The organism is Azospirillum sp. (assembly GCF_050789165.1).
This window is the reverse complement of sequence record NZ_JBOZRT010000137.1, coordinates 1-55,199: the sequence shown is the minus strand read 5'-3', so window position 1 is coordinate 55,199 and position 55,199 is coordinate 1. Positions and strand designations below refer to the sequence as shown.

54 protein-coding genes (1 of these 54 running past the window's edge) are annotated in these 55,199 nt (G+C 69.9%); 25 read left to right on the top strand and 29 right to left on the bottom strand.

Going from position 1 to position 55,199, the window contains the following annotated elements:
* Together ACRWK7_RS29230 and ACRWK7_RS29225 are read left to right on the top strand one after the other, a co-directional pair.
* On the top strand, positions 1-186 hold the end of the coding sequence (locus ACRWK7_RS29230) for a hydrogenase maturation protein (RefSeq protein ID WP_431860393.1). 1,455 nt of this gene lie to the left of the window's left edge; only the last 186 of its 1,641 coding nucleotides appear in the window; its start codon lies off the left edge, out of view; its stop codon occupies positions 184-186.
* Positions 187-338: 152 nt separating this feature from the next.
* A complete protein-coding gene (locus tag ACRWK7_RS29225; protein WP_431860391.1) occupies positions 339-2,549 on the top strand; it encodes a tetratricopeptide repeat protein in 2,211 nt (736 codons plus the stop codon).
* Between the two features lie 13 nt (positions 2,550-2,562).
* On the opposite strand, the gene ACRWK7_RS29220 is transcribed toward ACRWK7_RS29225, so the two are convergent.
* From ACRWK7_RS29220 to ACRWK7_RS29200, 5 genes are all read right to left on the bottom strand, one after another.
* Entirely contained in the window at positions 2,563-3,087 is a 525-nt protein-coding gene (locus ACRWK7_RS29220; RefSeq protein WP_431860389.1) for a gamma carbonic anhydrase family protein, read from the bottom strand.
* 20 nt (positions 3,088-3,107) lie between these two features.
* The gene (locus tag ACRWK7_RS29215) at positions 3,108-3,767 is read right to left on the bottom strand and encodes a LutC/YkgG family protein (protein ID WP_431860387.1); all 660 of its coding nucleotides are present in this window, start codon (positions 3,765-3,767) and stop codon (positions 3,108-3,110) included.
* A complete protein-coding gene (locus ACRWK7_RS29210) occupies positions 3,760-5,184 on the bottom strand; it encodes a LutB/LldF family L-lactate oxidation iron-sulfur protein (protein ID WP_431860385.1) in 1,425 nt (474 codons plus the stop codon). Before ACRWK7_RS29210 ends, ACRWK7_RS29215 begins: the two co-directional genes overlap by 8 nt.
* Positions 5,171-5,920 (bottom strand): (Fe-S)-binding protein, encoded by a 750-nt coding sequence (locus ACRWK7_RS29205; protein ID WP_431860383.1) that lies wholly within the window; start codon positions 5,918-5,920, stop codon positions 5,171-5,173. The genes ACRWK7_RS29210 and ACRWK7_RS29205 overlap by 14 nt, the downstream gene beginning before the upstream one ends.
* 132 nt (positions 5,921-6,052) lie before the next feature.
* Positions 6,053-8,908 carry an FAD-binding and (Fe-S)-binding domain-containing protein gene (locus ACRWK7_RS29200; RefSeq protein ID WP_431860381.1) on the bottom strand — a complete coding sequence of 952 codons (2,856 nt, stop codon included), beginning with the start codon at positions 8,906-8,908 and terminating at the stop codon, positions 6,053-6,055.
* Positions 8,909-9,109: 201 nt separating this feature from the next.
* Here ACRWK7_RS29200 and ACRWK7_RS29195 point away from each other — a divergent pair, with 201 nt between their 5' ends.
* Positions 9,110-9,658, top strand: a complete 549-nt coding sequence (locus ACRWK7_RS29195; RefSeq protein WP_431860379.1) for an FCD domain-containing protein — start codon at positions 9,110-9,112, stop codon at positions 9,656-9,658.
* Between the two features lie 113 nt (positions 9,659-9,771).
* Here ACRWK7_RS29195 and lldP read toward each other — a convergent pair whose 3' ends face one another.
* Positions 9,772-11,457, bottom strand: a complete 1,686-nt coding sequence (lldP, locus tag ACRWK7_RS29190) for an L-lactate permease (RefSeq protein ID WP_431860377.1) — start codon at positions 11,455-11,457, stop codon at positions 9,772-9,774.
* A 336-nt stretch (positions 11,458-11,793) separates the two neighbouring features.
* On the opposite strand from lldP, the gene ACRWK7_RS29185 reads away from it, so the two are divergent.
* Positions 11,794-12,588 (top strand): FCD domain-containing protein, encoded by a 795-nt coding sequence (locus ACRWK7_RS29185; RefSeq protein ID WP_431860375.1) that lies wholly within the window; start codon positions 11,794-11,796, stop codon positions 12,586-12,588.
* 94 nt (positions 12,589-12,682) lie between these two features.
* Positions 12,683-13,681, top strand: a complete 999-nt coding sequence (locus ACRWK7_RS29180; RefSeq protein WP_431860373.1) for a hypothetical protein — start codon at positions 12,683-12,685, stop codon at positions 13,679-13,681.
* 120 nt (positions 13,682-13,801) lie between these two features.
* Here the strand turns inward: ACRWK7_RS29180 and ACRWK7_RS29175 are convergent, their stop codons facing one another.
* On the bottom strand, positions 13,802-14,476 hold the full coding sequence (locus tag ACRWK7_RS29175; protein ID WP_431860371.1) for a sensor histidine kinase: 675 nt from the start codon (positions 14,474-14,476) through the stop codon (positions 13,802-13,804).
* Positions 14,477-14,788: 312 nt separating this feature from the next.
* Between ACRWK7_RS29175 and ACRWK7_RS29170 the strand changes: the two genes are divergently transcribed.
* Positions 14,789-15,817: an esterase-like activity of phytase family protein gene (locus ACRWK7_RS29170; RefSeq protein ID WP_431860367.1), complete on the top strand. Its 1,029-nt coding sequence runs from the start codon at positions 14,789-14,791 to the stop codon at positions 15,815-15,817.
* Here the strand turns inward: ACRWK7_RS29170 and ACRWK7_RS29165 are convergent.
* The 4 genes from ACRWK7_RS29165 to ACRWK7_RS29150 all read right to left on the bottom strand — a co-directional run bounded on the left by ACRWK7_RS29165 (position 15,814) and on the right by ACRWK7_RS29150 (position 17,052).
* Positions 15,814-15,936, bottom strand: a complete 123-nt coding sequence (locus tag ACRWK7_RS29165; protein ID WP_431860365.1) for a hypothetical protein — start codon at positions 15,934-15,936, stop codon at positions 15,814-15,816. The genes ACRWK7_RS29170 and ACRWK7_RS29165 overlap by 4 nt on opposite strands.
* Positions 15,937-16,070: 134 nt before the next feature.
* On the bottom strand, positions 16,071-16,229 hold the full coding sequence (locus ACRWK7_RS29160; protein WP_431860363.1) for a hypothetical protein: 159 nt from the start codon (positions 16,227-16,229) through the stop codon (positions 16,071-16,073).
* Positions 16,230-16,481: 252 nt separating this feature from the next.
* A complete protein-coding gene (locus ACRWK7_RS29155) occupies positions 16,482-16,868 on the bottom strand; it encodes a c-type cytochrome (RefSeq protein ID WP_431860361.1) in 387 nt (128 codons plus the stop codon).
* Positions 16,869-16,872: 4 nt separating this feature from the next.
* Complete coding sequence (locus tag ACRWK7_RS29150) at positions 16,873-17,052, bottom strand: DUF3553 domain-containing protein (RefSeq protein ID WP_431860359.1); 180 nt, start codon at positions 17,050-17,052, stop codon at positions 16,873-16,875.
* A gap of 115 nt (positions 17,053-17,167) precedes the next feature.
* On the opposite strand from ACRWK7_RS29150, the gene ACRWK7_RS29145 reads away from it, so the two are divergent.
* Positions 17,168-17,818, top strand: coding sequence for a histidine phosphotransferase family protein (locus tag ACRWK7_RS29145; protein WP_431860357.1), 651 nt, complete (start codon positions 17,168-17,170; stop codon positions 17,816-17,818).
* Positions 17,819-17,829: 11 nt separating this feature from the next.
* Here the strand turns inward: ACRWK7_RS29145 and ACRWK7_RS29140 are convergent, their stop codons facing one another.
* Positions 17,830-18,003: a hypothetical protein gene (locus ACRWK7_RS29140; RefSeq protein ID WP_431860355.1), complete on the bottom strand. Its 174-nt coding sequence runs from the start codon at positions 18,001-18,003 to the stop codon at positions 17,830-17,832.
* Between the two features lie 187 nt (positions 18,004-18,190).
* Between ACRWK7_RS29140 and ACRWK7_RS29135 the strand changes: the two genes are divergently transcribed.
* From ACRWK7_RS29135 to ACRWK7_RS29105, 7 genes are all read left to right on the top strand, one after another.
* Entirely contained in the window at positions 18,191-20,935 is a 2,745-nt protein-coding gene (locus tag ACRWK7_RS29135) for a hybrid sensor histidine kinase/response regulator (protein ID WP_431860353.1), read from the top strand.
* Entirely contained in the window at positions 20,932-21,429 is a 498-nt protein-coding gene (locus ACRWK7_RS29130) for a chemotaxis protein CheW (protein WP_431860351.1), read from the top strand. The genes ACRWK7_RS29135 and ACRWK7_RS29130 overlap by 4 nt, the downstream gene beginning before the upstream one ends.
* A 31-nt stretch (positions 21,430-21,460) precedes the next feature.
* Positions 21,461-21,826, top strand: coding sequence for a response regulator (locus ACRWK7_RS29125; RefSeq protein ID WP_431860349.1), 366 nt, complete (start codon positions 21,461-21,463; stop codon positions 21,824-21,826).
* 123 nt (positions 21,827-21,949) lie between these two features.
* Positions 21,950-23,083 carry a protein-glutamate methylesterase/protein-glutamine glutaminase gene (locus ACRWK7_RS29120; protein ID WP_431860419.1) on the top strand — a complete coding sequence of 378 codons (1,134 nt, stop codon included), beginning with the start codon at positions 21,950-21,952 and terminating at the stop codon, positions 23,081-23,083.
* A complete protein-coding gene (locus ACRWK7_RS29115; RefSeq protein ID WP_431860347.1) occupies positions 23,080-23,934 on the top strand; it encodes a CheR family methyltransferase in 855 nt (284 codons plus the stop codon). Before ACRWK7_RS29120 ends, ACRWK7_RS29115 begins: the two co-directional genes overlap by 4 nt.
* A 126-nt stretch (positions 23,935-24,060) precedes the next feature.
* Complete coding sequence (locus ACRWK7_RS29110) at positions 24,061-24,465, top strand: VOC family protein (RefSeq protein WP_431860345.1); 405 nt, start codon at positions 24,061-24,063, stop codon at positions 24,463-24,465.
* A complete protein-coding gene (locus ACRWK7_RS29105) occupies positions 24,462-25,649 on the top strand; it encodes a glycosyltransferase family 61 protein (RefSeq protein WP_431860343.1) in 1,188 nt (395 codons plus the stop codon). Before ACRWK7_RS29110 ends, ACRWK7_RS29105 begins: the two co-directional genes overlap by 4 nt.
* A 4-nt stretch (positions 25,650-25,653) precedes the next feature.
* On the opposite strand, the gene ACRWK7_RS29100 is transcribed toward ACRWK7_RS29105, so the two are convergent.
* Together ACRWK7_RS29100 and ACRWK7_RS29095 are read right to left on the bottom strand one after the other, a co-directional pair.
* On the bottom strand, positions 25,654-27,036 hold the full coding sequence (locus ACRWK7_RS29100) for a hypothetical protein (protein ID WP_431860341.1): 1,383 nt from the start codon (positions 27,034-27,036) through the stop codon (positions 25,654-25,656).
* Positions 27,033-27,986: a hypothetical protein gene (locus tag ACRWK7_RS29095; protein WP_431860339.1), complete on the bottom strand. Its 954-nt coding sequence runs from the start codon at positions 27,984-27,986 to the stop codon at positions 27,033-27,035. The genes ACRWK7_RS29100 and ACRWK7_RS29095 overlap by 4 nt, the downstream gene beginning before the upstream one ends.
* A 109-nt stretch (positions 27,987-28,095) precedes the next feature.
* Here ACRWK7_RS29095 and ACRWK7_RS29090 point away from each other — a divergent pair, with 109 nt between their 5' ends.
* Complete coding sequence (locus ACRWK7_RS29090) at positions 28,096-28,737, top strand: hypothetical protein (protein WP_431860337.1); 642 nt, start codon at positions 28,096-28,098, stop codon at positions 28,735-28,737.
* A 22-nt stretch (positions 28,738-28,759) separates the two neighbouring features.
* Here ACRWK7_RS29090 and ctrA read toward each other — a convergent pair whose 3' ends face one another.
* Complete coding sequence (ctrA, locus tag ACRWK7_RS29085; protein WP_109121551.1) at positions 28,760-29,488, bottom strand: response regulator transcription factor CtrA; 729 nt, start codon at positions 29,486-29,488, stop codon at positions 28,760-28,762.
* Positions 29,489-29,784: 296 nt separating this feature from the next.
* Here ctrA and fliI point away from each other — a divergent pair, with 296 nt between their 5' ends.
* Positions 29,785-31,119, top strand: a complete 1,335-nt coding sequence (fliI, locus tag ACRWK7_RS29080; protein ID WP_431860335.1) for a flagellar protein export ATPase FliI — start codon at positions 29,785-29,787, stop codon at positions 31,117-31,119.
* Positions 31,116-31,550: a flagellar FliJ family protein gene (locus ACRWK7_RS29075; protein ID WP_431860333.1), complete on the top strand. Its 435-nt coding sequence runs from the start codon at positions 31,116-31,118 to the stop codon at positions 31,548-31,550. Before fliI ends, ACRWK7_RS29075 begins: the two co-directional genes overlap by 4 nt.
* A 35-nt stretch (positions 31,551-31,585) precedes the next feature.
* On the opposite strand, the gene ACRWK7_RS29070 is transcribed toward ACRWK7_RS29075, so the two are convergent.
* The 10 genes from ACRWK7_RS29070 to fliF form a co-directional block, all read right to left on the bottom strand.
* Complete coding sequence (locus ACRWK7_RS29070) at positions 31,586-31,933, bottom strand: hypothetical protein (protein WP_431860332.1); 348 nt, start codon at positions 31,931-31,933, stop codon at positions 31,586-31,588.
* A gap of 13 nt (positions 31,934-31,946) precedes the next feature.
* Entirely contained in the window at positions 31,947-34,133 is a 2,187-nt protein-coding gene (locus ACRWK7_RS29065) for a hypothetical protein (RefSeq protein ID WP_431860330.1), read from the bottom strand.
* Between the two features lie 9 nt (positions 34,134-34,142).
* Positions 34,143-34,970, bottom strand: coding sequence for a MinD/ParA family protein (locus ACRWK7_RS29060; protein WP_431860328.1), 828 nt, complete (start codon positions 34,968-34,970; stop codon positions 34,143-34,145).
* Complete coding sequence (locus ACRWK7_RS29055; protein ID WP_431860326.1) at positions 34,967-36,037, bottom strand: GTPase; 1,071 nt, start codon at positions 36,035-36,037, stop codon at positions 34,967-34,969. The genes ACRWK7_RS29060 and ACRWK7_RS29055 overlap by 4 nt, the downstream gene beginning before the upstream one ends.
* 40 nt (positions 36,038-36,077) lie before the next feature.
* Complete coding sequence (flhA, locus tag ACRWK7_RS29050; protein ID WP_431860324.1) at positions 36,078-38,234, bottom strand: flagellar biosynthesis protein FlhA; 2,157 nt, start codon at positions 38,232-38,234, stop codon at positions 36,078-36,080.
* An 81-nt stretch (positions 38,235-38,315) separates the two neighbouring features.
* Entirely contained in the window at positions 38,316-39,821 is a 1,506-nt protein-coding gene (locus ACRWK7_RS29045) for a sigma-54 interaction domain-containing protein (protein WP_431860322.1), read from the bottom strand.
* A gap of 1 nt (position 39,822) precedes the next feature.
* Positions 39,823-40,716 carry a motility protein A gene (locus ACRWK7_RS29040; protein WP_431860320.1) on the bottom strand — a complete coding sequence of 298 codons (894 nt, stop codon included), beginning with the start codon at positions 40,714-40,716 and terminating at the stop codon, positions 39,823-39,825.
* Positions 40,713-41,042, bottom strand: a complete 330-nt coding sequence (gene fliN, locus ACRWK7_RS29035) for a flagellar motor switch protein FliN (protein ID WP_431860318.1) — start codon at positions 41,040-41,042, stop codon at positions 40,713-40,715. Before fliN ends, ACRWK7_RS29040 begins: the two co-directional genes overlap by 4 nt.
* Positions 41,043-41,063: 21 nt before the next feature.
* Positions 41,064-41,810, bottom strand: a complete 747-nt coding sequence (locus tag ACRWK7_RS29030) for a FliH/SctL family protein (RefSeq protein ID WP_431860316.1) — start codon at positions 41,808-41,810, stop codon at positions 41,064-41,066.
* A 174-nt stretch (positions 41,811-41,984) separates the two neighbouring features.
* Complete coding sequence (gene fliF, locus ACRWK7_RS29025) at positions 41,985-43,652, bottom strand: flagellar basal-body MS-ring/collar protein FliF (RefSeq protein WP_431860314.1); 1,668 nt, start codon at positions 43,650-43,652, stop codon at positions 41,985-41,987.
* A gap of 409 nt (positions 43,653-44,061) precedes the next feature.
* Between fliF and ACRWK7_RS29020 the strand changes: the two genes are divergently transcribed.
* On the top strand, positions 44,062-44,562 hold the full coding sequence (locus ACRWK7_RS29020; RefSeq protein WP_431860312.1) for a helix-turn-helix domain-containing protein: 501 nt from the start codon (positions 44,062-44,064) through the stop codon (positions 44,560-44,562).
* Between the two features lie 106 nt (positions 44,563-44,668).
* On the opposite strand, the gene ACRWK7_RS29015 is transcribed toward ACRWK7_RS29020, so the two are convergent.
* Together ACRWK7_RS29015 and ACRWK7_RS29010 are read right to left on the bottom strand one after the other, a co-directional pair.
* Complete coding sequence (locus ACRWK7_RS29015; protein ID WP_431860310.1) at positions 44,669-45,262, bottom strand: transcriptional regulator; 594 nt, start codon at positions 45,260-45,262, stop codon at positions 44,669-44,671.
* A 62-nt stretch (positions 45,263-45,324) separates the two neighbouring features.
* A complete protein-coding gene (locus ACRWK7_RS29010; protein WP_431860308.1) occupies positions 45,325-47,412 on the bottom strand; it encodes an ATP-binding protein in 2,088 nt (695 codons plus the stop codon).
* A gap of 119 nt (positions 47,413-47,531) precedes the next feature.
* Here ACRWK7_RS29010 and ACRWK7_RS29005 point away from each other — a divergent pair, with 119 nt between their 5' ends.
* The 7 genes from ACRWK7_RS29005 to ACRWK7_RS28975 all read left to right on the top strand — a co-directional run bounded on the left by ACRWK7_RS29005 (position 47,532) and on the right by ACRWK7_RS28975 (position 53,030).
* On the top strand, positions 47,532-47,960 hold the full coding sequence (locus ACRWK7_RS29005) for a response regulator (protein WP_431860306.1): 429 nt from the start codon (positions 47,532-47,534) through the stop codon (positions 47,958-47,960).
* Between the two features lie 50 nt (positions 47,961-48,010).
* Positions 48,011-48,229: a hypothetical protein gene (locus ACRWK7_RS29000; protein WP_431860304.1), complete on the top strand. Its 219-nt coding sequence runs from the start codon at positions 48,011-48,013 to the stop codon at positions 48,227-48,229.
* Positions 48,220-48,591: a type II toxin-antitoxin system VapC family toxin gene (locus ACRWK7_RS28995; protein ID WP_431860302.1), complete on the top strand. Its 372-nt coding sequence runs from the start codon at positions 48,220-48,222 to the stop codon at positions 48,589-48,591. The genes ACRWK7_RS29000 and ACRWK7_RS28995 overlap by 10 nt, the downstream gene beginning before the upstream one ends.
* 86 nt (positions 48,592-48,677) lie before the next feature.
* Positions 48,678-49,736 carry a cobalamin-dependent protein gene (locus ACRWK7_RS28990; RefSeq protein WP_431860300.1) on the top strand — a complete coding sequence of 353 codons (1,059 nt, stop codon included), beginning with the start codon at positions 48,678-48,680 and terminating at the stop codon, positions 49,734-49,736.
* On the top strand, positions 49,733-50,917 hold the full coding sequence (locus ACRWK7_RS28985; protein ID WP_431860298.1) for a sensor histidine kinase: 1,185 nt from the start codon (positions 49,733-49,735) through the stop codon (positions 50,915-50,917). Before ACRWK7_RS28990 ends, ACRWK7_RS28985 begins: the two co-directional genes overlap by 4 nt.
* Positions 50,918-51,034: 117 nt before the next feature.
* The gene (locus ACRWK7_RS28980) at positions 51,035-51,694 is read left to right on the top strand and encodes an exopolysaccharide biosynthesis protein (RefSeq protein WP_431860296.1); all 660 of its coding nucleotides are present in this window, start codon (positions 51,035-51,037) and stop codon (positions 51,692-51,694) included.
* Positions 51,695-51,722: 28 nt separating this feature from the next.
* Positions 51,723-53,030: a hemolysin family protein gene (locus ACRWK7_RS28975; RefSeq protein ID WP_431860294.1), complete on the top strand. Its 1,308-nt coding sequence runs from the start codon at positions 51,723-51,725 to the stop codon at positions 53,028-53,030.
* A 199-nt stretch (positions 53,031-53,229) separates the two neighbouring features.
* Here ACRWK7_RS28975 and rodA read toward each other — a convergent pair whose 3' ends face one another.
* Both rodA and ACRWK7_RS28965 read right to left on the bottom strand, forming a co-directional pair.
* Positions 53,230-54,399 (bottom strand): rod shape-determining protein RodA, encoded by a 1,170-nt coding sequence (rodA, locus tag ACRWK7_RS28970; RefSeq protein WP_431860293.1) that lies wholly within the window; start codon positions 54,397-54,399, stop codon positions 53,230-53,232.
* A 92-nt stretch (positions 54,400-54,491) separates the two neighbouring features.
* A complete protein-coding gene (locus tag ACRWK7_RS28965) occupies positions 54,492-55,100 on the bottom strand; it encodes a cupin domain-containing protein (protein ID WP_431860292.1) in 609 nt (202 codons plus the stop codon).
* Positions 55,101-55,199: the final 99 nt, after the last annotated feature.

Here is a 55,199-nt window from a genome sequence, read left to right as displayed (position 1 = left end):
AAGCGCGCCCGCCGCGCCGCCGACGAGGCCGCCAAGCCGCTGGAGCAATACCGCGCCGAGGAGCTGGAGCGCATGCGCTTCAACTTCTACGGCTTCGACCCGAGCTACCACGTCGCCCGGTACAACTTCGTCTTCAAGGTGCCGAAGTCGCGCACGCCGCTGTATCTGGCGGCACACCGGCGCTGACCCCATATCCAGGCTTTCATCACATTACGCGAGAAACTGATTCTCTCAGTTCTCGTTTTCATCGAAGGATTGCGCCTAGGAGGCCGGAGGGTCATAGATACGACCGGAGCGCTTATGACAATGGCGCGTGTTGCCGATCGGAAAATTCGCGAATGTCGATCAACCCTCTCCTCCTGCAAGCGATCGGCGAGCATCGGGAGGGTCGGTTCATCGAGGCCGAGGCGCTCTACCGGCGGATCCTCGCCATGCGCAGGAACGAGCCGACCGCGCAGCACCATCTCGGGCTTATCGTCTATCGGAACGGCGACCTGGAAGAGGCCGCCACGCTGATCGGGCGGTCGCTGAAGACCCAGCCGAAATCACCGGAAGCCCACAACAACCTCGGCAACGTGCTGAAGGACCTGGGACGGCCGAAGGATGCGGAGAAGCATTTCCGCGAGGCCATTCGACAGCGCCCGAACAACCCGGAGGCGCGCAACAACCTCGGCACCCTGTTGACGTCGGTCGGGCGCTTCACGGACGCCGAGGCGACCTTCCGCGAAGCCCTCCGGCAGCGGCCGGACTACCCGGAAGCCCTCTACAACCTCGCCAACCTGCTGGCGCAGCAAGGGCGGATCCAGGAGGCGGCCGACGCCTACCGGCAGAGTCTGGCGCTGTGCGCCGTCTTCCCTGAGGCGCTGAACAACCTGGGGAACATGCTGACGAGCCAGGGGGCATTCGAGGAGGCGGAGGCGTGCTACCGGCTGGCGACCCAGCAGCGCCCCACCTTCCTGGAGGCGTACGGCAATCTCGGCCTTGCGCTCAAGCGACTCGGCCGGAACGACGCGGCGGCCGCCACCTTCACACTCATGCTGATCATCAGCCCGACCTGCGCCGACGCGTATTGCGGCTTGGCTTCCCTGCACCAGGACGCGGGACGGACCGACGAGGCCGTGGCCGGCTACGCCAGGGCGCTTCGCCTGCGGCCGGATTTCGTCGATGCGCTCAGGGGGCTGGCCTTTCAGCAGCGCAGCCTGTGTCAGTGGGATGAGCTTCCCGCCCGCGAGGAGCGGATGCGCGCGATCATGCGCACCGGGGCGGGGCGCCTGTCGCCCTTCGCCTTCTTCTGCCAGACCTCGACGGCCGAAGAGCAGCTTGCCTGCGCCCGGCTGTGGGCCTCGGCGATTGCGGTGTCGCCGGGCGACCGGCTGCCCGCACACCCGCCGCGGGACGACGGGCGCATCCGCGTCGGCTATCTGTCGGCCGACTTCCACGACCACGCCACGGCCTATCTGATGGCCGAGCTGTTCGAGCGGCACGATCGCGCGCGATTCGAGATCCGCGGCTATTCCTACGGCCCGGACAGCGACGGTGCCATGCGCTGCCGGCTGCTCGCCGCCTTCGATGCGTTCACCGATGTCCGCGGGCTGTCGAACGTGGAGGCCGCCCGCCGGATCCACCAGGACGGCGTGGACATCCTCGTCGACCTCAAGGGCTACACGAACGGCGCACGCAGCGAGATCCTCGCCTACCGTCCGGCTCCGATCCAGGTGAACTTCCTTGGCTTCCCCGGAACCATGGGGGCGGAGTTCGTCGATTACCTGATCGCCGATCCCTTCATCACCCCGCCGGACCGGCAGGAGCACTACGCCGAGCGTCTGGTCCTGCTGCCCGACGCGTACCAGCCGAACGACCGCCAGCGCGAGATCGCCGAACACACGCCGTCGCGTACGGAGTGCGGCCTGCCGGAGAGGGGCCTCGTCTTCTGCTCCTTCAACGGCCTCTACAAGATCACGCCGGAGGTTTTCGCCGTGTGGATGCGTCTCCTGACGGCGGTTCCCAATAGCGTGCTGTGGCTGATGGACGGCAGCGACACGGCCAAGGTCAACCTGCGTCGGGAGGCGGAGAGGGCCGGCGTGGGGCCGGCGCGCCTGCTCTTCGCGCCGGTCATGCGGCTGCCGGACCACCTCGCCCGCTTCCGGCACGCCGACCTGTTCCTCGACACGTTCCCGGTCAACGCCCACACCACGGCCTCCGACGCGCTGTGGGCCGGCGTTCCGGTGCTGACCTGTGCCGGCGAAACCTTCATCAGCCGGGTCGCCGGCAGCTTGGTGACGGCGGTCGGACTGCCGGAGCTGGTGGTGTCCTCGCTGGCGGACTATGAGGCCGCCGCGCTTGGTCTGGCCCGCGACCGCAACGCCTTGGCGGCGTTGCGCCAGCGGTTGGCGCGCAACCGGGACACCACGCCGCTGTTCGACAGCGCACGCTTCGCCCGGCATCTGGAAGACGCGTTCGCCGGCATGTGGGAGATCCGGCGGGCCGGCGGGGCGCCGCGCCCCTTCGCCGTCCCATCGCGGCCGCCCGGCGTGTCCGGGCCGGTGTGAGGCCGGGCGGGGCTTACCCGCCGACCGCCTTCAGCCCGCGCGCGTACTGCTTTGCCCGCTCGCGGTAGACCAGCGCCGGGCCGGCCAGCCGCGCGAGGTCCTCGTCGCTGACCTGCCGCATGATCTTGCCGGGCATGCCCATGACCACCGAACCGTCGGGGATCACCTTGCCCTCGGCGATCAGCGCGTGCGCGCCGATCAGGCAGTTGCGGCCGATCTTCGCGCCGTTGAGGATCGTCGCGCCGATGCCGATCAGTGTGCCGTCGCCGATGGTGCAGCCGTGCAGCATCGCCTGGTGTCCGACCGTGACGTTGCGGCCCATGGTCAGCGGAAAGCCCGGATCGACGTGCAGCACGGCGTTGTCCTGCACGTTGCTGCCTTCGCCGATCAGGATGCGCTCCTCCTCGGCGCGCAGCACGGCGCCCCACCACACCGACGCCTCGTCTTCCAGCACCACGTCGCCGACCAGCGTGGCGTTGGGCGCCGCCCAGCTCGACGCCGCCAGCTGCGGCGCCTTGCCGTCGATCTCGTAGAGCACGCGCGACCCTCCCTCTCGTGTCAGCGGACGACCACCACGATCAGCCGCTTCGGTCCGTGCACACCATACGCCAAGGTCTGCTCGATGTCGGCGGTCTTCGACGGGCCGGAGATCAGCAGTGCGTTGGTCGGCATGCCTTGCGCCCAGCGGTTCTCGGTCACCACCTGCCAGAAGGTGTCGTACAGCGCGTCCGCCTTCAGGAGGGCGATGTGGATGTGCGGCACCAGGGAGAGCAGGCGCGGCTCGTCGGCGCTCGGCCACAGCACGAGGCTGCCGGTGTCGGCGATGGCGCCCAGGGTCTGGGTGATCCCGGCGTCGACGCCGGTGAACATCTCCTCCTTGAACTCGTCCACCGGGCGGTCGTAGCGCACCAGCTCCGGCCCGCCCTCGGCCCACGCGGACTCGATGCGCGCGCCGGCCTCGGTGGCGGGGGCATACAGCAGGGTCTTCGCGCCGGCGTCCTTCAGAACGGCCTGCACCACCGCCGGCCAGTCCTGTTCGGTGGCGTCCACGAACTCGGTGTGGACGGCCTCCATCATGCGCTTGACGCGCTCCAGCCGTTCGGCGGGGGCCCAGCGCTTCTCCCGCAGCACGGTGAAGTCGGAGGCGACCGTCTCCACCGGGTGGGCGTCGCGGCTGGCGCGCAGGGAGGCGAGGATCGAGCTACGGGCGTCAGACATCGGGAATCCCCCGGTCGCGGGCAAGGTCGTGCAGCGTACGGCCGGCGAAGCGCGGCTTGGCGCGCACGCTGGTCCATTCCTTGAGAAGCGGCAGTGAAGCCGGGGCGGCGTTGCCGACCGCCGACAGCACCGTCGTCGCCATCCGGTACGCGGTGGGCGAGGAGAAGGTGGCGGCCCAGCCCTTCCACACCAGCGCCTCGGCCTTCGAGGCCTGGGCTCCGGCGTCCTTCACCGCGGGGCTCGCGTGCACCGCCTCCTCGCGCAGGCGGTTCATCAGCCCGGCGATGGGGATCTGCACCGGGCAGATCTCGACGCAGGCGTTGCACATGGTGCAGGCGTGCGGCATCGCCCCGCGCGTGCCCAGGCCCTCGATCTGCGGAATGAGGATCTTGCCGATCGGGCCGGGGTAGGTCGCCTGGTAGGCGTGGCCGCCGACGCGGGTGTAGACCGGGCAGTGGTTCATGCAGGCGCCGCAGCGGATGCAGCGCAGCGTGTGGCGCAGTTCCTCGTCGGCGTAGATCTTCGAGCGGCCGTTGTCGAGGATCACCAGGTGGATCTCGCGCGGGCCGTCCTTCTCGCCGGGCTTGCGCGGCGTGGTGATCATGTTGACGTAGGTGGTGATCGGCTGCGCGGTGGCCGAGCGGGTGAGCAGGCTCAGCACCGGCGGCACGTCCTCCAGCTTCTCGACCACCTTCTCCAGGCCCATGACGGCGATGTGCACCGGCGGCACGGTGGTGACCATGCGCCCGTTGCCCTCGTTCTCGACGAGGCAGAGCGTGCCGGTCTCCGCCACCGCGGCGTTGACGCCGGAGATGCCGACGTCGGCGTTCATGAACTTCTTGCGCAGCACCCGGCGGGCGAGGCCGGTGAGCTGATCCACGTCCTCGGTGTATTCGGCTTCCTTGATCTTCTCGCGGAACAGCTGGGCGATCTGCTTGGTGTTCTTGTGGATCGCCGGCATGATGATGTGCGAGGGCATCTCGTGGTCGAGCTGGATGATGTACTCGCCCAGGTCCGCCTCGATCGCCTCGATGCCGTGCTTCTCCAGGAAGGCGTTGAGGTGCATCTCCTCGGAGACCATGGACTTGCCCTTGACCGCCAGCTTGGCGTTCACGCGCAGCATGATCTCCAGGACGATGGCGTTCGCCTCGTCGGTGGTGGAGGCCCAGTGGACGGTGATGCCGTTCCGGGTGCAGTTCTCCTCCAGCTTCTCCAGCAGTTCCGGCAGCTTGGAGAGCGCGCGCAGCCGCACCGAGGCGCCGAGCGCCCGCATGCCGTGCCACTCCGCGCTGTCGGCGAACTGCGCGGCGCGCTTGGACATCAGGCCGTCCATGGCGCGGCGGAAGTTGGCGCGCAGCTGCGGGTCCTTCAGCGCGGCGCGGGACGCCTTCCGGAAGTCGATGTCAGCGTGTGCCATGGGTCCGCTCCAACAGGAATTCGGCGATGTGCTTGCCCTGCACCGGCTTCTTGCCGGCCTCGAGCGCGCCGTTGATGTTCATCAGGCAGCCGCAGTCGCCCGATACCACCGCCCGGGCGCCCGTGCCCTCGATGTCCGCCACCTTGTCCTCGACCATGGCGGCGGAGATCTCCGGATGGCGCACGGCGAAGGTGCCGCCGAAGCCGCAGCACTCCTTCTCGCGCTGCAGTTCCACCAGCTCGACGTTGGCGAGCTGGCGCAGCAGCGCCTTCGGCTCATCGCGCACGCCCATCTCGCGCTGGGCGTGGCAGGAGGCGTGCCAGGTGATGCGCACCGGCTCCCCCTTGTCCTCGAACCGGACGTTCAGGACGTTGACCAGGAACTGCGTCAACTCGAACACCCGGCCGGCGACGGCGGTGGCGCGGGCCTCCTCGGGCGTGCCCTTGAACAGATCCGGCCAGTGCGTCTTCATCATGCCGGCGCAGGAGCCCGACGGGACGACGACCGGGTAATCCTCGGTGAACAGCGCCAGCTGGGCGCGGGCGACCTTCAGCGCCTCGTCCTTGTAGCCGGAGTTGTAGGCGGGCTGGCCGCAGCAGCTCTGCCCCTGCGGGAAGACGACGCGGATGCCCTCGCGCTGCAACAGCTCGATGCCGGCCATGCCGGCCTGCGGGTAGAACAGGTCGACCAGGCAGGTGCCGAAGAAATAGACGGTCGTGGGACGTGTGGCGTCCATGGGGCTTTCCTCCACCTGAACTTCTTGTCTTTTTCGTTATCCCCGCGAAGGCGGGGATCCATAATTCCCAAAGCAAGCGGCTGCGGAACGTATGGATCCCCGCCTTCGCGGGGATGACGGTCAACTAAGCTCTCAGAACGCCGGCTCCACCGCGCGCACCGTCTCCGCCGCCTTCGCCGTCGTGCAGGCGTCCACGAGGTAGACGATGGAACGGTACGGCATGCCGGAGTGATGCGCCAAGCCGATCTCGCAGGTCCGGCTGGTCGAATAACCGGCTTTTCCGTCCTGCGGCACGCCGGCCTTCAGGTGGCGCAGCGCGTGGGCGTTGAGGTCGGGCTGGGTGAAGCCCTTGTCGCCGGCGAAGCCGCAGCACCCCACCCCGTCCGGCACCACCACCTGTTCGGCGCACTTGGCGGCGACGGCCTGCAGCTTGCCCTCCAGCCCCATCCGCCGCAGCGAGCAGGCGAGGTGCAGCACCGCAGGCTCGCTGCGCTTGGTGAACTCCAGGCGGTCCAGCAGATGGTCGTGGATGAACTCCACCAGATCCAGCACCTTCAGTCCGTCTTCGGCCAAGTGGCGCTTCAGGCGGAAGGCGCAGGGGCTGGTGTCGATGACCACCGGCAGGCGGCCGTCGTTGCTGGCGGCGCGGATGGCGGCGACCATCTCGTCGGACTTGGCGTCGGCCTCCTGGGCAAAGCCCTTGCTCTCCAGCGCCATGCCGCAGCACAGGCCGGACAGGCCCTCGGGGTAGAGCACGCGGAAGCCGGCCTTGCGGAACAGCCCCTCGACCTTCTGCGGCAGCGGCGTCTTCTCGGGATCGTCGGCGGCCGGGCCCATAGTGCGGCTGGAACAGCTCGGCACGTAGACCACCGCCGGGCCCTGGCCGGACGACGGCCCCGGCACGAAGTTCAGTGGCGTGGGCAGGGAGCGCGGCACGTGCGGCAGCCGCTCGCCGGACAGGCGGCGCAGCGCCCCGGCGGCGGCGGTCACGGCGTCGTTGCCCACGACCTTGCGGGCAAGGTCGGCGATCTTCAGGCCCGTGCGGGCGACGCCCAGCGCGGTCTCGAAGTGCTCGGCGGCGAAGCGGCCGAGGCGGCGCTGTGTCGGCGTGGCGCGCCGGCCGCGCAGCGCCTTGATGAGCAATCCCGTCTCGATGCCGACGGGGCAAGCGGTGGAGCACAGGCCGCACGCCGCGCAGGTGTCGATGCCCTGGTGGTCGTAGGCGGAGTGCAGCGCCTCCAGCCGGGCGCGCTCGCCGCTGTCGGTGAGGCGGGCGATCTCGCGCCAGCCGGCGATGCGCTGGCGCGGGCTGAGGGTGAAGGTGTGCGACGGGCAGACCGGCTCGCAGAAGCCGCACTCGATGCACTTGTCGACCAGCGGGTCGGCCGCCGGCAGCGACTTCAGGTGCTTGAGGTGCGCCTCCGGATCGTCGTTGAGGATGACGCCGGGGTTGAGCAGGCCGTGCGGATCGAGGAGCGCCTTGATCTCCTTCATCAGCCCATAGGCCTGGGCGCCCCACTCCATCTCGACGAAGGGGGCCATGTTGCGCCCGGTGCCGTGCTCGGCCTTCAGCGAGCCGTCGTACTTCGTCACCACCAGGGCGGCCACCGCGTCCATGAAACGGCGGTAGCGGTCGACCTCGGCGTCGGTGTCGAAGGCCTGCGTGAAGACGAAGTGCAGGTTCCCTTCGAGCGCGTGGCCGAAGATGATCGCCTCGTGGTAGCCGTAGTGCTCGAACAGGTGCTGCAGCTCGACCGTGGCCTCGGCGAGGCGGTCGATCGGGAAGGCGACGTCCTCGATGATCACCGTGGTGCCGGTCTTGCGCACGGCGCCGACCGCCGGGAACAGGCCCTTGCGGATCTTCCAGTACTTCTCGCACTCAGCCGCGTCGGTGGTGAACGCGGCCGGGTGCAGCAGCGTGCAGCCCTCCAGCACCGCGTTGATCGCGGTGATGTTGCCGGTCAGCGCCGCGGCGTCCTCGGCGCGGGTCTCGACCAGCAGGCAGGCGGCGCGCTCGTCCAGGCCGCGGATCACCGCCGGCATGCCGGGCTTGCCCTGCACCGAGTGCAGCGCCGCGCGGTCCATCAACTCCACCGCATCGACCGGCGCCGCCTTCAGCAGCGCCACGGCGCGGCAGGCCTCGGCGATGTCGGGGAAGAGCAGCAGGGCGCTCGCCTTGTCGGCGTGCTCCGGCACGGTGCGGTAGGTGATCTCGGCGATGAAGCCCAGCGTGCCTTCCGAGCCGATCATCAGGTGCTGGAGGATCTCGAACGGATCCTCGAAATCGACCAGCGCGTTCAGGCTGTAGCCGGTGGTGTTCTTGATGGCGAACTTGCGGTGGATGCGGGCGGCGAGGTCCGCGTCGGCGCGGGTGCGCTCGCCGAGATCGCGCAGCGTGGACAGCAGCGGGCCGTGGCTCTTCTCGAAAGCGGCGCGGCTGGCCGCGTCGCCGGTGTCCAGCAGCGTGCCGTCGGCCAGCAGCAGGCGCATGGAGGCCAGCGTGCGGTAGCTGTTCTGCGCCGTGCCGCAGCACATGCCGCTGGAGTTGTTGGCCGCGATGCCGCCGATCTTGGCGGTGGCGATGGAGGCCGGGTCGGGGCCGATCTTGCGGCCGAAGGGGGCGAGCTTGCGGTTCGCCTCGGCGCCGATGATGCCGGGCTGCAAGGTGACCGTTTCGGCGCCCGGCGGGATCGTGCAGCCGCGCCAGCCCTCGCCCAGCAGGACGAGCACGCTGTCGCTGACCGCCTGGCCCGACAGGCTGGTGCCGGCGGCGCGGAAGGTGACCGGGGTGCCGAGCGCACGGGCGTGGTGCAGCAGGCGCGCCACCTCGTCCTCGTTCTGCACCACCGCGACGATCTTCGGGATCAGCCGATAGAAGCTGGCGTCGGTGCCGTAGGCCAGCGTGCGCAGCGGATCGACGATCAGGCGCTCGGCCGGGATGAACGCGCGGAGATCCGCGTGCAGGCGGTCGTAGGGCGTGGGCAGCATCGGTTTCCTCCGGGATCGCTGGGCTTTGGCGGCGGCCTTGTTGCCGCCCCGCGGGCGGTCGGCATCTCGTGTGCCACGGCTGGGATCAGTGGATAACCGCTTTGCCCAAATGAGGCAATGGTAAAATCAATTGACCAATGATCTGCGCCATGGACAACTGGCGCCCGCGCCTGTTGGGCGTGGAACGAGGAGGGGTGGGCCATGATGTCCGATCCGCTGACAGACCTGCTGCGCCGGCATCCGGAAGCGGCCTTCGACTATCTGGAGTTCCGCAACACCGTCGCCGGGGCGGCGGCCTATTACGCCGCCAAGCGCGCCACCGAGCACGACCGGCGGACCATCGCCGCCTGCCTCGAGCGCATGCTGGCGGCGCACGAGAAGGAAGACCCGATGGAGGAGGCGGAAGCCGACATCGACTTCCACCGCGCCACCTACGAGGCGACGCACAACGTGGTGATGCAGACCGTCATGCACGGGCTGTCCGACCTGATGCGGGCGGACGTCTTCTTCAGCCGGCGCAAGCTGTACGGCTACAAGGGGGTACGCCACCTGCTGCTGAACCAGCACCTGGCCATCGGCGAGGCCATCCTGGCCGGCGACGCCGAGCGGGCGCGGGACGCCGCGACGCAGCACATCGGCTACGCGCGGGGGACGCTGGAGGAGATCGAAAAGGCCGAAGCGCGGCTGGAGGTGTCGTTGCGCCGCATGGGCCGCGGGGATCTGGTGGCCGGGTCGCGGCGGCGGGGCTGAGCGGCATAAAAAAAGCCCCTCCCGCGATGGGGAGGGGCTTCGTCCTGATCCTTCTCTCTTTCTTTCCGTTATGGCCGGGCTTGGCCCGGCCATAACGGCGCGAGAGGAAGGCGTTAGGGGATCATCCACGGCAGGATGTAGGCCTGGATGGCGGTGATCACGCCGATGATCGCCACGAAGAACAGGCTGTGCTTGACGGTGAAGCGGAACAGCTCCGACTCCCGGCCGACGAGGCCGACCGCCGCGCAGGCCACCGCGATGGACTGCGGGGAGATCATCTTGCCGGTCACGCCGCCGGTGGTGTTGGCCGCCACCATCAGCGTGTCGGACACGCCGACCTGCTGCGCCGTCGTCGCCTGCAGGCCGCAGAACAGCGCGTTGGACGAGGTGTCGGACCCGGTCAGGAACACGCCCAGCCAGCCCAGGATCGGCGAGAAGAACGGGAACAGCGCGCCCGTGCCGGCCAGCAGCAGCGCCAGCGTGGTGGACAGGCCCGAGTAGTTGGCGATGAAGGCGAAGGCCAGCACCATGCCGATCGAGTAGATCGGGCGCTTCAGCTCGCTCAGCGTCTCGCCGAAGGTGCGCAGGCCGTCGGCCGGCCGCATCTTCAGCATGATCATGGTGATGATGGCCGAGATGAGGATGGCGGTGCCGGTGGCCGACAGCAGGTCCAGCTTGTAGACCGCCTCGTACGGCTTGGGCGAGGCGACGATCGGGGCAGCCTTCAGCACCAGCTTGTCCAGCCCGGCGACCGGGAAGTACAGCACGGTGTCGGCCAGCGCGCCGCCCTTGGCGAACAGCGCCTTGAAGGGCTTCAGGCTCCAGATCGTGACGATCACGGTGAGGATCAGGAAGGGCGACCACGCCTTGGCGATCTCGGCGCCCGAGTAGCTGCGGGTGGCGGCGAACTCGCTGCTGGCCATGGCGCCGACCGAGGCCGGGACCGGAGTGGCGAGCGGCGAATGCGAGAAGCGGAACACCGCCTTCGGCTTCCAGACCTTCAGGAACAGCGTGATGCTGACCAGGCTGACCAGGGCGGAGGTGATGTCCGGCAGCTCGGGGCCGATGAAGTTGGCGGTAAAGTACTGGGTCACGGCGAAGGTGCCGCCGGCGACCAGGATGGCGGGCCACGTCTCGCGCACGCCCTTCCAGCCGTCCATGATCATGATGATCCAGAACGGGACGAAGACCGAGAGCAGCGGCAGCTGGCGGCCGGCCATGGCGCCGATCTTGAACGGGTCCAGCCCGGTGACCTGGCCGGCGACGATGATCGGAATGCCCATGGCGCCGAACGCCACCGGGGCGGTGTTGGCGATCAGGCACAGGCCGGCGGCGTACAGCGGGTTGAAGCCCAGGCCGACCAGCAGCGCCGCGGTGATCGCGACCGGCGCGCCGAAGCCGGCGGCACCCTCGAGGAAGGCGCCGAACGAGAAGCCGACCATCAGCATCTGCAGGCGCTGGTCCTCGGTGATCGACACCACCGACGAGCGGATGATCTCGAACTGTCCGGTCTTCACCGTGATCTTGTAGAGGAACACGGCGGCGACGATGATCCAGGCGATCGGCCACAGGCCGTACAGGAAGCCGTAGCCGGCCGAGGCGAGCGCCATGCCGACCGGCATCTTGTAGAACAGCACCGCCACGGCGAGCGAAATCGCCACGGTGATCGTGCCGGCGATGTGACCCTTCATGCGAAGGATCGTCAGCGCCACGAAGAAGAAGATGATCGGCAGAGCGGCGACGAACGCTGAGAGCCACAGATTGCCGGCCGGGTCGTAGACTTGCGTCCAGGTCTGCATGTTTCCTACCTATGTTTGTGTTCTGTATGACGTTTACTCGCCCCGCCGCCGCGCGCTGAGGCGCAGGCGCCGTGGGGTGCAGGGCGTCTGGAAGCATGCCTTCCCAGTACCCGGCGTATGGTCAAAAAATCTGACCACGAACGGCGATACGGATACAATGTGTTTCCAATGATTGCAATCTGGAAAATTATGCTCACATCATTCCGGATTGGGTGCATTTATGTCACCAGGCGGGAAGCCGGCGGCCCGCGGAATTTTCCGCGTTGCCAACAGGGCCGGGGTTTGTAGGATCGGGCGGCGCGGACGCGCGGACGTGAGTGGGAGCGGGTGCAGGCGATGAAAGCGGACTCCATCAAACCGGCGAAGCTGGCGGACACGGTGGCCGAGCACCTGGAACGGCTGATCCTGGAAGGCGCGCTGCGCCCGGGCGAGCGCCTGCTGGCCGAGCGCGATCTGGCCGTCAAGCTGGACATCTCGCGCCCCAGCCTGCGCGACGCGCTGGCCAAGTTGGTCGAGCGCGGCCTGCTCACCACCGACCAGAACGGCGCGTGCTACGTGGCGGAGACGCTGGGCGCCACCTTCCGCGACCCGCTGACCCGGCTGCTGCGCGAGAACCCGGAGGCGACCTTCGACTACCTGGAGTTCCGCAGCACGGTGGAGGGCTCCGCCGCCTACTACGCCGCCAAGCGGGCCAACGCGGTGGACCGGGAGGCGATCAAGGAGTGCTTCGACCGCATGGTCGCCGAGCACGGCAACGACGATTCCAGCGAGGAGGCGGACGCCGACGCCGACTTCCACCTGGCGATCTACGAGGCGACGCACAACGTCGTGATGCTGCACATCATGCGCAGCCTGTCGGAGCTGCTGCGCAACGACATCTTCTACAACCGCGCCAAGCTGTACGAGCGCAAGGGCGTGCGCGACCTGCTGCTCGACCAGCACCGGGCGGTGTACGAGGCGGTGATGGACGGCGACCCGGACCGCGCCCGCGCCGCCGCCGAGCATCACATCACCTACATCAACGCCGCCCTCCAGGAGATCCGCGACGCCGAGGCGCGCCTGGAGGTGTCGTTGCGCCGGATGGGCCGCGGCGACCTCGTGGACATCGGCGGGCGTCGCCGGAAGGCGTAGCGCTGCGCGTGCCTCTTCCCTCACGGAAGGTGTCGACGCGCCGCACTCAGGTCCCTAAGATCCCCCGCCGCAGGGAGCTTACGGGAGGCCGCGCGTGGCTAAGAGGGACGACGGACAGGGGGGCGACCGCTTCCAGGGCACGCTGGCCGACCGGCTGGCAAGGCTCTGGCGTGCCGAGGACCCGCGCTTCGACGAGTTGCTGGACGAGGTGCTCGACGGCGGCCGGCAGGCGGTGATCGAGGCGGCGCTGGGCAAGCTGCGCGAGGGCGAGCACATGCCCTTCATGGACGATGTCGAGACGCTGGCCGAGATCGTCGAGCGCACCGGCGAGGATGGCGAGCGCCTGTCCACCAGCCTGTACTGGTTCGTCGCCGAGGTGGACGGCGACGCCCACACCCCGCCGCCGGCCGCGCAGATCGAGGAGGCCTTCGCCTCGGTGGACCTGCTGAAGCCGGGCGAGCAGGTGCGCCTGCTGCCGGTGTGGCTGGATCCCGAGCAGCTTTCCTACCTGGAGGCGACCGACCGCCGGGCGCTGCTGCGTCGGATGCTGGCGTCCTTCGACGCGGCGGTGCGCTTTGCCGCCGACCAGGAGGTCACCGCCGAGACCGACGAGGGGCCGCGCCTTCTGGCGCTGGTCGGCCTGTTCGACGAGGTCGTCGAGGACGGCGCCGAGGACGAGGACTGGGACGACGAGGAGAGTTCCGAGGAGGTCGAGCGCATCGGCGCCGCCGTCGACACCTTCTCGGCCAGCGTGACGCGCGCGGACTCGCGCATCGTGCGCTGCCGCCCGGTCGGCGGGCTGACCGATCTCCTGGAGTTCGTCGCCGAGGAGCCCTGGGACGAGGCCGCCGACCTGGAGGACCTGGAACGCTTCATCGACGTGGCGCTCGCCGAGGTCAGCGACGGCCTGCTCGACGCCGAGGTGCGCTGGACGCCGGGCGCGCTGGAGGTGGGTTTGAGCGGGTCGGACGGCCGCTGGGTGGACAGCGCCACCTTCGAGGTGCCGGAAACCCAGCTGCCCGCCGCCATCGACACGCTGAAGCGGCTGTGCCGGTCGGTGCGGCCGGCGAACGGGCCGTCGGGGACGGCGTAAGGGAACAAGGCCCCCTCTCCCGCGAAGCTCTCGCGCAAGCGAAGCTTGCGCTGACGCGACAGGCGGATCCTCCGGATCCGCCGAGAGCGGGGGAGGGCTGGGGAGGGGGCAAATGCCTTCTCAGATCGGAAAGCTCACCGCCGCCGTGGTCCCCGCGGCGTCGGAGTCGGTCGACAACGTATCCCCCAGCTGCGAGGCCAGCGCCTCGGCCAGCATCAGGCCGTCGTCCGACGTGGTGTCGAAGCCCGCGGGCAGCGCGCGGCCGTTGTCCTCCACCACCAGCCGGGCGCGGGTGTCGCTCGCCTTGGTGACCATCACCTGGATCCAGCCCTGCTCGGGGAAGGCGTGGTGCAGGCTGTTCGACACCAGCTCGGCGATGATCAGGCCGAGCGGCATCGCCTCGTACAGGCCGATGGCCACCGGCTCGGCCTTCACCGTGATCGGGATGTTGGCGAGCCCCCCCGGCGTGCCGGACTTCACCACCTCGCACAGCGCCTCGACATAGCGCGCAAGGTCGATGTGGGTGCCGGCGCCGGTCTCGTGGAGCTGGCGGTAGAGGATCGCCAGCGCCTCGATGCGCACCATGGTCTGCTCGTAGGCGACGCGGGCATCCGGGTCGCGGATGCGGCCGGCCTGCAGCTTCAGCAGGCTGATGACCAGCTGCAGGCTGTTCTTGGCGCGGTGCTGCAGTTCGCGCAGTTCGGCTTCCAGCTCGCGGATGCGCGCGCCCGCATCCTCGGCCGACATCGCCGGCGCGGTGGCGCGGTCCGGCGGCAGGTGGGGCGGGTACGGCATCGAGGGCATCGTGGTGACCTGTGGCTGCGCGAACCGCGGTTCGCTTTCACGTCAACTGCGGTCAATTTATGCACTTGTGGCCAGCATCGGGGAGGCTCAGAAGGAGTAGCCCTGGCGGTATAAGCAGGAGGGCGGAGGGCACAAACCCCATGATTTTAAAGGCATAGCCGAAAGGCTCCAATGCGGTCGGGCCTGCCCCGTACGGGTGGGGGCGTCTCGCCTGGAACGGATCTTGCCAGCGGCGGGGTAGCGCGGTCGCCGTAGGCGGGAAAAGGCGTTTGCGGGCTGCGGTTGCTGTGCTTGAGTGGCTTCATGATCCGGATTCCTTCGTCTCTGTTCCGGCGCCGCCGCGTTGCGGCGCTGCTGGTCGGCGTGCTCGCCGCCTGCGCCGATCCGTCGGGGGGCGCCGAACGGCGGGCTGTCTCCCGCCCGGTGCCGCTGACCCGCGAGGCGCCTGGGCCCGAGCGCGTCGGCGCCTTCGAGTTCCGCGGCGCGGTGGAACTGTCGGGCGATCCCGCAGTGGGCGGCCTGTCCGGGCTTGCGATCACCGACGGCGGGCGGCAGTTCGTGGCCGTCGAGGACGTGGGCCGGGTGGTCCTGGGCCGCCTGCGGCACGAGAACGGCCGCCTCGTCGGTGTCGCCGACCTGCGGGTGAAGGGCCTGCCCGGCATCGGGCCCCGCCACGGCCGGGCGCGCGAGAACGACTCCGAGGAGATCGTCGCGTTGCCGGACGGCGGCTGGTTGATCTCGTTCGAGGGGCGCCACCGCATCCTGCGCTACCCGCCCGGCTTCGACGGCGAGCCGACATCGCTGCCGCTCGCCGAGGGGATGGCGGACCTGCCGCTCAACGGCGGGATGGAGGCGTTGACCCGGCTGCCCGACGGCCGCCTGCTGGCGCTGGCCGAGGGGCCGGACAACGGCGTGCCGGAGCGTCAGGCGTGGATCTCCCGCGTACCGCTCAAGGGTTCGGGCGACTGGGGCGCCCTGACGTACCGCGCCGCGCCGGGCTTCCGGCCGACCGGCGCCACGGCGCTGCCCAACGGCGACGTGCTGGTGCTTGAGCGCTACTTCTCGATACTCGGCGGACTGGCGGCGCGCATCGTGCGGGTGCCCGGTGCCGCGCTGGTGCCGGGCGCGGTGATCGAGGGCGAGGAACTCGCCCGCATCCAGCCGCCGCTGCTGCTCGACAACTACGAGGGCATCGCCGCGGTCCCCGGCCCAGCTGGGGAGACGCTGGTCTACGTGGTCTCCGACGACAACTTCAACACCACGCTGCAGCGGACCTATCTGCTGATGCTGGCGTTGCCCGATAGACCGCTGGCGCAGGCGCCCGGCCGTTAACGCCTGACGGCGGCGGTGGAATAGACCTCGGCGGTGGTGTGCTGCATGGTGCCGAGCACCGCCGACGCGCCGACGGCGATCACGATGGCCGCGGCGAATCCGAAGAACATCGCCTTCATGTCGTCCCTCCCGTTTGCGGCCGCTATTGTCGGCGGCCCTTGTCCAAAGAGGTAGGGCGGCGGTCCCGCTCCCGCCAGGGGCGGACCGGGCGAATGGCTTTGCCTGCCGACCCGGCGCGGGTCGGCGCCCACCGTCAGCGTGCCATGGACGTGCCGTCGATCGATACGATCGCCACGGTTGCGCCGTCCTCCATTTCCGTGACGAAGGCGTACGACACTTCGTTGCCGGTGATTTTCTTCCACCGGTTGGGCGCCCCGACAAAGCTGAAGCCGGTCAGCACGAGGAACGACATGGCGTCTTCCAGAGACTTGAACCGTATCGCCTCCATGCCTTCCCCCTTTGGACCGACGCCGGCTTTCCTTCCCCTTCCTCCCATTGCACCAAAGATAACTTACAACAGCACACTATCCTTCCGGATCTTCGTTCAGCTCTTTATCATATGAAAAAGTGCTAATTTCACGATGCCGGATGGCGCCGGTGTCGCCGTAGGGAGTAGGGGGGCTAGCGGCACAACCGCTCCGGCCCAGCCCATGCGGGACAGTCGTCAGGGGCCCGTCGCCTGCCGCAGGTAGGCGATGAGGTCGGCGCGCTGCCGGGCGTCGTCGATCCGCTGCATCGGCATCTTGCTGCCGGGGGTGAGCGTGTCCGGCCCCACCTCGAACAGGCGCGAGACGGTGTCCTCCGTCCACACGATGCCGCTGTCCCTCAACGAGGCGGAGTAGCGGTAGCCCTCCACCGAGCCTGCCTTGCGGCCGAACAGGCCCCACAGCGTCGGGCCGGCGCGGCGTCCGCCGTCGGGGGTCAGTGTGTGGCACACCGCGCAGGCGCGGAACAGCGCCTGCCCGGCGGCCGGGTCGCCCGCCCCCGGCGGATCCGCGGCGGCGGTGCCGGACGCCATGACCATCCCGACCGCCAGCGCCGCGGCGCGCATCGGTTCACTCCTCGTCCGGATCGACGACGCGCAGGCCGACGACCTGGGTGTTGATGAGCACCTTGCCGGCGTGCTCGAAGTTCACCGTGACCCGCTCGCGGATCGCCGACTGCACCTGGCCGAGGCCCCAGTCGGGCTGTCCGGGGTGGCGGACCCAGGCTCCGGGCACCAGCGTGTCGTCCATGGTCCTATTCCTGAAAAGCGGCGGCGTCGCGCGGCATCCAATGGTACAAGAGGGGCGGACGTTTCGGGAAGTTCCCGCCGCGCTCCCGTTCCGCCACCGGACCTGCGTGAAGAACATGGACTTGGACATCCGCGTCGTCGAGTTGCTCGCCTCCCGTTTCTGCCACGACTTGGTCAGCCCGGTCGGCGCCATCCGCAACGGGCTCGAGCTGATCGAGGAGATGAACGAGGATGAGGAGCCGAACCCGGCCTTCATGGGCGAGGCGATCAAGCTGATCGACCATTCCTCGCTGCAGGCCGACCGCCGGCTGCGCGTCTTCCGCCTTGCCTACGGCATGGCCGGGCGCGAGCAGAAGGGTTTCGGCGACGTGCGCAGCGCCATCCAGGGCTGGGTCGAGGGCTCGCGCACCTCGCTGGACTGGCCGGCGGGCGTGCCGTCCGACTGGGCGGCGATGCGCACCGGCATGGCCAAGGTGCTGCTCAACACGCTGGTGCTGGCCGAGGAGTCGCTGACGCACGGCGGCACGGTCACCGTGGGCGGGGAGGGCAGCCAGGACTCCGGCCGCCTCACCGTGACCGCCAAGGGCCGCCCCGGCGCCCTGACCCCGGAGTCCGAGGCGGCGCTGACCGGCCGCGCCACCGCCGACGAACTGACCGCCCGCACCATCCACCCCTACATCACCGGCCGCTTCGCCGAGACGTACGGGGTGCGGCTGAGCGCCGCGCCTGCGGGGGCGGAGACGCTGGTGTTCACGCTGGAGTGGTGAGCGCGGCAGCCTCACAGCTGCTTGAGGATCCGCGCCTCCACCACGACCTGCTCGACCCCGTTGGTGGTCTGGTGCGCGGTCGTGCGCAGGGTCACGGCCAGGCTGTGGCGGGCCGCCTGGGTCAGCACCTCGTTCAGCGTCGCGACCGCGTCGCGCACCTGCTTGGCCAGATCTTCGTCGTTCATGTCTGCGTCCTTCTGTGACAAGCCCTCGCGGGGTGTGCCCGACCGTTCGAGGTAAGACACTTTTAATCAGTGTTTGACAGGCTCCGCCCGTGCCCGAAGGCCCGCTCTGCGGCCGGACGGGCCGCGTGCCGCCGGCGCCCGTTCGGGGAGCGCCGCCGCACGATAAACAAGGCCTGGGGAACACGCCATGGATGATCTGCTCAGTGAATTCCTGACCGAGACCAACGAGAACCTGTCCGTGCTCGACGTCGAGCTGGTCCGGTTGGAGCAGAACCCCAACGACCCTGAGCTGCTCTCGAACATCTTCCGCCTGGTCCATACGATCAAGGGCACCTGCGGGTTCCTCGGCCTGCCGCGCCTGGAAAAGGTCGCGCACGCGTCGGAGAACGTGCTGGGCAAGTTCCGCGACGGCGAGCTGACCATCACCCCGGAAGCCGTGTCGCTGATCCTCCAGGCTCTGGACACCATCAAGGGCCTGCTCGCCGTCCTGGAGGCCACCGAGGCCGAGCCGCCGGGCGACGACAACGACCTGATCATCCGCCTGAACGCCTGCGCCGAGGGCAAGCTGGGCGGCGCTCCCGCCGCGGCCGCCCCCCCGCCGCCGCCGCCGCCGGCCAAGAAGAAGGAAGAGGTGGAGGTTCCGTCGGTCTCGCTCGAGGAGCTCGAGGCCGCCTGGAACGCCGCCCCCGGCCCGTCCACCGCGCTCACCCCGGTCCAGCCGGAGCCCGAGCCGGAGCCCGCCAAGGAACTGGCGGTGCCCGAGCCCGACCCGGTGCCGGCCGCCGCCTCCAAGATGCCGGTCCCGGCCGCCCAGGCCGCCGGCAACAGCGGCGACGACGTGCGTGAGGCCGGCAACAAGGAATCCGCGGTCGCGGCGCAGACCATCCGCGTCAACGTCGACCTGCTCGAAAACCTGATGACCATGGTCTCGGAGCTGGTGCTGACCCGCAACCAGCTGCTGCAGATCCTGCGCTCGCAGAAGGAGAGCGAGTTCGCCGCCCCGCTGCAGCGCCTCAACCACGTCACGTCGGAGCTGCAGGAAGGCGTCATGAAGACGCGCATGCAGCCGATCGGCAACGCCTGGGCCAAGCTGCCGCGCCTGGTGCGCGATCTGGCGCACGAGTTGAGCAAGAAGATCGACCTGCAGATGCTCGGCGCCGACACCGAGCTGGACCGCCAGGTGCTGGAGCTGATCAAGGATCCGCTCACCCACATGGTGCGCAACTCGGCCGACCACGGCCTGGAGACCCCGGCGGAGCGCCTGAAGGCCGGCAAGCCGGAGACCGGCCGCGTCACGCTGAACGCCTACCACGAGGGCGGCCACATCATCATCGAGATCCAGGACGACGGTAAGGGCCTGGCGATCGACCGGATCAAGCAGAAGGCCATCCAGAACGGCATGGCGTCGGAGGGCGAGCTGGCCGCCATGTCGGACCAGCAGATCATCCAGTTCATCATGAAGCCCGGCTTCTCGACCGCGGCGAAGGTGACCAGCGTCTCCGGCCGCGGCGTCGGCATGGACGTGGTCAAGACCAACATCGAGAAGATCGGCGGCACGATCGAGATCAAGTCGGTCCAGGGCAAGGGCTCGACCTTCGTCATCAAGATCCCGCTGACGCTGGCCATCGTCTCGGCGCTCATCGTCGAGTGCGCCGGCGAGCGCTTCGCCATCCCGCAGATCAGCGTGGTCGAACTGGTGCGCGCGGCGAGCGACAGCGAGCACACCATCGAGCGCCTGAAGGGCACGCCGGTGCTGCGCCTGCGCAACCGCCTGCTGCCGCTGGTGTCCCTGCAGGAGCTGCTGCGCCTGGAGGACGTCGAAGGCAAGGAGAAGCGCGCCGACGACGAGACCTTCATCGTCGTCACCCAGGTCGGCACCTACACCTTCGGCATCATGGTCGACCGCGTGTTCGACACCGAGGAAATCGTGGTGAAGCCGGTGGCGCCGATCCTGCGCCACATCGAGATGTTCTCGGGCAACACCATCCTCGGCGACGGTTCGGTGATCATGATCCTCGACCCGAACGGCATCGCGTCGGCGTCGGGCGAGATCACCATGGGCGAGAACGCCAGCAAGGACACCACCTCGGTCCAGGCCACGCGCCAGGAGGACAAGATGGCGCTGCTGCTGTTCCGCGCCGGCGAGGGCGCGCCGAAGGCGGTGCCGCTGTCGCTGGTCGCCCGTCTGGAGGACGTGGACGTCGCCGCGGTGGAAATGTCGAACGGCCTGCCGGTCGTCCAGTACCGCGGCAAGCTGATGCCGCTGGTGCCGATCGACCCGGGCTTCATGCTGGCCCGGGAGGGCCGCCAGCCGGTGCTGGTGTTCGCCGACGGCGACCGTTCCATGGGCCTGATCGTCGACGAGATCGTGGACATCGTCGAGGAGAAGCTGGTCGTCCAGCTGACCGCCGAGCGTCCGGGCCTGATGGGCTCCGCCATCATCGCCGGCAAGGCGACCGAGGTGATCGACGCCGGCTTCTTCCTCACCCAGGCCTACAAGGACTGGTTCGGCTCCTCGCAGGGCAGCGAGGCCTTCGAGGAGGAGAAGTCGCAGCGCGTGCTGCTGGTGGACGACAGCCCGTTCTTCCGCAACCTGCTCACCCCGCTCCTCTCGGTGGCCGGCTACGACGTCACCGCGGTGGAGAACGCGCAGGAGGCCCTGGCGCTGTGCGAGGCCGGCGAGGACTTCGACGTCATCGTCTCCGACATCGAGATGCCGGGCATGAGCGGCTTCGACTTCGCCGAGGCGGTGCGCCGCGGTTCGCGCTGGCAGGCGGTGCCGCTGGTCGCGCTGTCCAGCCACGCCACCCCGCGCGACCTCGACCGCGGCCGGCAGGCCGGCTTCACCGATTACGTTGCCAAGTTCGACCGTGACGCGCTGCTCTTCGCTCTGCAGCAGACGCTGTCCGAACAGAAGGGTGCCGAAGCATGAGCAGCAACGCCAAGCTCCCCGCCAAGAAGACCAAGGGCGAAGAGGTCGTCTCCGGCGGCTCCCAGGACTACGTGACCATGACCATCGCCGACCAGCTGTTCGGCATCCCGGTCTTGCAGGTTCAGGACGTGCTGGGGCACCAGAAGATCACCCGCATCCCGCTGGCGCCGCCCGAGGTGGCCGGGTCGCTGAACCTGCGCGGCCGCATCGTCACCGCCATTGACGTGCGGCTGCGCCTCAACCTGCCGGCGCGTCCGAAGGACAAGCCGGGCATGTCCATCGTCGTGGACCTGCGCGGCGAGCTGTACAGCCTGATGGTCGATTCGGTGGGCGAGGTGCTGAGCCTGTCCAACGAGGACTTCGAGCGCAACCCGGCGACGCTGGATCCGCGCTGGCGTGAGGTGTCCACCGGCATTTATCGCCTGAATGGGCAGTTGATGGTTGTGCTGGACGTCCCACGTCTGCTCAACTTCACCAACATGGAAGCGGCGTGAAACCACGCCGGGCGAGCCTGGGATGCCTGCGATGAAATCCTGTCTGGTGGTGGACGACAGCCGGGTGGTCCGCAAGGTCGCCCGCAAGATCCTGGAAGAGCTGTCCTTCGCCTGCACCGAGGCGGAGGACGGCCGTCAGGCCATGGAGGCGTGCGCCAAGGGCATGCCCGACGCCATCCTGCTGGACTGGAACATGCCGGTGATGACCGGCATCGAGTTCCTGCGCCGGCTGCGCAAGATGAGCGGCGGCGACGCGCCGAAGGTCGTCTTCTGCACCACCGAGAACGACTTGGCGCACATCCAGGAGGCGCTGTCGGCCGGGGCCAACGAGTACATCATGAAGCCCTTCGACAGCGACATCATCCAAACCAAGTTCCAGCAGATCGGTTTGCTGTGAGCGGTGGATGCCGCTAGTAAGGTTGAACGCCGCATGTCCGACAGCTTCCGCCCCTTTTCCGCCGCCCGGCCCACGGCGCCGCCGCCCCCCTCCGCTGGAGGGGCCGCCGACCCCTTCCGGGTCATGGTGGTGGACGACTCCGCCGTCATCCGCGGCCTGCTGACCCGCGCGCTGGAAGGCGACGCGGAGATCCGCGTCGTCGCCTCGGTCGGCGACGGGCAGATGGCGATCAACTCGCTGCAGCGAAACTCCATTGACGTCATCGTGCTCGACATCGAGATGCCGGTGATGGACGGCATCACGGCGCTGCCCAAGCTTCTGGCGGTGGCGCCGCAGGTGAAGATCATCATGGCGTCCACGCTGACGCTGCGCGGCGCCGACGTGTCCATGCGCTGCCTGCAGGCGGGTGCGGCCGACTACATCCCCAAGCCGACCTCCACCCGCGAGGTCGGCGGGGCCGAGGACTTCAAGCGCGAGCTGGTCTCCAAGGTGAAGGCGCTGGGCGCCGCGGCGCGCCGCGCCGGGTCGCGCTCGCGCGGCGAGATCCGCCCGCTGACGCCCGCGGCACCGCTGCCGAGCGCCGCCGAGCGCGCCGCCGGTGCGCCCGCCCCGGCGCCGTTCCGCCGTCCGGAGCCCGGCCCGGTTACGCTGCGCCCGTTCCCGACCCCGCCGGTGCGGCCGGACGTCGTCGCCATCGGCAGCTCGACCGGCGGCCCGCAGGCGCTGTTCGAGGTGCTGTCGCACCTCAAGGGACTGGCTCAGCCGATCCTGATCACCCAGCACATGCCGGCCACCTTCACCACCATCCTGGCCGAGCACATCAGCCGCCAGTGCGGCCTCGCCGCGGCGGAGGCGAAGGACGGCGAGGTCATTACGGGCAACCGGGTCTACATCGCGCCGGGCGATTTCCACATGCTGGTGGCGCAGCGCGCCGGGCAGAACGTGCTGACGCTGACCAAGGATCCGCCGGAAAACTTCTGCCGGCCGGCGGTGGACCCGATGATGCGCTCCATCGTCAAGGGATTCGGCGCGCGCAAGGTGCTGGCCTGCATCCTCACCGGCATGGGTCAGGACGGCATGCGCGGCTGCACCGAGGTGGTCAACCAGGGCGGCGTGCTGATCGGCCAGGACGAGGCGACCAGCGTGGTGTGGGGCATGCCGGGCGCGGTGGCGCAGGCCGGGCTGTGCAGCGCCATCCTGCCGCTCAAGGAGATCGGCCCGACACTGCGCAAGCTGGCGACGGGGGCGCGGCCATGAGGGTCGAAGACTTCGACATGTTCGCCACGATGCTGAAGCAGCGCTCGGGCCTGGTGCTCACCAAGGACAAGGCGTACCTGCTGGAATCGCGCCTGATGCCGGTGGCGCGCAAGTGGAACATGAAGGGCCTGGACGAGCTGGCCTCGACGGTCCGCACCCGCAAGGACGAGGCGCTGCTGCGCGACATCACGGAGGCGATGACCACCAACGAGTCCTCGTTCTTCCGCGACCAGAAGCCCTTCGACCAGTTCAAGCAGATCGTGCTGCCGCGCCTCCTGGAGACGCGGGCGGCGAAGCGCTCGATCCGCATCTGGTCGGCCGCCTGCTCGTCGGGGCAGGAGGCGTACTCGCTGGCGATGATGCTGAACGAGGACGCGGCGAAGGTCGCCGGCTGGCGCATCGAGATCGTCGGCACCGACATCTCGGCTGAGATGGTGGAACGCTCCAAGTCCGGCATCTACACGCAGTTCGAGGTGCAGCGCGGCCTGCCCATCCAGATGCTGGTGAAGCACTTCAAGCAGCAGGGCGACAAGTGGCAGATCGGCCCCAACCTGCGGCAGATGGTGAGCTTCCGGGAGTGGAACCTGCTGGGCGACCTCGGCGGGCTCGGTCAGTTCGACGTGGTGTTCTGCCGCAACGTGCTGATCTACTTCGACCAGCCGACCAAGACCAAGGTGCTGGAGGCCATCGCCCGCCAGATGCCGCCGGACGGCGTGCTGTACCTGGGCGGCGCGGAGACGGTGCTGGGCATCACCGACCGCTTCAAGCCGGTGGACGGCCAGCGCGGGCTGTACACGCTGTCCAACGGACCGGGCTTCAACACCGCCGGGGCGAAGGCGGCGGCGTTCTGACGCTTTTGCCCCCTCGCTGACCCTCCCCCGCTGCGGGGGAGAGGGAAGTTTGCTCCCGCGGCGGCAGCCCCCTCCACCGCGCAGCGGGGGAGGGATGGGGAGGGGGCCACAACGTTGGGAACCCTCATGCGCATCGACCGCATCGACCATTTCGTCCTGACGGTGCGCGACCTCGACGCCACCATCGACTTCTACACGCGCGTGCTCGGCATGGAAGCGGTGACCTTCGGGCCACAGGGGCGCAAGGCGCTCAGCTTCGGCCGCAACAAGATCAACCTGCACGTTGCCGGCAAGGAGTTCGAGCCGAAGGCCAAGTCTCCCGGCCCCGGCACCGCCGATTTCTGCCTGATCACCGACCGGCCGCTGTCCGAAGTGCAGGCGCACCTCGCCGCGCAGGGCGTTTCCGTCGAGGAAGGCCCGGTGCCCCGCACCGGCGCCACCGGGCCGATCACCTCGGTCTACTTCCGCGATCCGGACGGCAATCTGGTGGAGGTCAGCACCTATGACCCCGCGGACGCCGTGGTGCGATGAAGCTCAAGACGCTCGAGGTTCTGTCCTACGAGAAATGGTTCCAGCCGGTCGCCAGCCCGGCCGACCTCCTCGCCGCCACGCGCAACGCCCATCATCAGGTGGCCGACGGCGAGCGCGTGGCAGTTCCGGCGCCGGACGCGGCGTCCGACCTCGCGGGCGTGCTGCAGATGGAGGAGGGGGGCGCGTCGTTCGGCCTCCGCTTCGACGGCGGGCACGTGCCGGTAGGGCCGCTGTCGATGCTCGGCCTGCACGACGCCGCCATCAAGAGCGACTGCGGCACGGTGTTCCTGGACGAGCACCTGGCGCTCGGCGAGTCCTACCACAATCCATCGATGTTCGAGCAGAGCACCGGGCAGCCGTGCTCGCACTTCCGGCTCGACCTTGATTTCGACGCCGGCGGCACGACAATGCCTTTCACCGCGAAGGTGTACCCAGCGCCGGACGAGCCCCTGCCGGTCGTTGCGGACCCCTACGTGTCGCTGGTCAGCCGCTGGGCGGAGAATTACGCGCACTGGCTGCTGGAGGTGCTGCCGCGGCTCTGGTACCGCGATGCTTGCCCGGAGCTGCGTGGACTTCCGATCCTCGTTCCCGCGACTACCCGGCCGTTCCAGCGCGAGACGCTGGAGGCGCTGGGGGTGGCCGGCCAGTGCGTGCCGTACGTCGACGCCTTCGTACGCTTCGAGCGGCTGTACTTCCCGACCTTCATTGCGGCCGGCGGCTATGCGCCCCGGCAGGTCCGCTGGCTGCGCGACGTGCTCGGCGGCGCCCTCGGCCTACGGCCGGCGGAGCGCCCGGGGCGGCGCCTGCTTGTGTCGCGGCAGAACGCCCGCGGCCGCCACCTGCTGAACTGGGACGCGGTCGAGGAACAGCTGCGGTCGCGCGGCTTCGAGACCATCGTGCTGGACGCCCTGCCGGTGCGCGAGCAGGCCGCCGCCTTCGCCGGGGCGTCCGTGGTGGTGGCGCCGCACGGCGCCGGCAACGCCAACCTCGTCTTCCTGCCGGAGGGCGCGGCCTTCGTCGAGCTGCAGCCGCGCTCGGTGCTGCACCCGATGTACTGGGTGCTCGCCAAGGCCGCCGGCTGCCGCTACGGCGTGGTGTTCTGCGACGACAGCGGCCCGCCGCTGTGCGACCTGCACGTCAACACCGCGGCGCTGGCCGGCGTGCTGGACTCGCTGGAAGGGTGAGCGTTCAGCGCGGCAGCAGCGCCGCCATCTCGTCGATCACGTCGTCGAAGCGGAAGCGCCCCTCGGTCAGCCGGTGGAAGTTGTGCTCCATCTCCGGCAGCAGGTCGGCGTAGAGGTCGCGCGCCTCGGCCGGCGTCAGGGCGGCGAGGCGGGCGGCTTCCTGGAAGGCCGTGTGCAGGCGGTCGCCGTGGTGGGCGATATCGTCGTAGGACTCGTCGATGCGCCGGCCGAAGGTCTGGAAACCCATGGCGCGCAACGCCCCCAACGCCCCGGGGTTGCCTATCAGCAGCATCGGCTGCAGGTACACCAGCGGCTTGAAGCCCTTCTCCGACACGTACAGCAGGTCGTCGGCGAAGTAGAAGGTCTCGCTGGTCAGGTTGACGTAGCTGTCGTCGTACGGAAACAGCCGCGGCTGTACGAAGAACAGGTTGACGTACACCTGACCGATGGCGCCCATCGGGTCGCCGATGTCGGCCGACAGTGGCAGCCGGCGGTGCAGGGCGAACCACGCGTCGCGCTCCTGCGCCATCTCCTCCGGCCAGCCCTCGGCGCCGTTGAGGTTGCGGTCCATCAGCGGGAAGCTGACGTGCCCGCGTTCCAGCAGCCCGGTCGCCGCCAGCCACGACACCACCAGCTGCCGGTGCAGCCGCGGCTGGCTGTTCAGGTTCATGTACGTCTTGCCGCGCAGGTGGCCGGAGGCGAGCTCGCGCCGCACCCGCTCCGGCGTCTGGTAGCGCGCCTCGTAGGGCTGCGCGGCGGGGCCGAGCGACAGGCGGGTCACCCACGACACCGGATCGATGGTGCCCGATAGCTCCAGCCCCCGCGTCTGCAGCCGATGCGTCTCGCGCACGAAGGCGGCCCAGAACTCGACGGCGCGGTACTGCACCGTCTCCGCCTCATCCAGGGGCTGCGCCGTCCGCCACGCCGTGAACTCGCCCTCGCCGGCGAGGTTGCCGTTCAGCAGAAAGACGCGCTCCGGCGGCAGATCGTATGCCTCGATGAAGCTCTGCACGAGGTCGAAAACCGTGCGTTCGCCCTCCTCGAAGCGCAGCGAACGCGGCTCGTGGCCGAAGAACAGGACGATCACCGCCCGCCCCCCGCGCACCGCGTCGGGCACCGCGGCCGATACCCCTTCGGCGACCGGCGGCCGGCCGGACTCATAGGAGTCCATGAAGCGGTAGTCGAACTCGATGGGGTAGAGGAACGGCGTGCCGTCCGCGGCGCACGCTGCGACGTCGGCGATGCGGAAGCGGTCCGGCGCCATCGCCGCGTAGGCCGAGAACATCGCCGCCAACGTCCGACCGCGCCGCGGCGCGGGGGCGTTGGCCAGCATTTCGAACGCGGCGTCGCCGGTCGCGCGCAGATGGTCGTAAGCAACGGTGATCATGGGCGATCCATAGCACGCGCGGTCATCACCGCCCAAGGCGTCGGCGTGCCGCGCGTCTCCCAGACGGCGAGCGCCCGGTCCTCGGCGCGCAGTTCCGCCAGCGGAGAGGGCAGGGCGGCGGCGTCGGGCACGCGGGTCGGCACCACGGCCACCGTGTGCGTCGGCCGGAAACGGCCGGTGATCAGGTCGGCCATGTCCGGCCGGGCGAAGGGGTGCAACTCCGCGAGCACGTCGAAGCCCGCCAGCGCCGGGAAGCGCTCCGGATCGAGCAGTTCCTCCTCGAATCCCTCGATGTCGCAGACCACCAGCACCCGTCGACCGGCGTAGGCGGCGAAGTCCGCGCCGTCGAAACGGTCGCCGAGCAGCACGCGGTCGGCGACGCCGTTGGTGGCTGCCAGCCCGCGGCAGGCGTCCAGCGCGGCCGGGTCGATGTCGCGGGCGTGCACGGTGACCCACGGCCAGCGCCGCGCCAGCCCGACGGCGTAATAGCCTTCGGCGCAGCCGACGTTGATGACCAGCTCGGGGCGGCGCGCGCCCAGGGCGTCGAGGTGCGGGTGCAGCTCCGCCTCATAGCAGCCGAGCATGCGCGGCAGGTAGCAGCCCTCGCTGACCGTACCGTCGAACACCATGCCGGCGAACGGCCCGCCCAGCACACGCGGCCCGTGGGCGTCCAGCAGCATGGCGCGCAGCACCGACGCCCGCCGGGCCCAGGCGCCCTGCGCGAACTCCGGGTGCAGCAGGGCGAGGCGGCGGTAGGCGTCCAGCAGGGCGGGCCACGCTCGCTGCTCCGCCAGCGCCTGCGACAGCCGGGCGTAGCCGGCGTCGAAGTCGGGGACGACCGCCAGCACCCGCCGCAGACACTCGGCCGCGGCGGCGGGCTGGCCGGCCTTCAGGTGGGCGTCGCCCAGGTCGAGGGCGGCGCGGGCCAGGGCGAGGAGAATGGCGTCCATGCCCGGCCATAGTGCCGGAAGACGGCTCGCAGGGGAAGGGGATGGCCTTGCCACGCGTCCGGCCCCTCCCTAAGCTGGCCGTCCTGCAACGAACCAGGATCCGCCCCCCATGGAGCAGTTCGCGCTTCCGTCCATCGGCCTGTCCATCGAGCCCGAGGCCGCCCGCTTCATCCTGGAATGGGCGGTCAGCAACGAGCCACGCTTCCCGCCCGACCTGCTGAAGCGGATGGGGCTGGCGCACTGCATGATGACCCGCGGTTACTCGTGCTTCGTCGAAACCGGCACGTACCTCGGTGACACGACGGACGCCATCGCCGCGCTGCTGAAGTGCCGGGTCTTCACCATCGAACTGGACGACGAGCTGCACCGCAAGGCGTGCGAGCGCTTCGCCGGCAACGACCGCATCGCCTGTCTGCACGGCGACAGCGCCACGCAGCTCGACGCGGTTATCCAGGGGCTCGACCAGCCGGCGCTGTTCTGGCTGGACAGCCACTACGCGGGCGAGGGGACGGCGCACGGCGACATCGTCTCGCCGATCCTGGCGGAGCTGGACTGCCTGCGCCGGGCGCGCGAGGCCCGCCCGTACCTGATCGACTCCTGCTCGATCTACATCGACGACATGCGGCTGTTCGGCGTCGGCGACTACCCGCCGCTGTCAGACCTGCTGCGCGTGGTCGAGCGGGACTTCCCGCGCCATCTGCGGACGATCCACAACGATGCGATGCGGATTGTGCCGAAGCCGTCGGAGTGATCGGACAGACGCGCGGCGGGCCTCAGCCCGCCGCCTGCTGCGCCACCTTGGGCGGCGGCGCGTGGTGCATCTCCTCGTGCGGGTCGCGCAGCACGTAGCCGCGCCCCCACACCGTCTCGATGTAGTTGTCGCCCTGGGTGGCGGCGGCCAGCTTCTTGCGCAGCTTGCAGACGAAGACGTCGATGATCTTCAGCTCCGGCTCGTCCATGCCGCCGTAGAGATGGTTGAGGAACATCTCCTTGGTCAGCGTGGTGCCCTTGCGCAGGCTCAGCAGCTCCAGGATGCCGTATTCCTTGCCGGTCAGGTGCAGCGGCTGGTTGTCCACCTCCACCGTGCGGGTGTCGAGGTTGACGGTCAGGCGGCCGGTGCGGATGACGCTGTCCGAGTGCCCCTTGGAGCGGCGCACGATGGCCTGGATGCGGGCGATCAACTCGCGCTTGTCGAACGGCTTGGTCAGGTAGTCGTCCGCGCCGAAGCCCAGACCCTTGATCTTGTGATCCAGCTCGGACAGGCCGGACAGGATCAGGATCGGCGTGGTGACCCGCGCGGCTCGCAGCCGCCGCAGCACCTCGTAGCCGTCGATGTCCGGCAGCATCAGATCGAGAATGATGATGTCGTAGTCGTACAGCTTGCCGATTTCGAGCCCGTCCTCGCCCAAGTCGGTGGAGTCGACGATGTATCCCTCGGACTGCAGCATCAGCTCGATGCTCTTCTGGACCGAGGTATCGTCTTCGACCAGCAGAACCCTCATTGGCGGTATCCCGACGTTGGTGGTGCCTTACCTACCCGAACCCTTCGAACCTTCCGTGACCCAGTCCGAGACCGTGGCCGCGGCCGATGACCTTCGGCCGGTCCTATGGTTGGCGGCACATGCTTAACAGGTTAGGTCGCTCGTTTACACAGGTTAACAGACGATTCAGCTTAACGCCAGCACCGGAATGCGCTTCATTTAACGTTAATCTTTCCGGCCGATGATGGCCCGAGCGCCGCGGAAAAGCCAATTCTGCTGCGGATTTCAATGCTTAACGCCGTTCCGGACCCGCCGCCGTGCCCGCCGACGTCGCCCGCCTCCTTGATGACATTAATGCGCTGCCGGATTACCGGCGGTTCGGTCGCGTCACCGCCGTGCTCGGCCTGCTGGTGGAGGTCGGCGGCATCGAGAAGGAGTTGTCGGTCGGCGGGCGCTGCATCGTCGAATCCCGCGACGGGCGGCGCGTTCCCTGCGAAGTCGTGGGCTTCCGCCAGGGCCGGGCGCTGATGATGTCGCTGGGCTCGCTCGACGGCGTCGGGCTGGGATGTCGGGCCGTGGTGGCCGACGGTCAACCGGCGGTCTATCCCACAGACGCATGGCTGGGTCGCGTCATCAACGCGCTGGGCGAGCCGGTGGACGGCAAGGGGCCGCTGCCCAAGGGCCCCATCGGCATCCCGATCCGCAACACGCCGCCCTCGGCGCATTCGCGCGTGCGGGTCGGGCAGAAGCTCGACCTCGGCATCCGCGCCATCAACACCTTCCTGACCTGCTGCCGCGGCCAGCGCATGGGCATCTTCGCCGGTTCCGGCGTCGGCAAGTCGTCGGTGATGTCGATGCTGGCCAAGTTCTCGGCCGCCGAGGTCGCGGTGATCGGCCTGATCGGCGAGCGCGGGCGCGAACTGCAGGAATTCATCGTCGAGGACCTGGGCGAGGAGGGCCTGTCGCGCGCGGTGGTCGTCTGCGCCACCTCGGACGAGCCGCCGCTGATGCGCCGTCAGGCCGCCTACATGACGCTGGCGGTGTCGGAGTATTTCCGCGACCAGGGCCGCGACGTGCTGTGCATGATGGACAGCGTGACCCGCTTCGCCATGGCGCAGCGCGAGATCGGCCTGTCCGCCGGCGAGCCGCCGACCACCAAGGGCTACCCGCCCACCGTCTTCGCTGAGCTGCCGAAGCTGCTGGAGCGCGCCGGGCCCGGCGTCGCCGGCTCCGGCTCGATCACCGGCCTGTTCACCGTGCTGGTGGAAGGCGACGACCACAACGAGCCGATCGCCGACGCGGTGCGCGGCATCCTGGACGGCCACATCGTGCTGGAGCGCCAGATCGGCGAGCGCGGCCGCTATCCGGCCATCAACATCCTGCGCAGCGTGTCGCGCACCATGCCCGGCTGCAACTCGCAGCAGGAGAACGAGCTGGTCGGCCGCGCCCGCCGGATGCTGTCGGCCTACGACAACATGGCGGAGATGATCCGCCTGGGCGCCTACCGCCGCGGCACCGACCCGCAGGTGGACGAGGCCATCCATTACAACCCGGCGCTGGAAGCCTTCCTCAAGCAGGGGAAGCGTGAGGCCACCGATCTGGCCACCGGTTACGCCCAGCTTGCCGAAATCCTCGGGGTGCCGTGGTCATGAGCAGCCTGAAAACCGTCATCCGCCTGCACAAGTGGCAGCTCGACGAGAAGCGCCGCGCGCTGGCCGAGCTGCAGAACCTGCACGACCGCCTGGTCGCCGAGATGCACCGTTTGCAGCAGGAGATGCTGTACGAGCAGCAGGTCGCCCGCGCCGACCCGATGGCGGCCTTCGGCTACGCGGCGTTCGCCAAGGCGGCGATGGAGCGCGGCAAGCGCCTCCAGGACTCCATCGCCCAGGTCGAGCAGCAGATCGCCGTCGCCACCGAGGAGATGGCCGAGGCCTTCCAGGAGCTGAAGCGCTTCGAGCTCGCCGAGGAGGAGCGCCTGAAGCGCGAGCGCGAGAAGATCCGCCGCAAGGAGGAGGCCATGCTCGACGAGACCGCGCTGGTCGGCTTCCGCCGCCGGCAGGAGCAGGAGAGCGCGGGGAGGTAGGGTCTCCGCATTGGGGCCCCCTCCCAGCCTCCCCCTCAGTACCGCTCCATGCGCCCGAACAAATGCGGATTATCCCAGCCCGGTTGCCGGTCCTCGACCACCATGCGGTGTGTGGCTCGTTCGGCGCGCACCTCGGTCCAACGCGGCACCGCCTCGTTGCCGACGTCGTCCAGCACCGCCAGCGCCAGCGCCTCCAGCCCGCCGGGGAAGGTGGTCAACTCGCCCAGATAGGCGGCGAAGCCGGCCGGGTCGATCACCCAGCGATCAGGAACGTAGCGCAGCTCCAGCCGCATGCCGGGCTGCGGCTCGCCGGTCAGCGTCACCAGATAGTCGTGGCGGGCGTCCGGGTTGGGCGCGGTGGTCAGGCGCTCGCGGCGGTGCATGGTGGTTCTCCGCTCAGGCCGTGACGCCGAGGCCGGCGCGCCCGGCGCGGGTGAGCTTCACCCAGTTGCGCGCTCCGGTCTGGAACGCCAGCGCGCCGGAAAAGCCCATGGAGCCGAGGCTGTTGGCGAACACTTCGGTCAACTCGGACTGCAGGTCGGCCGGTAGCGCCGCGTGGCTGCGCAGGATCAGGTCGAAGCGCTGCGCCCGCACGAGGCCGTCGAGCTGCAGCGGGCCGAAGCGGCTCAGGGTCACTTCGAAGACGAAGCGGTTGCCCTTGCCCTCCCGCTCCTCGCCGCCGCCGCGGCTCTCGTCGGCGTCGGGCGGGCGGACGTACACCTCCATGGCCTGGAGCGTCTGGTTGTCCAGCATCGGCAGCACGTAGGGCTTCCACTCCGACGGCGCCTCAGCCGCGGCGCGGGCGGGGGCGCGGAACTCCTCCTCCATCTGCCGGAGCAGCGTCGCCTGGCCGGAGCGCTCCAGCGCCGACGCCGCCTCCTCGCCCAGCCAGCCGCGGGCGTCGCCGTTGCGCAGGGCCGACAGCAGGAAGGTCAGCGCCGCCCCCAGCTTCTTGTTCGGCTGCGGCAGCACGCTGTTGCCGACCGCGCGCGCCAGATCCGGATCGAGGGTGGCGAGCGCCTCCAGCACGTGGCGCAGCGCCGGCCATTCCTTGCCGGGTGGTGCCGGTTCCGGGCCGTGCGGAGCGATGACGGAGCGCGCACGCAGCGGGTCGGCCAACTCGACCACCACCTGCGTGCCGGGCGGCAGCGGCGGCTGGTTGGTCAGCACCAGCATGCCCTGCGGCGTGGCGAGGATCGGCTGCCCCTGCGGCGTCGCCCCCGCGATGGTGCCTTGCAGCAGCGGCGCGGTCGTTGGCGCGGTGGGCAGTGGGGGAGGGGGAGCGCCCGGCGGTGCCACGGTCACGACCTTCAACGCCACCGTCGTTCCCTGAACCAGCACGGGTGTCCGTCCGGGCGAAGCGGCTGCGGGCGGCGCTTCCGGTGCAGGGGCGGGCGCGGCCGGGCGTGGGGCCGCGTCGGCCGGCGCTTCGGGGATGGACCGTGGCGATGGAGGTGGGGAAGGCGATGGTGCGGTGGCCGGAGGCGCCCCCGACGACGGCGCCGTCGGTTGCGGCTGGGCCGCCGCTGCCTGGGATGGCTGAGGCGTACTCCCCTGAGAAAGAGGTGCCGGTTGCGGCGCGGCCGATGGCGAGGGTGCGGCCGATGGCGGCGCGGGCTGCGTTGCCGTCTGAGACGTGCCGGCCGGAGGCGTGCTCGGCGATGCGCTGCCTTGCGGTGCGCTGCTTTGCGGCGGCGTTCCAGCGCGTGGCGGCTCCGGCTGTGGAGGGCCTTGCTGTGGCTTGCCGTGCTGGGGCGTGCCCGGCTCCGGCCCCGGCGGCTGGGGATTGGGCTGCGGCGCGGGCTTGGCCAGAGGTGGGGGCGGCGCATCAGGCGGCGTGTCCGGCGCGCCGTTCGGTTGCGGCGAGACGGCGCCCCGGTGTGCGGCGTCGCCACCCAGTTGCACCGGCGCCTCGCCCGGCGGACCGGACGGCAATGGTGCCGCGCTCGGCCGGGGCGACGGCGAGGCTGTCGGGGCTGGCGGGGCGCCGCCGGCGGGGGAGGGCGTCGGCAGGGCGTTCTCAGGGGAGGGCGGCGGCGCGGCCGGCGTGCCCGGCGGCGTCGGAGGAACTCCCGCAGAGGGCGCGGCCGGCTTGGCCGCGGCGAGCACCAGCGCCGGCAGCAGCACGCCGGGCAGCAGCGGCACCGCCGCGCCGGGCAGGGGCGCCGCCGGGGTGGGAACCGAGACCAGCACGGCCGGCTGCGGGGCGGCGGGCGCCGATGGCTGCGGAGCTGCCGGCGCTGCGGCGTTCGGCGCGGCGCCGGTGGGTCCGTTGGTGAAGACCTGGACCCGGCCGGGTGGCTGGCCGGCGGGCACCTGGAGGGTGACCGCCCTGTCGGACGACAGCTGCGCGGCGAGGTCGATCATCACGTCGCCGAGCGACGTGCGGATGCGCGTCAGCCCTTCGGGCGTGGTGCCGGCGACGGTGCCGGGCAGGGCGACCGGACGAGCGAGGTCCTGGAGCTTTTCCGGCAGCGCTACCGCCGCCCCCTCACCGACCAGTACCGGTGCGGCGCTCCCCGCCGGCGCGGCGGCCGCCGGGGTTGCGGTCACCGGCGGCGGGATGGAGCCGGCGCTGCCCATCGGGGTCCCTTACGCCTTCTCCACGCTTTCCTTGCTCTTCACCAGACGTTGCGCCAGTTGGAGCACGTCGTTGGCGGCGTCGCTGCCGGGCGAGCGGGTGAGGATCGGGATCTGGTTGCGGATGGCGTCGCGCACCTTGAGGTCGCGGCGGATGATGCCGGCCAGCGGCGGCTTGAACTTCAGGAAGTTCTGGCAGGCCTTGAGGATGGTGCCGTAGGTGCGGTCGCCCTCCTTCAGCGTCTGCGCCAGGTTCACCACCACGCGCAGGTCGGCGTTGCGGTTGGTGACGTGTGTCAGCTTGATGAAGGCATAGGCGTCGGTGATCGAGGTCGGCTCGTCGTTGGTGACCACCAGCGTGGTGCCGGCCGGGCCGCACAGCGTGCGCACCGTGCGGTCCACGCCCGCGCCCATGTCCATGATGACGTAGTCGTAGTCGCGCGCCAGATCGAACAGGTCATTGCGCAGGGACGACAGCGCCTGACTGGGCAGCGTCGCCAGCGTGCCGGAGCCGGAGCGGCCGGCGATGATGTCGAAGCCGCCGTCGGGGAAGCGCTCGGCCGCGCGCTGCAGCGTCACCGTGCCCTCGATCACCTGACCGAGGTCGCGCTTCGGCTGGAAGCCCAGCTGGATGTCGACGTTGGCGAGGCCCAGGTCGCCGTCGAACAGCAGCGCGTTCTTCCCCATGCGCGCCAGCGCGTGCGCCAGCGTGATGGAGAACCACGTCTTGCCGACGCCGCCCTTGCCGGAGGCCACGGCGATGACGTTCCTGCCGCGCAGGGGCCGCACGTTGGAGGCAGGGGCCGTGGGCGCGGACGCCGGGAATACCTTTTCGGTCATGGTGCGGTCCTCGACGAGCTCACGGCGTGAGCAGCTTTGGTTTCTCTCGTTTTTGCCCGGGCCTTGGCCGGCACGGGCTTGGCGGCCGGCTTTTCCGGCTGCGGCATCATCAGGCGGGCGAGCGCCACCGGGTTCAATGGCGTCAGCCCCTCGGCGACCTTGGGCGCGACGGTGCCGTCGCAGAAGACGAGGCGGGCGCGGTGCGCGGCGGTCAGCGTGCTGCCGAAGCGCCGCGCCACGTCCAGGCGCGTCACCAGCAGGCGCTTGACGCCCAGCGCCTTGAAGGCCAGCCCGGTCTCGGCCGCTTCCACCGTGTCCATGCCGGCGGGCAGCACAAGCACCGGTTCCACGTCGCCGGCGGCCAGCAGGGCGCGCAGGTCGCCCATCTCCTCCGCGTCGAACGGGTTGCGCCCCGCGGTGTCGATCACCGTCAGGTCGTTGCCCCGGCTGAAGTCAAGGGCGCCGCCCAGCGCCTCCGGGTCCTCGACGCGGTGCAGCTTGACCTTGAGCAGGCGGGTGAAGGCGGCCAGCTGGTCGACGCCGCCGGCGCGCACGGTGTCGGTGGTGATGACGCCGACCGAGCGGTTCTTCAGCACGGCGCGCGCCGCCAGCTTGGCGACGGTCAGCGTCTTGCCGGAGCCCGGCGGCCCGACCAGCGCCAGCGGCCGCATCGCCGTGCGGCTGGTGCCGCCGTTGGCCAGCGGGTGGAAGGTGAAGACGGCGTCCAGCGCGGCGCCCAGCGCCAGCGTCGGGTCCTCGGTGTCCAGTCCGGCGGCGGCGTCGATCAGCTGTTCGGCCAGCGAGGCCGGAACGCCGTGGCGGTGCAGCGCGTCGGCCACCGCCTCGCCGACGTCGATCTCCGGTTCCATGACCGGGCGGTGGGCGACCGCGGCGTTGACGCGCGCCGGTTCGGAAGGATGGGCGTCCTCCTCCACCGCGGCGGTGACGCGCACGCCGCCGCCTTCCTCCTCGCGGGTCGCCACGATGATGGCGTCGTCGCCGAGCTGCTGGCGGACCTGCCGCATCGCCTCGGCCATCGTCTTGGCGTGGAAGGATTTCAGCCTCATGGCCGAACCTCCTTCCAGCTAGGGGCAAACACGCGTGTCATCAGATCTGCCCCAGCGTCTTGATCTTGGCCTTCGGGTGGATCTCGTTCTGCGACATGACCACCGTCGACGGCCGGAAGCGCTCGACGATCGAGCGCACGTACGGCCGGATCAGGGGGCTGGTCAGCAGCACAGGCGTCTCACCCATCATCGCTTGTCGTTCGAACGTCTGGCGCACCGCGGTGATGAACTGCTGCAACCGGCTGGGCGCCATCGTCAACTGCCGGTCGTCGCCGTCGCCCATCAGGGCCTCGGCGAACGCCTGCTCCCATTCGGGCGACATGGTGATGAGGGGTATGAAGCCCATCTCGTTGGTGCAGGCGTCGCAGATCTGCCGCGCCAGACGCGAGCGGACGTGCTCGGTGATCTGGGTGATGCTGCGCGTCTGCCCCGCCGCCTCGGAGATGCCTTCGAGGACCGCCGCAAGATCCCGGATCGAGATGCGTTCTGCAAGAAGGTTTTGCAGCACGCGCTGCAACCCGCCGACGGTGATCTGCGCCGGGATGACGTCCGCGACGAGCTTCTGGTGTGCCTTGTCCAGTTCGTCGAGCAGCTTCTGCGTCTCGGAGAAGGACAGCAGCTCCGGCATGTTGTCCTTCAGCACCTCGGTCAGGTGCGTGGTCACCACGGTGGACGGGTCCACCACGGTGTAGCCCTTGAACAGCGCCTCCTCGCGGTAGCCGGTCTCGACCCAGATCGCCGGCAGGCCGAAGGTCGGCTCGGTGGTCTGCTCGCCGGGCAGGCTCATCGCCTCGCCGCGCGGGTCCATGACCAGCAGCATGTTCGGGCGGACGTCGCCGCGGCCCGCCTCGATCTCCTTGATGCGGATCACGTAGGTGTTGGGCGGAAGCTGCAGGTTGTCCTGGATGCGCACCGCCGGCATGACGAATCCGGCCTCCGACGCGACCTGCCGGCGCAGGCCCTTGATCTGGTCGGTCAGGCGGTGGCTGCCCGCCTGGGGCGCGTTGATCAGCGACAGCAGGCCGTAGCCCAGCTCCAGCCGGATCAGGTCGATGGCGAGCGCCGTGGAGATCGGCTCCTCCGCCGCCGGGGCGGCCTCGCCGGCGGCCTGGATCTCGGCCTGCTCCTGCTCCTGCTCCTGGCGGGCGCGGAAGCGCGGCAGGAACCACGCGGCGGAGCCGGTGGCGATCGCCATGGGCAGGAAGACGTAGGACGGCATGCCCGGCAGCGCCGCCATGATCAGCAGCAGGCCGGCCGAGATGCCGAGCGCCATCGGGTAGCCGGTCAGCTGGCCGATCACCGCCTTGTCGGTGGAACCGCCGGTGCCGGCCTTCGACACCAGGAAGCCGGCGGAGATCGAGATCACCAGCGCCGGGATCTGCGACACCAGGCCGTCGCCGATGGTCAGCTTGGTAAAGGTGTCGAGCGCTTCCAGCACCGGCATGTTGTGGCGCATCACCGCGATCGACACGCCGCCGACGATGTTGATGAACATGATCAGCAGGCCGGCGACCGCGTCGCCCTTCACGAACTTCGACGCACCGTCCATGGAGCCGAAGAAGGCGCTTTCGTCCTCCAGCTCCTTGCGGCGCTTGCGGGCGGTCTGCTCGTCGATCATGCCGGCGCCGAGGTCGGCGTCGATGGCCATCTGCTTGCCGGGCATGGCGTCGAGGGTGAAGCGCGCCGCCACCTCGGCGATGCGGCCCGAACCGGCGACGATGACCTTGAAGTTCACGATGGTCAGGATCGCGTAGACGATCACGCCGATGATGAAGTCGCCGCCCATCACGAAGCTGGCGAACGCCTCGATGACGTGCCCCGCCGCCGAGGTGCCCTCGTGGCCGTGGCTGAGGATCAGGCGCGTCGACGCCATGTTCAGCGACAGGCGCAGCAGCGTGGTGATCAGCAGGATGGTCGGGTAGGACGACAGCTCCAGCGGCTTCTGGATGAACAGCACCACCATCAGGATCAGCACCGACACCGTCACCGACAGCGCCAGCATGAAGTCCAGCAGCAGCGTCGGCATCGGCATGATGAGCGCGACGACGATCATCATGATGCCGACCGCCATGGCGACGTCGCCACGCTTCAGCGACGCCTTGATCACCCCGATCATCTCGCCGAGCGCGGCCAGGTTGCCGCCGCCGGCCATGCCGCCGGCCGAAGCCCGTTCGGGAGTGTGTTCGGTGAGCGCCATGGCGGTGCCGTTACCCTTGGGTTAGGTCAGTGAGGTCCTTTACGCCTTAGCCCCTCCCCCGCAAGGGGGGAGGGGCTTCACTCATCCAAAAGCCGCGCCGCGATCCTCGGCGCCCGGCGGCGGCACGGGGACGCCCTCCTCGTTGTACTGCTTCAGCTTGTTGCGCAGCGTGCGGATCGAGATGCCCAGGATGTTCGCCGCGTGCGTCCGGTTGCCCAGGCAGTGCGACAGCGTCTCGATGATCAGGTCGCGCTCCACGTCGGCCACCGTGCGCCCGACCAGCCCGGCGAGGCCCGCCGTCGCCGGAGGCTGCGGCACCGTGCCCGGCGGCGGGGCGTAGGAGGCGGTCGGCAGGCCGTTCGGCAGGCGAGGCCGCGGCGGCTCCACGGGTTGCGCCGCCGGCACCGTGCCGGCCGGGCCGGCGAACGGGTTGGCGACCGGGGAGTCGGCGGGGATCGACGCCTGCGCCGTGCCGTCCGGCGCCAGCGCCGCGCCGGTCAGCATGATGGCGTCGGTGCCGATGGTGTCGCCGCGCGACAGCAGCACCGCGCGGTGCATGGTGTTCTCCAGCTCGCGCACGTTGCCGCGCCAGTGGTGCGCCATCAGCATCCGCAGCGCGTCGGGCGACAGCGGCTTCTCCGGTAGGCCGTTGGCCTCCGAGTACTTCCGGATGAAGTGCACGGCGACCAGCGGGATGTCCTGCGGCCGCTCGCGCAGGGAGGGCAGGCGGACGTTGAAGACGTTCAGGCGGAAGAACAGGTCCTCGCGGAAGTTGCCGGCCCTGACCTCGGCCTCCAGGTTGCGGTTCGACGTGGCGATCAGGCGCACGTTGATCTTCACCGGCTGCGAGGAGCCGACGCGGTCGATCTCCTTCTCCTGTATGGCGCGCAGCAGCTTGGCCTGCAGGCGCGGGTGCATCTCCGACAGCTCGTCCAGCAGCAGGGTGCCGCCGTTGGCCTCCTCGAACTTGCCGATGCGGCGCGCCACGGCGCCGGTGAAGGCGCCCTTCTCGTGGCCGAACAGCTCGGATTCCAGCAGGTTCTCGGGAATGGCGGCGCAGTTGACGGCGACGAAGTTCTCCTTCGAGCGCCGGCTCTTGCGGTGGATGTAGCGCGCCATCAGCTCCTTGCCGGTGCCGCTCTCGCCGGTGATCATCACCGAGGCGTCGGACGGCGCGATCTGGTCGGCCAGCCGCAGCGTCGCCTGCATCACCGGGTCCTGGCAGACGATGGAATGGCTCTCCTCCGCCACCGCCTCCAGCACCGCGCCGATCAGCTCGGCGTTGGGCGGCAGCGGGATGTACTCCTTGGCGCCGGCGCGGATGGCGCGCACGGCGGCGGCCGCGTCGGTGCCGATTCCGCAGGCGACGACGGGGATGTTGATCCGCTCCGCCTTCAGGCTGTCGATGAAGGTGGCGACGTCCAGCTTCACGTCGATCATCGCGATGTCGGCGCCGCAGGCGGCCCGCAAGGCGTTGAGCGCGCCCTCGATGCTGTCGGTGTGGGACACCTTGGCGCCGCGCTGCATGGCGATCTTGCCGGCGGCGGTGATGTACCCTTCCAGGGTTCCAACGATCAGAAGACGCATCTTACGCTCCCCTCGGGGATTCTTTGTCGAAGTACTGCAGGCGCCGCCCGGGGGGCAGCAGGGTGTTCAGCAGCATTTCCAGCCGGCGGGGGTTTTCCTGCCGGGCGATGGAGACGGCGCCGATGGTGTAGAGGGTCTTGACCAGGGCTTCGTCCTCGGCGTTGCGCTCGAGCTTGGCGGCCAGCGGCGCCAGCACCACGTTGCCGAGCACCGCGCCGTAGAAGGTGGTGAGCAGCGCCAGCGCCATCGCCGGGCCGATGGTGGACGGGTCGCTGAGGCCCCCCAGCATCTGCACCAGCCCGACCAGCGTGCCGATCAGCCCCATGGCCGGCGCCACTTCGGACGCGCGGCGCAGCACCGCGGCGCTCTTGGCGCGGGCGGCGGTCACCGCCTCGACCTCGGCGGTCAGCATGCGCTCGACGTCGTCGGCCGGCGGCCCCTCGGTGATCAGGGAGACGCAGCGGTGCAGGAACGGCTCGCCCTTCAGCTCCGGCAGCATGCTCTTCAGCATTTCCGGCCCGGCGCGGCGCGCGGCTTCGGCCAGCAGCATGACCTGCCGCGCCACGGCCCGCGGGTCGTAGCTGGTCTGCACCAGGATGCGCCCGGCGTTGCCCCAGGCCGACGCCACGTCGCCCAGCGAGAAGGACGCGGTGGTCACCGCCAGCGTGCCGCCCAGCACGATCAGCAGCGACGGCGGGTCGAGGAAGGCATGCAGGCTGCCGCCCGACGCCATCGCCACCAGGATTACGCCGGCGGCGGCACCCAGGCCGACCAGGGTGGCGGCGTCCAGGCGACCGCGCGGCCGGGCGCGCGTCGGCGAGGCGGCGGCCCGTTCGACCGTCGCCGCGGTCCGCTGGGCGCGCAGCTCCGAGGTGGTGTCGCGGGTGGCGGTCATCCGCGGTCCGATTTGATGATTTCGGTCATGGTGATGCCCAGCCGGTCCTCGACGACGACGACTTCGCCGCGGGCCACCAGCCGGTTGTTGACGTAGATGTCGATGGCCTCGCCGACCTTGCGGTCCAGCTCAACCACCGCGCCTCGGCCGAGCTTGAGCAGCTGGCTCACCTGCATGGTCGATTTGCCGAGCACCGCCGAGATCTGCACGGGGATGTCGTACACCGCCTCGAGGTCCTTCGCCGGTCCCAGCCCGCCGTCGTACTCCGACATGTCGGAGCGGCCGGATTGGTCCAGCTCGTCGAGGGAGAAGGTGTCCTTGGCCATCAAGACTCTCCGGTACTCAACTCAATCAAGGAGCGCGCCGGCGTCGAGCAGACGCTGCGCGGACTGTTCGATCTCGGCCAGCAGGGCGGCGGTGTCGCGCTCGGCGCCGCCCTCCGCCCATTCGATCCGGCAGTCGCCGGGGCCGAGCTTGGCGTCGCCGACCACCATCAGCTTGGTGTCGAAGCCGCTGCGGGTGATCGTCTCCTCCAGGTGCGGGCGCACCAGCTCGATGGTGTCGGGGGCGACGCGGACGACCAGGCGCGGCTCGTCCAGCAGGTCGGTCAGGCAGGCGCGCACCAGCCCCTCGATCTCCGCCAGCCCGTGCCGGCTCGCCAGCTCGGGCATCATCTTGCGGACGATGGCCAGCGCGATGTGCACCGGCTGGTCGCTGCGCGCCTTCTTCTCCGCCTCGAACCGGGTGAGCAGCGCCTCGACGCCCTGCGCGATGCGGTCGAGCGCGTGGGCGGCGAGCGCCGCGTCGCTGCCCTCGACCTCGGCGCGCGCGGCGGCGGCACCTTCCTCCAGGCCGGCGGCGTGCCCGTCGGTGAAGCCCTTCTGCTCACCGGCCTTGTGCCCGGCGACCATGCCGTCGCGGAAGCCGGCCTCGCGGGCGGCGTTCAGCTCCTCCTCGCCGTACACGGCCGGTGGCGGCTCGGGCGCCATCACCTCCTCGACGTGGGCGTAGCCCTGGCCGTGACCATGGCCATGGCCGTGGTGGGTATCGACGTCGAAGGATTCGTCGAACTGGAACTTGCGGACGGAGGTCATCGGGCGGCTCCCGTCGGCTTGGTTTTCACGTCAACCGTCATCCCCGCGAAGGCGGGGATCCAGCGTGAGCCGCGGCAGCGGCGACATGAGTCATGAGGCTCGCGGACGCGAGCACTGGATCCCCGCTTTCGCGGGGATGACGGAAGGGGGAGGGGAAATGGAAAGGCGTTCAACTCAGCTCTCCTGGTAGAGCCAGTTGCGCAGGATCGACACCGCCTCTTCCGGGTGCTTCTCGACGATCTCGCCGACCTTGCGCAGCGAGGACGCGCGGACGCGGCCCTCGACCCGGTTGATGTCGATCATCTGCTCCAGCTCCTCGTCGGCCTGCGCGGCTTCCAGCGCCAGGTCCTGCGCCAGGGCGCCGGTCGGGCCGGCCAGCGCCGCCGGCATGCCGCTCTGGTCGGTGAGCAGCTTGTCCATCTCGTCGTCCTCCTGCGCGTCGGCCTTCTCGAAGGCGCGCGTGATGAGGGGGCGGATGACCAGCAGGATGATGAGGACGGCGACGATGCCCAGCACCACCATCTCGGCGATGCGGAAGATGTCGTCCTTCGTCATCCCCAGGAACAGCGCGTCCGGCTTGGCGAACTCGTCCTCGGGCGTGGTGAAGCGCATGTTGACCAGCTCGACCGTGTCGCCGCGCACCGGGTCGAGGCCGACGGCGCTGCGCACCAGAGCCTTCAGGCTCTCCATCTCCTGTTCGGGGCGAGGCTGGTAGGTCGGCCGGCCGCCGTCCGCGGCCGGGGTGTAGAGGCCGTCCACCAGCACCGCCACCGACAGGCGGCGGACTTGCCCGCTCTCGCGGACGTGGTTCTTGGTGGTGCGGCTGATCTCGTAGTTGACCGTCTCCTCGTTGCGGCTCGACTTGTTCGAGGAGATGGAGCTGTTGTCCTTGCTGCCGGTCTGCGCGGTCGGCAGGTTCTGGTCGACGGTGACGGGCTGGAGGGGGTCGCGGTCCTGGCTCTGGCTGGTCTCGCCCACCGTCTGGGTGGAGCGCACCACCTGGCTCTCGGGATCGAAGATCTCCGACTGCGTGGTGATGCGGTCGAAGTCGAGGTCGGCCGACACCTCGGCGCGCACCTTGCCGTAGCCGACGGTGCGGCCCAGCAGGTCCTCGATGGTCGCGGCGAGGCGGCGCTCGTAGGCGAGCTTCTTCTCCTCGGCGTTGGCCATCATCACGTCTTCGCTGTTCGCCCCGCCGCCGCGGGCGAGCAGCTTGCCCTTGTCGTCGATGATCGAGACCTGGGTGGGCTCCAGGTTCGGCACCGACGCGGCGATCAGGTGCTGGATCGCCGAGATGTTCTCGCGCGACAGCTGGGCGCCCGGCCGCAGCTTGAGGAAGACGCTGGCGGTCGCCGGGTTCTGGCTGCGGGCGAACAGCTCGCGCTTGGGCAGCACGAGGTGCACGCGCGCCTGCTGCACGCCGGCCAGCGTGCCCACCGTGCGCGCCATCTCGCCCTCCAGCGCGCGCAGATGGTTGATGTTCTGGATGAAGCTGGTGGCGCCGAAGCCCTCGCCCTTGTCGAACAGTTCGTAGCCGACCGAGCCGCCGGACGGCAGCCCGGCCTGCGCCATCTTCATGCGCACCACGCCGACCTGGTCGGCCGGCACGCGGATCTTGGTGCCGGTCTTATCGACCGCGTAGGGGATCTTGCTCTCGTCCAGCTTCTTGGCGATGGCGGCGGCGTCGGTGGCCGGCAGCTCGGAGTACAGCAGTTCCATGTCCGGGGTGGACAGGCGCGTGGTCAGGTAGATGAAGAACCCGATCAGCAGCAGACCCACGGCGCCGATCGCCGCAAGGCGGGTGGGCCCGAGGTTGCGCAAGGTCTGCAGCAGGTTGTTCACGCGGTTGTCCCCGAGCAGCGGCCGGCGTCCGCACCGGCGGGACTTTGCGGCCGCCGGACCAGGACTGGCCGGAACTGCAAAAACCACGCCGATGGATTTTCACGGTGGGCAGTGTGCGAAGGTTTTGATGAATTAAGGGTTAATTCGTCGGCAGAATTTGCCGGGCGCTGGGCAAAATATGCCTACCTCGTCTTGGAGAAACACGAGGAAGCGCGCCGTTCGCGCCCCTTCTTCGCGCTTGGCGTACGCGCATCGGAACGCCATGTATCATTGGGCGAGTTCGCCGGTGCGTGCGTTGACGGGCCCGGAAGACGGGCATAGCTAAGAAATCGCCGCCGCACGCGCAACCCGTACGGGTTGCCCGGTGTTGAAGCCTCAAGAGTTTGTACGATGCACACGGGGGACAGCTGTGAAAAAGCGCGGCCGTGAGAAGAAGGAAGGCCTCAACGAGGTCGACGTGTTCGTCGGCCAGCGCCTGCGCGAGCTGCGCATGCTGGCCGGGCTGTCGCAGAGCGACGTGGCTTCGGCGCTGGGGCTGACCTTCCAGCAGCTGCAGAAGTACGAGCGCGGCTTCAACCGCGTCTCGGCGAGCCGGCTGTTCAAGCTGGCGCACTACTTCCGGGTGCCCGTCTCGGTGTTCTTCGAAGGGCTGGAGGAGCAGCGTTCGCACGCCGAGGCGGCGGGCGGCGGCGAGGCGGAGTCCGAGGGCACGCTGCGCTCGCGCGAGGCGCTGATGCTGGCGCGCTACTTCCAGAACATCCGTGACCCGCAGGTGCGCGCCGCCATCCGCGAGCTGGCCGAGCGCTGCGCCACCGCCAGCGAGAACGAAGCCCACGCCGACGAGATGCCCGCCGCCACCGCCCGCCCGGCCCGCCGCGGGCGCGGCGAGCACGCAGCGGGGCGGGCTTAAGGAACCACAGCCCCCTCCCTAACCCTCCCCCGCTACGCGGTGGAGGGGATGGCGGCAGCGCCCCCTCCACCGCCAAAGGCGGGGGAGGGATGGGGAGGGGGCGAAGTCATCCCCGCAGCTCCCGGTATCGCGCCAGGAACGCCGCCATCGCCTCCTCCGGCCCCAGCGGCACGATGGGATCGGGGGCCGGCGGCGGCAGGTCCTTCCAGTTGACCCGGTGCGGCGCGCAGAGGTCGCGCAGCTCGGTCGCCAGCGCGCGCTGGTCGGCCACCTTGACCGGCTTCGGCTCCGGGTAGCGGAAGCCGAAGCGCAGTGCCAATCCCACCTTGATCGGCGCGATGGCCTGCCGGATCGCCTCGCGGCCGATGCGCGCCTTCCACGGCGTCGGCCAGTCGCCGGTGAACGCCTCCTCGCTGTCGTGCATCAGCGCGTCGTAGGCGTATTCCGGCGGGCAGAGATAGCTCGCCAGCAGGCAATGCTGGGCGACGCTGAAGAAGCGGATCGTGTTGCCGACGAATCGGCACTGGAAGGCCAGCGGGCGCGCCACGTCCTCGATCTCGAAGCGGCTGAAGTCCGGCTTCTCCAGGTCGACGACCCGGCCGGAATAGGTGATAAGCACGGCCGTCGGCTCGGGCACGTCGAGCAGGTCGTACTGGTCGGGATCGGAAACGGTGGGCGAGGCGGAACGGCGTCGTGTCATCGCCCATGATTATCAGAGCAGGGCGCCCGGGCACAACCGGCGCTCCATCGGGCGGCGCCCGGTCAGGCTGCCCCCCGCACGGCGTCGGGATCCTCGATCAGCCGGTTGGTGTCGGCGACCGCCTGCTCCAGCAGCGGCAGCAGCGCGGCGACGGTCTCGGCGTCGGCGTGCCGCTCGTTGACGGCGCGGGCGACGGCGGCCAGCCGCGGCGCGCCGAAGTTGGCGGCCAGCCCGGCCAGCGTGTGCGCCGCCTGTCGCAGGTCGCGCGGGCGGTCGCCCTGGAAGGCGGCGTGGATCGCCGACAGCTCGCGCAGCGCGGCCTCCGGCATCAGGCGCAGCATGCCTTCCAGGCTCTCGGCGCCGAGCGCCAGGCGCAGTTCCGACAGCTTGACCCGATCGACCAGCGGGATGCCGAGGAAGCCCTCGGCCGCGGCCGGGGGCGCGGCGGCCGGGACCGGGCGCGGGGTGCGCGGCCGGCCGGCGGCCTCAAGCATCAGCGCGCCGAGCGCCTCCCAGTCGACCGGCTTGGTCATGTAGGCGTCGAGGCCGCAGGCCATGTGGCGGTCGCGGTGTTCGGGCAGGGCGTCGGCGGAGATGCCGATGATCGGCATCTGCGCCACCGGCCCGGCGCTGCGCCGGATCGCCCGCGCGGTGGAGCCGCCGTCCAGCACCGGCATCTCCATGTCGAGAAGCAGCAGGTCGTAGCTCCGCCCCTGCAGCGCCGCCAGCACCGCGCGCCCGTCGCCCACCGCGTCCACCCGGTGCCCCATGCGGGTCAGCATGGTGGAGATCAGCATGCGGTTGATGTCGTTGTCCTCGGCCAGCAGGATCTGCAGCGACACCGTGGGCTGCGGCGCCGGGGCCTTCGGCTCGGGCGCCGGCTGCGGGATGGACTGCGCCGGGCGCACGCGGATCGAGAAGCCGAAGGTCGAGCCGACGCCCGGCTCCGACACCACCGTGACCTCGCCGCCCATCGCCTGCACGAGGTGCCGGCAGATCGCCAGCCCCAGCCCGGTGCCGCCGTACTTGCGGGTGGTCGAAGCGTCGGCCTGCACGAACGCGTCGAACAGGCGGCCCTGCTGCTCCGGCGTCATGCCGATGCCGGTGTCCGTCACCTCGAAGCGCAGCAGGATATCCTCGCCGTCCGCGGTGTGCGGCGCCCACAGGCAGATCTCGACGCCGCCGCGTTCGGTGAACTTGATGGCGTTGGACACGAGGTTGAACAGCACCTGGCGCAGCCGCGTCGGGTCGCCGCGCACGCTGGCCGGCGTCTCGTCGGCGACGGAGGCCGTCAGGTTCAGTCCCTTCGCGGCGGCGCGCACCTGGAACAGCTGCACCACGTCCTCGACCAGCCGGCCGAGCGCGAAGTCGATCTCCTCCAGCTCCAGCTGCCCGGCCTCGATCTTCGAGAAGTCGAGGATGTCGTTGAGCAGATCCAGCAGCGTGTCGGCCGAGGAGCGCAGCGTGGTGACGAATCCCTTCTGCTGCTCGTTGAGATCCGTGCCCAGCAGCAGGTCGCCCATGCCCAGCACCGCCGTCATCGGCGTGCGCAGCTCATGGCTCATCATGGCCAGGAAGCGCGATTTGGCCCGGCTGGCGTTCTCGGCGGCGATGCGGGCGGCGTCCGCCTCCTCGCGGGCGCGGTCGAGGTCCTCGGCCAGCGCGAAGGTCTCGGCGGCGAGGCGGGTGAGCTGATCCTGGGCGTCGCGCAGGTCCTGCTCGGAGCGGCGCTGGCGCGTGATGTCGATCGACGAGCCGACCAGCCAGCGCACCGCGCCCGCGGCGTCGCGCACCGGGCGGACCGACACCGCGTTCCAGAACGGCGTGCCGTCCTTGCGGTGGTTCTGAATCTCCAGCGCCGCCGGCGCCCCTTCGTCCAGGGCGCGGCGCAGCGTGTCGGCCGTGTGCGGGTCGGTGTCCGGCCCGCACAGCAGGTCGAGGCTGCGGCCCGCCAGCTCCGCCGCGGCGTAGCCGGTCATCTCCTCGAACGCCGGGTTGCAGTAGACCAACGGCGTCCCGGCCCGGCGCGCGTCGAGCACGGCGATGCCGGCGCCGGTGGCTTCCAGCACCTCGGCAAGCATCGTCGGCGTCAGCACGTCATCCTGCGGCCGCGCGGTGTGCTGCGGGGAGAGGGAAGGGGTGTGGTCCACGCGTGGCACGTCGTTCGTCAATGGACACGACCATAAGCGTTCGCGCCCGTGATTGCCACGGGGTTCCGCAGGCCGTACCATGCACGCGCAGAACGGGAGAGAGCCGGGTACGACACGCCATGATGGCCGATCCGCAGAGCGCCGCGCCGCAGTCCGTCCACGACCTCGGCATCCTTCTGGTCGAGGACGATTCCACGACCCGCACCGCGGTGTCCCGGATGCTGTACGATCTCGCCGTGCGCGGGGTGTGGGAGGCGCGCGACGGCGTCCACGCGCTGGAGTTGCTGAGGCAGCACGGCGAGCGGATCAACCTGGTGATCTGCGACCTGGAGATGCCGCGCATGGGCGGGCTGGACCTGCTGCACGCGCTGCGCACCTCCGGCGGCTCGCCGTTGACCGACCTGCCGGTGATCGTGCTGACCGCCCACCGTGAGGCGGAGACGGTGAAGCGCGCCATCGCCTACGGCATCTCCGGCTACCTCGTGAAGCCGGTCAACAAGGCGGACCTGACCAAGCGGCTGGGCTTTGCGGTGCAGAAAGGACGGTAAACGCTGTATTTGTAGAGCCGCGAAGCCTATCCTTTATCCAGGAGGGTCTCATGGGCATTGCGATTCGCAAGACGATCATTACCGATCCGGCGTCAGGAAAGCCGGTGGCGGTCCAGATCTCCTACGAGGATTGGACGGACCTGGAAAGTCGGCTCGGCGGTGTGGATGAGGGGAAGCAGCCGACCGACCTGTCGCGCCACTATGGAACCCTGCATTTGTCGGAAGATCCGATGGCGTTCCAAACGCGAATCCGCGACGAATGGCCGTAACGCGCGTGCTCGACACCAATGCGGTCCTGTACGCATTGGGCGGACGGCTTGGAGAGCCGTTGCCAGCGGGGAATTACGCTGTGTCCGTAATCACGGCGCTTGAACTTCTGTCCTTCCCGGCGCTTGGCCCCAGCGACGAATCTGCGATCAAGGAATTCTTGTCGGATGTGGAGAACATCGACCTGACGCTTCCGGTGAAGGAGGTCGCTGTTGCATTACGGCGGCAGCATCGTCTGAAGCTGCCGGACGCGATCATTGTGGGAACCGCGCTCGCGCTCGGCGCGGAACTGATCACCAACGATGCGCGGTTGCATCAAATTCCTGATCTGATGACGCGCTTCCCGGTCCTGAAAGGGGCGTAAGCGCCAGTCCGCCCCACGGCAACGGTTGGCGCCGCCCCCGCGGCTGCGCATATTGATGACTCCCGCCCGTTCCACGGAGCCTTCTGGTGCGCGACCCAGCCTCCCTTGCCATCGTCGAGCGGCGCGACGCCATCGCGCGCGCCGTCGTCGAGGCGCAGTTCCGGCGCTGGCCGGACCTCTACGCCCGCTACGGCGAGGCGGGACGGGAGAAGTGCGTCGAGGACCTGCGCTACCACGTGCTCTACCTGGCCGAGGCGGTGGGCGCCGACAGCCCGGCGCTGTTCCGCTCCTACGCCGGCTGGGTGAAGGTGCTGTTCGCCGGGCTGCGCATCCCGGTGGAGGAACTGGGCGACAGCCTCGCCATCCTGCGCGACGTGGTCGCGGAGCAGGTCGGCGGCGTGGCGGCGGTGCGCGCGGCGCGCTGCGTGGCGGCGGCGCTGGAGGCGCTGCCCGACGTCTCCACCGACCTGCCGAGCTTCATCGCCGCCGACGCGCCGCACGCCGGTCTGGCGCGCGCCTACCTCGACGCGCTGACCGCCGGCGACCGCCGCGCCGCCACCGAGATGGTCCTGCGGCGGGTCGAGGACGGGCTGAGCGTGCGCGACGCCTACCTGCACGTCTTCCAGCCGGTGCTGCGCGAGGTCGGGCGGCTGTGGCAGACCGGGCGGATCAGCGTGGCGCACGAGCACTTCGCCACCGCCGCCACGCAGGGCGTCATGTCCATGCTCTACCCGCGCATTTTCGCCGGGCAGCGCGCCGGCCGCTCGCTGGTGGCGACCTGTGTCAGCGGCGAGCTGCACGAGATCGGCGTGCGCATGGTGGCGGACTTCTTCGAGATGGCGGGGTGGGACACCTACTACCTCGGCGCCAACGCCCCGGCGCGTAGCGTCGTCAGGGCGGTGGAGGAGCGCGGCGCGCAGGTGCTGGCGGTGTCGGCCACCATCACCGCGCACGTCGGCGCCGTCGCCGAGCTGATCGGCGCGGTCCGCCGCGACCTGGGCGGCCGGCCGCTGCGCGTCATCGTCGGCGGCTATCCCTTCAACATCGAGCCCGCGCTGTGGAAGGCGGTGGGCGCCGACGCCTCGGCCTCCGACGCCGGGCAGGCGGTGGAGATCGCAAACCACCTTTTCGGGGAGGCGGTATGAGCACCCGCGGCGTCGATGGCGCGGTGCTGGTCTGCGACCGCGATGGCCGCGCCGAGGCGGTGCACCCGGTGGGCGCCGGCGTTCCGGGGCTGCGGCCCGAGGCCGGGGCGCCGTTCCCGCTGCTGTTCGGGCTGGCGCCGGTCGGTCGCGCGCTCGACCTGTTCACCGCCCTGCGCCGCGACGGGACGGTGCACGACTGGCCGCTGCACGCGGCGCTGCCGGACGGCGCCACGCGCGTCGTCTTCCTGACCGGTCGCGCCGCCGACGGCACCCTGCTGCTGGCCGCCGCGGCGAAGCCGGGCGCCGCCGGGGCGGTGTGCGCGGCGGTGTCGCGGGACCGGCCCGAACTGGCCTCGCTGCTGCGCCCGCTGTGCGGTTCGCCGAGCCTGCCCGGCAGCGACGCGCTGTTCGACGAGATGAGCATCCTCAACAGCCAGCTCGCCAACGCCCAGCGCGCGCTGGCCAAGGCCAACGCCGAGCTGGAGGCCAGCAACGCCCAGAAGGGCCGGCTGCTCGGCATGCTGGCGCACGACCTGCGCACGCCGCTGCAGGTGATCGGCGGCTTCGCCCAGCTGCTGAAGAACCACTTGGCCGCCAGCGCCGAGCCGCGCGACCTGGAGGCGCTGGAGCGCATCCGCGAATCCAGCCTGTTCATGCGCCACCTGATCGAGGACGTGCTGTCGATGTCGGCGCTGCAGGCCGGGCGGCTGGTGCTGAACCCGCGGCCGACCGACGTGGCGGAACTGGTCCGCCGCACCGTGGCGATGAACCTCATCCTGGCGCAGGGCAAGGGCCTGACCATCGACTGCGACGCCGCCGACGGCCTGCCGCCGCTCTCCCTCGACCCGCCGCGCATCGAGCAGGTGATGAACAACCTGCTGTCCAACGCGGTGAAGTACTCCGATGCCGGCATGCGCATCCGGGTGAGCGTAGAGCGGCTGGGCGGGCGCGTGCGCGTTGCCGTCGCCGACCACGGCCGCGGCATCGCGCCGGACCAGGTGTCGAAGCTGTTCCAGCCCTTCTCGCACGCCAACACGCTGACCGACGTGGGCGACACGTCCGTGGGTCTCGGGCTGTTCATCGTGCGCAGCATCGTCGAGGCGCACGGCGGATCGGTCGGCGTGGAGAGCGCCCCCGGCCGCGGCTCGACGTTCCACATCGAGCTGCCGGTGCCCGCCTGACGAAAAGGGTAGGGCAGCCGGCTGGTCAACCCGCCGGGGATCCGGTAGAACAGGGATCCTATCCTTGTGCACCGCACTGGCAAGGGGTGCCCCGCACCCGCAACCGCTGGGAGCGCAGTGAGCGAAGACCCGCCGATATCCACCTCCGCCCCCGCGTCTTCCGAGGGGGAGCACCGTGCCCGTGCGTCCGAACTGCTGGAGGAGTTCCTCGCCCACGAGCACGGCGAGCGCATCACGCTGGGCGACCTCGTGCGCATCCTCGGCGACCGCGCGTTCGGCGCGATGGTCCTGCTGCTGGCGATCCCCAACGTGCTGCCGGTGCCCGGCCTGTCCACGGTGACCGGGCTGCCGATCGTGCTGATCGCGGCACAGCTGATGTTCGGCCGCGCGCAGCCCTGGCTGCCGCGCCGCCTCGCCGCCGCGAGCATGGAGCGCGAGGGGTTCCTGCACGTCCTTCGGCGGGCGCACCCGCGCATGCAGTGGATCGAGGACCGGCTGCTGCGTGCGCGCCTGCCCGCGTTGACGTCGCCGGTCGCCGAGCGTTTCATCGGTGCGGCCATGGTCGTGCTGGCCGCGGTGCTGGCGCTGCCCATCGTCTTCGGCAACCAGCCGCCGGCCTTCGCGCTGGCGCTGCTGGCGCTCGGCCTGATCGAGAAGGACGGCGCCTTCATCGTCGCCGGGCTGGTGGCGGGGGCGGTGGCCATCGCCATCGTCGCCGCGGTGGTGTTCGGATTCGCGCAGGGCCTGCTGATGCTCGTCGGCTTGGCCACGGCTTGAGAACCAAGAGGGGGAAGCGGCACAGGCCATGGTTTGGGAACTTCTGGTTATCGTCCTGCTGATCGTGGTCAACGGCTTCTTCGCCATGTCCGAACTGGCCGTGGTGTCGGCGCGCCGCGCGCGGCTGCAGCAGCTCGCCGAGAACGGGCGCCGGGCGAAGGGGGCGAAGGCGGCGCTGGAGCTCGCCGAGAACCCCAGCCACTTCCTGTCCACCGTGCAGATCGGCATCACGCTGATCGGCATCGTCGCCGGCGCCTACGGCGGCGCCACCCTGGCCGAGCGGTTCGGCGGGCGGCTGGACCAGATCCCATGGATCGCGCCGTACGGCCAGCAGGTCGCCTTCGCGCTGGTGGTCGCCGGCATCACCTATCTGTCGCTGATCGTCGGCGAGCTGGCGCCCAAGCGCCTCGCGCTGGTGAACGCCGAAGGCATCGCGGTGGCGGTCGCCCGGCCGATGCAGGGCCTCTCGCGGGTGGCTCTGCCGCTGGCGTGGCTGCTCGGCGCCTCGACCGAGGCGCTGCTGAAGCTGCTGCGCCTGCCGACGACGCGCGAGCAGACGGTGACCGAGGAGGAGGTCAAGACCCTCATCGCCGAAGGCACGCAGTCCGGCGTGTTCGACCCGGCCGAGCGGCAGATGATCGAGGGCGTGCTGCGCCTCGCCGACCGCACGGTGCGCGCCATCATGACGCCGCGCCCGGACGTGCTGTGGCTCGACCCCGAGGACAAGCCCGAGGCCATCGCCACGGAGATCCGCGACAGCGGCTATTCCCGTTTCCCGGTCTGCCGCGGCGACGTGGACGAGGTGCTGGGCATCGTCTCGGCCAAGGCGCTGCTCGATCAGGCGCTGCGCGGGCGGGCGATGGATCTGCGCGGCGCCCTGGTGCAGCCGCTGATCGTGCACGACGGCACGCCGGTGCTGCGCCTGCTGGAGCTGTTCAAGCAGTCCACCGTGCACATGGCGGTGGTGGTGGACGAGTACGGCAGCGTCGAGGGCATCGTCACCCTCACCGACATCCTGGAGAGCATCGCCGGCGAACTGCCCGAGGCCGGACAGGACGCCGACGCCGGGATGATCCGCCGCGAGGACGGCTCCTGGCTGGTGGACGGCATGCTGCCGGTGGACGAGGTGGAGGCGCGCATCGGCGTGCCCGACCTGAAGGGGGAGGGCGGTTACCACACGCTCGCCGGCTTCGTGCTGGAGCGCCTGGGCCACGTGCCCACCGCGGCCGAGCACTTCGTCTGGCGCGGCCACCGCTTCGAGGTGGTGGACATGGACGGCCGCCGCATCGACAAGGTGATGATCCAGCGCGTGGACCTGCCGCCGGAGGAGCCGTGAGATTCTGTTGTGGGGGCAACCCGGACGCACGGATTTCACGGATCTGAACACGGATTTCACGGGTGCTTTTGTCAGCGCACGACAATGGCTTGCGGGTCGGCCTCGGCACCGCAAGCATCAAAAAAATCCGTGTAATCCGTGCCTCAATCCGTGACATCCGTGTGCCCGGGTTGCCCCCGGCATCAGAACCCGCGGGATCTCAGAACTCGCTGACCCCGGTCCGCGAGATCCGCACCTCGCGGTGCACCGACACGCTGAGCAGGAATCCGACGCAGATCAGCAGCGTCATCATCGCCGTGCCGCCGTAGGACACCAGCGGCAGCGGGATGCCGACCACCGGGATCAGGCCCATCACCATGGCGACGTTGACGAACATGTAGAGGAAGAACTGCGTCGTCAGCCCGACGCCGACCAGCCGGCCGAACTGGTTGCGGCAGCTCAGCGCGATCGCCACGCCATAGACGAGCAGCAGGCAGTACAGCAGCAGGATCGTCAGCGCGCCGGCCATGCCGAACTCCTCGGCCAGCACGACGAAGATGAAGTCGGTGTGCTTCTCCGGCAGGAACATCAGCTGGCTCTGCGAGCCCATCATGAAGCCCTTGCCGAACAACCCGCCGGAGCCCAGCGCGATCTTCGACTGGATGATGTTGTAGCCCTTGCCGAGCGGGTCCAGCTCCGGGTCGAGGAAGGTGTAGACGCGGTTGCGCTGGTAGTCGTGCAGGAACTCCCACCCGATGGGGATGGCGGCCAGCCCGCCGCCGATGGCGATGGCGAACTTCCACAGCCGCACGCCGGCGGTGAAGAACACCGCGCCGGACCCCAGGATCAGCAGCAGCGAGGTGCCCAGGTTCGGCTGCAACAGCACCAGGCCGACCGGCGTGAACACCAGCAGGATCGGCGGGATCAGCATCAGCGGCCGGCCGATCTGCTCCAGCGTCAGGCCGTGGAAGTAGCGGGCCAGCGCCAGCGTCATCGCCGGCTTCATCAGCTCCGACGGCTGGAGAACGAAGAAGCCCAGGTTGATCCAGCGCTGCGCGCCCATGCCGATGTGGCCCATGATCTCCACGGCCACCAGCAGCATGAACACGGCGAAATAGATGACGTAGGCCAGCCGCATCCAGATGCGGATATCGACCAGCGCGATGCCCAGCATCAGCACGAGGCCGGGCATGGCGCGCACCAGCTGCGCCTTCGCCCATGGATCCCACTGGCCGCCGGCGGCCGAGTACAGCAGCGCCACGCCGATGCCCGAGATGGTGCAGACCAGGAGCACGAGGCCCCAGTTGATCATGCGGATCTTGGCGCCGAGCGTCAGCGTCGGGCGTTGCGGCGACAGCCCGCCGGAGTGGTTCTGAAGGAGTGCGGCCATGGCGCGCGGATACTGCACCAGGACCGCCCCCGCGGTAAAGCCGTCCGCGCCCGCGCCCCAGGAAGGCCACCGATGCGGGGCATTTGCACCGATCAGAGGATATAGGTCATCACCAGGTACAGCACCGCCTCCTCCTCGCCGACGTTGCGGTAGGCGTGCGACGCGTCGGCGTCGAACAGGATGGCGTCGCCATGCTCCAGCCGGTACTCGCCGTCGCCGGTCACCACCTCCACGTGGCCGCGGGCGACCAGCAGGTTCTCGGTGGTGCCGGCGGCGTGGGCGTCGGCCGCCTCGTGGGCGCCGGGGGCGAGGCGCAGCTCGTAGAACTCCACCTGTCGCTCGCCCTTCAGCGGGAACAGCGCGCGCGAGGTGAAGCCGCCGCCGTCGGAGGCGAGCGGCGTGGACTCGGCGCGCCGGATGACCGTGGTGCCGCCGCTGCCGGCGCTGCTCAGCAGGCTGGAGAACGGCACGTCGAGCGCCTTGGCGATCTTCCACAGCGCCTCGATGGTCGGCTGGCCGCCGCCGGCCTCCAAGGCCTCCAGCGTCGCGCGGTCGCTGCCGGCCAGCGATGCCAGCAGATCGAGCGACAGGCCCTGACGCAGCCGGAAGCTGCGGACGTTCGCCGCGACGACGGACGCCATCCCACCGTCGGAGGGCAGCGGGTCGGGGCGGGGTGCGGTCGTGCTGGTGCCCAAGGTCATGGCCGCGTCTCCTGTGCGGTTGTTCGATGTGGTACATTTCTCAATCAACGCTATCATTGGTGTTGATATGAAGAAATTGCAAAAATTCTTCGTTTAATG

What these genes read in the sequence shown, in the direction of transcription:
- ACRWK7_RS29195 (WP_431860379.1), top strand. Translation starts at nt 9,110, where the DNA reads ATGATGTCCGATCCGCTGACAGACCTGCTGCGCCGGCATCCGGAAGCG.
- ACRWK7_RS29125 (WP_431860349.1), top strand. Translation starts at nt 21,461, where the DNA reads ATGAAATCCTGTCTGGTGGTGGACGACAGCCGGGTGGTCCGCAAGGTC.
- ACRWK7_RS29065 (WP_431860330.1), bottom strand. Translation starts at nt 34,133, where the DNA reads ATGGGCAGCGCCGGCTCCATCCCGCCGCCGGTGACCGCAACCCCGGCG.
- ACRWK7_RS29170 (WP_431860367.1), top strand. Translation starts at nt 14,789, where the DNA reads ATGATCCGGATTCCTTCGTCTCTGTTCCGGCGCCGCCGCGTTGCGGCG.
- ACRWK7_RS29055 (WP_431860326.1), bottom strand. Translation starts at nt 36,037, where the DNA reads ATGAGGCTGAAATCCTTCCACGCCAAGACGATGGCCGAGGCGATGCGG.
- ACRWK7_RS29115 (WP_431860347.1), top strand. Translation starts at nt 23,080, where the DNA reads ATGAGGGTCGAAGACTTCGACATGTTCGCCACGATGCTGAAGCAGCGC.
- ACRWK7_RS29005 (WP_431860306.1), top strand. Translation starts at nt 47,532, where the DNA reads ATGATGGCCGATCCGCAGAGCGCCGCGCCGCAGTCCGTCCACGACCTC.
- rodA (WP_431860293.1), bottom strand. Translation starts at nt 54,399, where the DNA reads ATGGCCGCACTCCTTCAGAACCACTCCGGCGGGCTGTCGCCGCAACGC.
- ACRWK7_RS29030 (WP_431860316.1), bottom strand. Translation starts at nt 41,810, where the DNA reads ATGACCTCCGTCCGCAAGTTCCAGTTCGACGAATCCTTCGACGTCGAT.
- ACRWK7_RS28965 (WP_431860292.1), bottom strand. Translation starts at nt 55,100, where the DNA reads ATGACCTTGGGCACCAGCACGACCGCACCCCGCCCCGACCCGCTGCCC.
- ACRWK7_RS29120 (WP_431860419.1), top strand. Translation starts at nt 21,950, where the DNA reads ATGGTGGTGGACGACTCCGCCGTCATCCGCGGCCTGCTGACCCGCGCG.
- ACRWK7_RS29000 (WP_431860304.1), top strand. Translation starts at nt 48,011, where the DNA reads ATGGGCATTGCGATTCGCAAGACGATCATTACCGATCCGGCGTCAGGA.
- ACRWK7_RS29155 (WP_431860361.1), bottom strand. Translation starts at nt 16,868, where the DNA reads ATGCGCGCCGCGGCGCTGGCGGTCGGGATGGTCATGGCGTCCGGCACC.
- ACRWK7_RS29150 (WP_431860359.1), bottom strand. Translation starts at nt 17,052, where the DNA reads ATGGACGACACGCTGGTGCCCGGAGCCTGGGTCCGCCACCCCGGACAG.
- ACRWK7_RS29160 (WP_431860363.1), bottom strand. Translation starts at nt 16,229, where the DNA reads ATGTCGTTCCTCGTGCTGACCGGCTTCAGCTTTGTCGGGGCGCCCAAC.
- ACRWK7_RS29090 (WP_431860337.1), top strand. Translation starts at nt 28,096, where the DNA reads ATGGAGCAGTTCGCGCTTCCGTCCATCGGCCTGTCCATCGAGCCCGAG.
- ACRWK7_RS29145 (WP_431860357.1), top strand. Translation starts at nt 17,168, where the DNA reads ATGGACTTGGACATCCGCGTCGTCGAGTTGCTCGCCTCCCGTTTCTGC.
- fliN (WP_431860318.1), bottom strand. Translation starts at nt 41,042, where the DNA reads ATGGCCAAGGACACCTTCTCCCTCGACGAGCTGGACCAATCCGGCCGC.
- ACRWK7_RS29045 (WP_431860322.1), bottom strand. Translation starts at nt 39,821, where the DNA reads ATGCGTCTTCTGATCGTTGGAACCCTGGAAGGGTACATCACCGCCGCC.
- ACRWK7_RS28985 (WP_431860298.1), top strand. Translation starts at nt 49,733, where the DNA reads ATGAGCACCCGCGGCGTCGATGGCGCGGTGCTGGTCTGCGACCGCGAT.
- ACRWK7_RS29040 (WP_431860320.1), bottom strand. Translation starts at nt 40,716, where the DNA reads ATGACCGCCACCCGCGACACCACCTCGGAGCTGCGCGCCCAGCGGACC.
- ACRWK7_RS29095 (WP_431860339.1), bottom strand. Translation starts at nt 27,986, where the DNA reads ATGGACGCCATTCTCCTCGCCCTGGCCCGCGCCGCCCTCGACCTGGGC.
- ctrA (WP_109121551.1), bottom strand. Translation starts at nt 29,488, where the DNA reads ATGAGGGTTCTGCTGGTCGAAGACGATACCTCGGTCCAGAAGAGCATC.
- ACRWK7_RS29165 (WP_431860365.1), bottom strand. Translation starts at nt 15,936, where the DNA reads ATGAAGGCGATGTTCTTCGGATTCGCCGCGGCCATCGTGATCGCCGTC.
- ACRWK7_RS28995 (WP_431860302.1), top strand. Translation starts at nt 48,220, where the DNA reads ATGGCCGTAACGCGCGTGCTCGACACCAATGCGGTCCTGTACGCATTG.
- ACRWK7_RS28975 (WP_431860294.1), top strand. Translation starts at nt 51,723, where the DNA reads ATGGTTTGGGAACTTCTGGTTATCGTCCTGCTGATCGTGGTCAACGGC.
- ACRWK7_RS29225 (WP_431860391.1), top strand. Translation starts at nt 339, where the DNA reads ATGTCGATCAACCCTCTCCTCCTGCAAGCGATCGGCGAGCATCGGGAG.
- ACRWK7_RS29185 (WP_431860375.1), top strand. Translation starts at nt 11,794, where the DNA reads ATGAAAGCGGACTCCATCAAACCGGCGAAGCTGGCGGACACGGTGGCC.
- ACRWK7_RS29140 (WP_431860355.1), bottom strand. Translation starts at nt 18,003, where the DNA reads ATGAACGACGAAGATCTGGCCAAGCAGGTGCGCGACGCGGTCGCGACG.
- ACRWK7_RS29105 (WP_431860343.1), top strand. Translation starts at nt 24,462, where the DNA reads ATGAAGCTCAAGACGCTCGAGGTTCTGTCCTACGAGAAATGGTTCCAG.
- ACRWK7_RS29110 (WP_431860345.1), top strand. Translation starts at nt 24,061, where the DNA reads ATGCGCATCGACCGCATCGACCATTTCGTCCTGACGGTGCGCGACCTC.
- ACRWK7_RS29175 (WP_431860371.1), bottom strand. Translation starts at nt 14,476, where the DNA reads ATGCCGTACCCGCCCCACCTGCCGCCGGACCGCGCCACCGCGCCGGCG.
- ACRWK7_RS29060 (WP_431860328.1), bottom strand. Translation starts at nt 34,970, where the DNA reads ATGACCGAAAAGGTATTCCCGGCGTCCGCGCCCACGGCCCCTGCCTCC.
- ACRWK7_RS29130 (WP_431860351.1), top strand. Translation starts at nt 20,932, where the DNA reads ATGAGCAGCAACGCCAAGCTCCCCGCCAAGAAGACCAAGGGCGAAGAG.
- flhA (WP_431860324.1), bottom strand. Translation starts at nt 38,234, where the DNA reads ATGGCGCTCACCGAACACACTCCCGAACGGGCTTCGGCCGGCGGCATG.
- ACRWK7_RS29100 (WP_431860341.1), bottom strand. Translation starts at nt 27,036, where the DNA reads ATGATCACCGTTGCTTACGACCATCTGCGCGCGACCGGCGACGCCGCG.
- ACRWK7_RS29075 (WP_431860333.1), top strand. Translation starts at nt 31,116, where the DNA reads ATGAGCAGCCTGAAAACCGTCATCCGCCTGCACAAGTGGCAGCTCGAC.
- ACRWK7_RS29205 (WP_431860383.1), bottom strand. Translation starts at nt 5,920, where the DNA reads ATGGACGCCACACGTCCCACGACCGTCTATTTCTTCGGCACCTGCCTG.
- ACRWK7_RS29070 (WP_431860332.1), bottom strand. Translation starts at nt 31,933, where the DNA reads ATGCACCGCCGCGAGCGCCTGACCACCGCGCCCAACCCGGACGCCCGC.
- ACRWK7_RS29215 (WP_431860387.1), bottom strand. Translation starts at nt 3,767, where the DNA reads ATGTCTGACGCCCGTAGCTCGATCCTCGCCTCCCTGCGCGCCAGCCGC.
- ACRWK7_RS29015 (WP_431860310.1), bottom strand. Translation starts at nt 45,262, where the DNA reads ATGACACGACGCCGTTCCGCCTCGCCCACCGTTTCCGATCCCGACCAG.
- lldP (WP_431860377.1), bottom strand. Translation starts at nt 11,457, where the DNA reads ATGCAGACCTGGACGCAAGTCTACGACCCGGCCGGCAATCTGTGGCTC.
- ACRWK7_RS29200 (WP_431860381.1), bottom strand. Translation starts at nt 8,908, where the DNA reads ATGCTGCCCACGCCCTACGACCGCCTGCACGCGGATCTCCGCGCGTTC.
- ACRWK7_RS29135 (WP_431860353.1), top strand. Translation starts at nt 18,191, where the DNA reads ATGGATGATCTGCTCAGTGAATTCCTGACCGAGACCAACGAGAACCTG.
- ACRWK7_RS29210 (WP_431860385.1), bottom strand. Translation starts at nt 5,184, where the DNA reads ATGGCACACGCTGACATCGACTTCCGGAAGGCGTCCCGCGCCGCGCTG.